Source organism: Streptomyces sp. NPDC003011 (assembly GCF_053591515.1).
The window spans coordinates 1-52,710 of sequence record NZ_JBSFTY010000064.1 but is presented as its reverse complement, the minus strand read 5'-3'; the positions used below and the strand labels follow the sequence as shown (position 1 = coordinate 52,710).

Genomic DNA, 52,710 nt, shown 5'->3' with positions numbered 1-52,710 from the left:
GTCACCCAGCCCGATGCAGCCGACCTTCACGGGGACTCCTTCACTGCTCGCCTGCGCGTACGTCCACGGCAGCATACGGCGGCCGGGGCGGCCGCATGCGCCCGCCCGCCGCCCCCGCGTCACCGCTGGGCCCGCAGCACCTCCCGGTACCAGTCGTACGACGCCTTCGGTGTCCGCTTCAGCGTCTCGTAGTCCACGTGGACCAGGCCGAAGCGGCGGGCGTAGCCCTCGGCCCACTCGAAGTTGTCGAGGAGGGACCACACGAAGTAGCCGCGGACGTCCACGCCGGCCTCCAGGGCCTCGTGGAGGGCGCGGAGGTGGCCGTCGAGGTAGGTGATCCGGAGCGGGTCGTCCACGCCCTCGTACGAGCAGCCGTTCTCGGTGATGACGACGGGCGGGAGGCGGTCGCCGTAGCGGTCGTGGAAGGCGGTGAGGAGTTCGGTCAGGCCCGCCGGGACCACCGGCCAGCCGAAGTCCGTCACCGGGACGCCCTCGATCTGCCGCACGGAGAAAGGGAGTTCGGCGGGGATGGTGAGACCGCCGAACTCGATGTCGGCGCCTTCGGGCGCGCCCACCCGGGTCGGCGCGTAGTAGTTGATCCCGTACCAGTCCAGCGGCTCCCCGATGACCTTGAGGTCCGCCGCCACGTCGCCCGGCATCAACTCGCCCAGGCCCTGCGGGTATGCGCCCAGCAGGACCGGGTCCGCGAACAGGCGGTTCAGCAGCAGGTCGTGGAAACCGGCCGCCTCCACGTCCGCCGGGTCCGCCGACGCCGGCCAGGTCGGCCCGTGCGAGTTGGCGATGCCGATGTCGCCGGCGCCGGCCGCGCGCAGGGCCCGTACCGCGAGGCCGTGGGCCAGGAGCTGGTGGTGGGCCGCCGGGAGCGCGTCGAACATGAGCCGCTTGCCCGGCGCGTGGGCGCCCAGCGCGTGCCCGAACAGGGTGTGTTCGGCCGGCTCGTTGATCGTGATCCACTTGTCCACGCGGTCCCCGAGGCGGCCGGCCACGACGGACACGTACTCGGCGAAGTGCGAGGCGGTGTCCCGTTCGAGCCAGTCGAAGGCCACCGGCAGGTCCCAGTGGAAGAGCGTCGGCACCGGCCGCACGCCCGCCGCGCACAGCTCGTCCACCAGGCGGTCGTAGAAGTCGAGACCGCCCTCGGCGCGGACCCGCGGCCAGGAGACGGAGAAGCGGTACGCGTCCACGCCGAGGCCGGCCAGGAGCGCCACGTCCTCGCGGTAGCGGTGGTAGTGGTCGCAGGCCACCGCCGCCGTCGAGCCGTCCTTGACCCGTCCCGGCTCGGCCGAGAAGGCGTCCCAGACGGACGGCTCGCGCGCGTCCGCCGCGCCCTCGATCTGATGGGCCGAGGTCGAGACGCCCCACAGGAAGCCGGCCGGGAACTGGGGAAGGGGGTTGGTCGCCATGCGCCGGATCATCCGTACCAGCGGGAACGGAAGTCAACGGGCGGGCGTGAACAACCGGTTAGGCGCCTTCCTTCAGCACCCGTGAGATCAGCGCGCGCTGCTCCTCCGTGAGCCGGGGGTCGGCCGCGTACACCGTCCTCGCGTCCACGGTGATCTGGTAGCCGAAGCCGTCCGGTACCCCGATGGGCGGTGTGCCCCGGCCGTCGGCGAGTGCCCTCTCGGCCAGGGCGTGCCACTCGTGGGCATCGGGCCGCCCCGAGGTGTCCACCTCGGCATGCCGCTCGATGCCCGCGAACCCGCCCGTGCGCCGCACCTGAATACGCATGGGTCCCTGTCTAGTACGGAGTCAGAGAATGCGCACCCCGACCTGCTCCCACGCCTTCTGCACGGCCTGGAGTTCCTCGCCGCCGTCGCCGAAGCGCTCCCGCGCGGCCTTGACGGTCAGGGTGGCGAAGTCGGTGAAGAGGGCCCGCTCCGACAGCTCGCCGCCGGTCAGGACGTCGTACCAGATCCGGCCCGCCTTCTCCCAGGCGTGGCCGCCGAGGGCGGTGGCGGCCAGGTAGAACGCGTGGTTGGGGATGCCGGAGTTGATGTGGACGCCGCCGTTGTCGCGGCCGGTGCGGACGAAGTCGTCCATCGTCGCGGGCTGCGGGTCCTTGCCGAGGACGTCGTCGTCGTACGCGCTGCCCGGCTCCTTCATGGAGCGCAGGGCCTTGCCGGTGACGCTCGGGGCGAGCAGGCCCGCGCCGATCAGCCAGTCGGCCTCGGCGGCGGTCTGGCCGAGCGTGTACTGCTTGATGAGCGAGCCGAAGACGTCGGACATCGACTCGTTCAGGGCGCCCGGCTGGCCGAAGTACGTGAGGTTCGCCGTGTACTGCGTGACGCCGTGGGCCAGTTCGTGGCCGATGACGTCGATCGGGATGGTGAAGTCGAGGAAGATCTCGCCGTCACCGTCGCCGAACACCATCTGCTCGCCGTTCCAGAAGGCGTTGCCGTAGTCCTCGTCGTAGTGGACGGTGGCGTCCAGCGGCAGGCCGTCGCCGTCGATCGAGTGGCGCCCGTAGATTTTGAGGAAGAGATCGAAGGTGGCGCCGAGGCCGGAGTAGGCGCGGTTGACCGTGGCGTCCCGGCCGGGTTCGGAGCCCTCGCCGCGGACCTTGGTGCCGGGCAGGACGGTCCCGCGCCCGGCGTCGTAGACGGTGCGCAGCGGCCGGTCCGACGGTGCCTTCGCCGTCGGCGCCGCCGCGAGGCGGAACTCGGTGGTCACGCGGCGCCGGCCGCGCAGCTCGCTGTCGCGCATCAGGGTGCGCCGGGCGGGACCGGAGAGTGCGGGGTCGTCGCTGCGGGCCAGCTCGTCGAGGACGTGTGGCGGTACGACGGTGCAGAAGACGGGCTCGAAGCCCCCGTGGGTCGTCATGCCGGGCACCCTTGCACTGAGTCATGTCGGTGTCACCACCCGCAACCATGATTGGTGAAATGTGCGGACACGGCCCTCACGGTCTGTAGCGAAGTGGTATGGCGCACTTTTTGTCCCCTTGCTCCCCGGGGTCCCGCATACTGATACAGGCCCGCGTATCCGGCGCGGCTCGGCTAGCATGCTGTGCATCATGCGTTTCGGGCTGCTTCTCCTTAGCTGCCGCGGCGAGGGCCTGTAACCGAGGCCGACCCCCTCCCCGCGGAGTTCTGGCGTTTGCGCCGTCGGCCGTCCTTCAGGACCCGCCTTCGAGGAGCCCCGCATCATGGCGAACCGCCAGCAGCCCACGTCCATGCCGATCCACAAGTACGGCCGGTACGACCAGGTCGACATCCCGGACCGCACCTGGCCGGACAACCGGATCACCGTCGCCCCCCGCTGGCTCTCCACGGACCTGCGTGACGGCAACCAGGCGCTGATCGACCCGATGTCGCCCGAGCGAAAGCGCCGGATGTTCGACCAGCTGGTCAAGATGGGCTACAAGGAGATCGAGGTCGGCTTCCCCGCGTCGGGGCAGACGGACTTCGACTTCGTCCGCTCCATCATCGAGGAGCCGGGGGCCATCCCCGACGACGTCACCGTCTCCGTACTGACCCAGGCCCGCGAGGACCTGATCGAGCGGACCGTGGAGTCCCTGAAGGGCGCCAAGCGCGCCACCGTGCACCTGTACAACGCCACCGCCCCCGTCTTCCGCCGGGTCGTCTTCCGCGGTTCCAAGGACGACATCAAGCAGATCGCCGTCGACGGCACCCGGCTGGTGATGGAGTACGCGGAGAAGCTGCTGGGCCCGGAGACGGAGTTCGGCTACCAGTACAGCCCCGAGATCTTCACCGACACCGAGCTGGACTTCGCGCTGGAGGTCTGCGAGGCGGTCATGGACGTCTGGCAGCCCGGCCCGGGCCGCGAGATCATCCTCAACCTGCCCGCCACCGTGGAGCGTTCGACGCCGTCCACGCACGCGGACCGCTTCGAGTGGATGAGCCGCAACCTCTCCCGCCGCGAGTTCGTCTGCGTCTCCGTCCACCCGCACAACGACCGCGGGACCGCCGTCGCCGCCGCCGAGCTGGCGCTGATGGCCGGCGCCGACCGCGTCGAGGGCTGCCTGTTCGGGCAGGGCGAGCGCACCGGCAACGTCGACCTGGTCACCCTGGGCATGAACCTGTTCTCCCAGGGCGTCGACCCGCAGATCGACTTCTCCGACATCGACGAGATCCGTCGTACGTGGGAGTACTGCAACCAGATGGAGGTCCACCCGCGCCACCCGTACGTGGGCGACCTGGTCTACACATCCTTCTCCGGCTCCCACCAGGACGCCATCAAGAAGGGCTTCGACGCGATGGAGGCCGACGCGGCCGCCAAGGGCGTCACCGTCGACGACATCGAGTGGGCGGTGCCGTACCTGCCGATCGACCCGAAGGACGTCGGCCGCTCCTACGAGGCGGTCATCCGGGTCAACTCGCAGTCCGGCAAGGGCGGGATCGCGTACGTCCTGAAGAACGACCACAAGCTGGACCTGCCGCGCCGGATGCAGATCGAGTTCTCGAAGATCATCCAGGCCAAGACGGACGCCGAGGGCGGCGAGGTCACCGGCGGTGCCATCTGGGCGACCTTCCAGGACGAGTACCTGCCCAACCCCCAGAACCCGTGGGGCCGCATCCAGGTCAGGAACGGCCAGTCGACCACGGACAAGGACGGCGTCGACACCCTCACCGTCGAGGCCGAGGTGGACGGCGTCGAGACCACCCTGGTGGGCACCGGCAACGGTCCGATCTCCGCGTTCTTCCACGCGCTGCAGGGCGTCGGCATCGACGCCCGCCTGCTGGACTACCAGGAGCACACGATGAGCGAGGGCGCCTCCGCGCAGGCCGCCTCGTACATCGAATGCGCGATCGACGGCAAGGTTCTGTGGGGAATCGGCATCGACGCGAACACGACACGTGCGTCGCTGAAGGCGGTCGTCTCCGCCGTCAACCGCGCTTCCCGCTGACCAGCCTGACCGGCGGTTTGTGACCCCGTTCGCCCTGGAAGGGGCGGGCGGGGTCCCGTCGTATACCGGCCATTCCCTGTGGAGGTCACGGAAAGGTCTCCTCCGGGGTACTGACTCCACCTCACGGATGTGGCTAACATCACGCAAGCGCGGCGATGTTGCCGCGTGGTTACGGAGGTGCGACGTGCTGCCAGGACGGGGACCAAACGGCCGTGCCGTCAGGCCTGTGCGCCTCCTGGGCACCCGTACCGCGTGGACGACCGTCGGGGACGGCGAGTTCTTCTGCCCGGGCTGCGGAGGAGACCGCAACTACCAGCGGCTCACCGGGCGCCGCCGCTTCACCTTCCTCGGCGTGCCCGTCGTCCCGCGCGGCGAGACCGGCCCGGTCGTCGAGTGCGCCGCCTGCCGCCGCCACTTCGGCACCGACGTCCTCGACCACCCGACCACCACCCGCTTCTCCGCGATGCTCCGCGACGCCGTGCACACCGTCGCCCTCGCGGTCCTCGCCGCGGGCGGCACCTGCTCCCGTACGGCCCTGGAGACCGCGGCCGCCGCGGTCCGCGCCGCCGGCTTCGACGACTGCACCGAGGAGCAGCTGAGCGCCCTCGTGGACGCGCTCGCCGCGGACACCGGCCGGGTCTACGACCGCCCCTGCGGAGCCGGCCTGGCCATAGAGCTGCACGAGGCCCTCGACCCGCTCGCCGCGCACCTCGCCCCCGCCGGCCGCGAGTCGATCCTCTTGCAGGGCGCCCGTATCGCCCTCGCCGACGGCCCCTACACCCCCGCCGAACGCGATGTCCTGACGACCGTGGGGTCCGCGCTGACGATCTGCGCGGACGACGTGACACGGCTGCTGGCGGCCGCGCGCACGCCCTCGTAGTCCGCCGCCGCCCCTACTCCCCGGGGAGCAGTGACGGCGGCCTGTCACCCTGCGCAGTACCCCCCGGCTCGCCCTCCCGCCCGACGACTGGCCCCCTCCCCGCCGGGAGTCTGGAAGCGACCCAGACACCCGGACCGGAGGGAGGCCCGCCACATGGGGGCCGTAAGGACACGTACATCGGGGCGGCGCGGAGCCGTGCCCTGGCTGGTGCTCGGGTTGTGGACCGGGCTGCTGGTGCTCGTGTCACCGTTCGCGGCGCAGCTGTCGGACGTGCAGCGGGACCGGGCCGTGGACTATCTGCCGGCGAGCGCCGACTCCACCCAGGTCGCGAAGATCCAGGAGCGGCTGCCCGGCGGGGAGGCCACCGCGATGGTGGTCGTCTACCACCGGGACGGCGGGCTGACCGGCGCCGACCGGGCGACCGCCGCCCGGCAGATCGAGCGGATCGCGGACGGGCACCGGCTCACCGGCGAGCCGCAGGGCGTCCCGTCCGAGGACGGCACCACCCTGATGTACCCGATCGCCAGCACCGAGCCCGGCACCGACGAGAAGGCCCGTGACGCGCTCGTCAACGGCGTACGGGAGGTCGCCCGGGGCGCGGACGGGCTGAGCGTCGACGTCGGGGGCGAGGGGGCGCTGGCCACCGACGCGAGCGAGGTCTACAACTCGCTCGACGGGCCGCTGCTCTACACCACCGCCGCGGTCGTCGCGCTGCTGCTGGTCATCATCTACCGCAGCCCGTTCCTGTGGCTCGTGCCGCTCGCCGTCGCGGGGCTCGCCGACTACCTGTCGATGGGCGTGGCGTACGGGCTCCACCAGGGGTTCGGGACGTCCGTGTCCGGCCAGAGCTCCGGCATCATGACCATCCTCGTGTTCGGCGCGGGCACCGACTACGCGCTGCTGCTCGTCGCCCGCTACCGCGAGGAACTGCGGCGTATCGAGCGACCGTACGACGCCATGGCCGCCGCCCTGCGCGGCTGCGGGCCGGCCGTGCTCGCCTCCTCCGGGACCGTCGCCGCCGGGCTGCTGTGCCTGCTCGCCGCCGACCTCAACTCCAGCCGGGGCATGGGGCCGCTGGGCACGGTGGGCGTGCTGTGCGCGCTCCTCGCGATGCTGACCCTGCTGCCCGCGGTCCTCGTCCTGCTGGGCCGCCGCGTCTTCTGGCCGCTGGTGCCGCGCTACGGCAGCACGCCCAAGGCGCGCCGGTCGCTGTTCACGGCGATGGGCGGCTCCGCCGGCCGCCGGCCGCTGACCGTGCTCGCCGGCGGAGCCGTCCTGCTCGGCGCGCTCGCGCTCGGCACGCTGAACCTGCCCGGCAGTCTCAAGCAGGAGGACTCCTTCACCAGCAAGCCCGACGCGGTCGCCGCCATGGAGACCCTCGCCGCCGCCTACCCCGGGCGCGGCACCCAGCCCCTCACCGTCATCGCGCCCACCGACCGGGCCGACGCGACCCTGGCCGAGGTCCGTGACACGCAGGGCGTCGACAGCGCCGAGCGGGGCCGCAGCGGCGACGGCTGGACGGAGATCTCGGTCGTCGCCGTCTCCGCGCCCCAGTCGGCGGGCGAGACCGCCACCATCGAGGCTCTGCGCGACCGGCTCGACGGCTCCTACGTCGGCGGGCCCAGCGCCGAACAGCTGGACCTGAAGGACACCAACGCCCGCGACCGGATGACCGTCGTCCCGCTGGTGCTCGTCTCGGTCCTGCTGATCCTGATCGCGCTGCTGCGGTCGCTGGTCGCGCCGCTGCTCCTGGTGGCCGCCGTGGTCGCGGTGTGGGGCGCCGCCCTCGGGATCGGCGGCCTCGTCTTCGGACCGGTCTTCGGCTTCGAGGGCACCGACCCGGGACTCGGCCTGCTGTCCTTCGTGTTCCTGGTGGCGCTGGGCGTCGACTACGGCATCTTCCTGATGCACCGGATGCGCGAGGAGTCCCTGAACGGCGCCGAACCGGTCGCCGCCGCGCTCACCGCGCTGCGTACGACGGGCGGGGTGATCGCCTCCGCCGGGCTGGTCCTCGCCGCGACCTTCGCGGTGCTCACCAGCATGCCGCTCGTCCCCCTCGTGGAACTGGGCTTCGTCATCGCGGTGGGCGTGCTGCTGGACACGTTCCTGGTCCGCACCTACCTGGTCACCAGCGCGAGCGTGGCGCTGCGGCGGGCGGTGTGGTGGCCGGGACGGCTGTCGCGGGCGCCGGAGCCGCCGGTACGGCAGGAGCGCCAGCCGGAGCCGGTGTGAGTGGCCGGGCGCCCTTCCCCTCCCGGAAGGGCGCCCTCCTCCCGGAGGATGGGCCCGTGCAGGCGACCAGAACGGCCCAGCGGCCCCGGCGGGGCGAGCGGATCATGGCGGCGATCAACCGTGATCCGCTGACCGCGCCCCACCGGACACGCAACGACGCGCTGCTCGCGGCGGGCCTCGCGGCGCTCGCCACGGCCGTCGCCCTCCTCGGCGACCCGGCGCGGACACCCGGCCCGCTCGGCTGGGCCCTGCTGCTCGCGGCCCATGCGGTGCTCGTCTGGCGGCGCAGCCGTCCGCTCCTGGTGCTGGCCGCCGGGGTGGTGTGCGTGGTGCCGTACCACGCGCTCGACCTCAACCACCTGGCGCCGACCCCGGCCTCCTACGTCGCCCTGTACACGGTCGCCGTCACCGGCCGCCCCCTGCGCACGGTCCTGACCGGCGTCACCGTGCTCGGGATCTCCCTGAGCGTGATGCTCACCGTCAACGCCCACCAGGCCGTCGAACTGCTCCGCATCTCCGGCTGGGTGATCGCCTGCCTCTTCTTCGGCGTCGACGTCCGCTTCTACCGCCAGTACGTCGCCTCCATCGTCGAGCGCGCCGAGCGCGCCGAACGCACCCGCGAGGAGGAGGCCCGCCGGCGGGTCGCCGAGGAGCGGCTGCGGATCGCCCGCGACCTGCACGACCTGCTGGCGCACACCATCACGCTGATCGGTGTGCAGACGAGTGTCGCCGCGCACGTCCTGTCCGCCGACCCCGCACGCCTGGACCGGGAGAGCGTCGCCAAGGCCCTCGACGACATCGCCGACACCTGCCGCACCGCGCGCGGTGAACTGCGCACGACCCTGGAGGTGCTGCGGGCCTCGGACCACGGCGAGACGCGCGGCCCGCTGCCCGGCCTCGGCGGACTGACCGACCTGGTGGAGGCCGCGCGGCTCGCGGGCGCCCGCGTCGAGCAGCGCGTACGGGTCCACCGGGCCCCGCCCGCCGTGGGCGCCGCCGCCTACCGCATCGTCCAGGAGGCGCTCACCAACGCGGTACGGCACGCGGGCCCCGAACCCGCCGTACGCGTCGAGCTGGACGAGGCGGAAGGGGCCCTGTGCCTCGCGGTCACCGACGACGGCACCGGGCCCGCCCCCGGCGGCACCCCCGGTTTCGGGCTCGTCGGCATGCGAGAGCGGGCCCGCAGCGTCGGTGGCACACTCGACGCCGGACCGCGGGCCGGGGGCGGCTTCGAGGTGAGGGCGGTCCTGCCGCTCGCGTCCGTCATGCCTGGAGGGGGAACCGGATGACCATCCGTGTACTGCTCGCCGACGACCAGACCCTTGTACGGGAGGCGTTCGCGATGCTCGTCGAGTCGGCGCGGGACATGGAGGTGGTCGGGCAGGCGGGCACCGGGCGGGAGGCCGTGCGGCTGGCCCGCAGCGAGCGCGCCGACCTCGTGGTGATGGACATCCGCATGCCCGACCTGGACGGCATCGAGGCGACCCGGCTGATCGCCGCCGAGGAGGACCTGGCCGGGGTGAAGGTGCTGGTCCTCACCACCTACGACACCGACGAGAACATCGTCGAGGCGCTGCGCGCCGGGGCCTCCGGGTTCCTGGTGAAGGACACCCGGCCGGCCGAACTCCTCGACGCGATCCGCACGGTGGCGGCCGGCGACGCCCTGCTGTCACCGGGCCCCACCGCCCGGCTGATCGCACGGTTCCTGCGCAGCCCGGCGGGGCCGGTGGCCGGCGGCGGGCCCGAGTGCCTGTCGGAACGGGAGCGGGAGGTGCTCGCGCTGGTGGGGCGCGGGCTCAACAACACGGAGATCGCGCAGACGCTGGGGCTCAGTCCGCTGACCGCGAAGACGCACGTCAGCCGGATCATGGGGAAGCTGGGGGCCCGGGACCGGGCACAACTGGTCGTGGTGGCCTACGAGTCGGGGGTGGTGACACCGGGGAACGGGTGACGAGCGAGGGCCCGCCGGCGTCACAACAGCCGTGTCGGCGTCACAACAGGCCCGTCGGCGTCACAGCAGGCCCGCCGCCGTGAGGAACCCGCCCACCCGCTCCACCTCCGCCTCGGACAGCGGAACCTGGGGCTCCGCGGTCACCGGGCAGTCGATGACTCCCCGCAGCCACAGTGCCGCCTTGAACGCGCCCAGGGCCGACGAACTGGCCCCCATCCGCCCCGCGTCCCCCACATCCACCATGCCGAACAGCGCACACAGCCGCTCCTGTTCGGCGCGCGCCCCCGCCCAGTCACCGTCCCGGCCCAGGCGGTGCAGGCGGACGTACCCGTGGGGATCCACGTTGGCCAGTCCGGGCACCGCCCCGTGCGCCCCCACCGCGAGGGCCGCGTCGGCGATGAGTTCGGAGCCGGTCAGCACGCTGAAGCCGGTGGTGCCGGGGTGGGCCCGGGCGCCGGAGACGACCGCGCGGAAGCCCGCCAGGTCGCCGCTGGAGTCCTTGAGGCCGGCGAGGACTCCCTCGGCGGCGAGTTCCAGGACCACCTCGCCGGGGAGCTTGGTGTGGACGGCCACCGGGAGGTCGTAGGCGAGGACGGGGACCGGACTGGCCGCCGCGACCAGGCGGTAGTGGCGGGCGATCTCGGCCGGGTGGGTGCGGGTGTAGAAGGGGGCGCACACGACCACCGCTTGCGCACCCGCCGCCGTCACCTCGCGTACGTGGTCCAGCACCCGGGGCGTCGTCATGTCGATCGCCCCGGCCAGCACCGGGAGTTCGCCGCCGACATGGCCGGCCACGGTCCGCACGACCAGCCCGCGCTGCCGGTCCGTCAGATACGCGGCCTCGGACGACGTGCCCAGCACGAACAGTCCGTGCACCCCGCCCGCCACCAGGTGGTCGACGAGCCGGAGCAGCGAGGGGACGTCCACCTCGCGCTCCGGAGTCAGGGGCGTGCAGACGGGCGGGATCACACCGGTCAGCGGGGCGGGCAAGGTCATGAAGGCTCCTCGGTGGCGGGGGCTCCTCGTCGACGATCCGGCCACCGTACAGGGCGACCGGACGCCCGCCCCGCACGAGCTGGGCGCCGACCAGTTCGGCCTGCATCAAGCACCCTCCCTCGCCCTCCAGACCACCGATGCGGCGGAATCGGTTGCCCGGGATCCGGCACTGGGTTCGAATGTTCCCGTGACGAGTGGACAGAGCGCGGACAGCGGCCGGAACGCGGTGGACGGGGAGCGGTGGGACGAGGGCGCCGCCGGGATCCTGCGGCTTCCGTCGGGACGGCTGGTGCGGGGGCGCGGCCTGCGTCGCCCCCTCGGACCGGGCGCGCAGGCCCCGTCGTACGGTGTCTATCTCCTCGGCGGGCGGCCTCCCGAGGTCTCCTGGGAGTCCCGCTGGCTCCGCTGGCCCGACTTCCGGCTGCCCGCGGACCGGACGGCCGCCCGCCTGATCCTGACCGAGGCCTGGGAGCGAGCCGCCTGCGAACGGGTGGAACTCGCCTGCGGCGGCGGCCGGGGGCGTACGGGGACGGCGCTGGCGTGTCTCGCGGTCCTGGACGGCGTACCGCCGAAGGAGGCCGTCGCCTACGTGCGCGAGCGGTACGACCGGCACGCGGTGGAGACGCCGTGGCAGGCGCGGTACGTGCGGCGATTCGGAGCCGCCTGACCGGTCTGCCCCGGTGACGTCTTCGACGATCGGCGGGAGCGGTCAAGTCCGGGCCGACCGCAGGCGTTGCCGTTGTCTGTGGGGGTTTACCCCCGACGGTCCCTGACGGTGCGGACGAACTCCGTCCAGGCGCCCGCGCCGATCACCAGCACCGGCCCACCGTCCACCTTGCTGTCCCGGACCGGAACGACACCGGGGACTCCGTCGGCGACCTCGACGCAGCTACCGCCTTCACCGTTGCTGTAGGTGCTCTTGCGCCAGCGGGCGGCGCCCGGGAAGTCGTACGCGATCTCGACGCAGTTGCCCCCATTGCCGTCGCTGAACGTGCTCTTGCGCCAGTGTGCTTGGGTCAGGTCATACTCGCGCATTGTCTGTGGTCCTCCGCCGCCGACTGGATCAGAGCCAGGGACGCCTTCGGTGACAACGCGGCGGCCCTGAGCTGATCGTATGCCGACTGCGCCGTCTTCACCACGGCCGGATCGTCAAGGAGGTTCCCCGAATACACGGCTTCTGTATAGGCCGTCGGCGGTGCGTCCTCGAACTCCATGAGCCGCAGGTCCCCGGTCATCACGGTGTACGCGCCAGCCGCGTAGGGCAGCACCTGCACGAGCACCCGCCGCTCACGCGCGAGCCCGGCGATACGTTCCAGCTGCTCGGCCATCACCGCCGCCCCGCCCACCGGGATCCGTACCACGTTCTCGTGCAGGATCACCCAATACACGGGGCGTGCAGCGTCGCTCAGGATCAGCGCCCGCTCCATGCGGCCGGACACCTTCTCCTCGATGTACTCGTCCGGTGCGAACGGGTTCATCGCGAGTGTGATCGCTCGTGCGTACTCCGCCGTCTGCAACAGGCCCGGCACCAGCGCCGGCGCGAACTCGCAGATCTCCGTGGCCAGCCGCTCCAGCTCCGCCACCTTCGCGAAGTAATCCGCATACCGGGGATCATCGATGAGCTTCCGGCACAGCCGCTCGAAAATACCGTCGGTTTGCAGCGCCTCGTCAATCCGTTGCGCGACATCCAATTGTGGTTTCCGAATAGCCTGTTCGAACTGCCCGATGTACCCGCCGGACACGAAAACCCGTAAGCCCAGCTCCACTTGAGTGATCCCCGCGTCCTCCCTTCTCCGCTTCAGCTCTGCCCCGAAGAACTCCCAGACCGCCTGCCGTGAACCATTGGCCACAGCCAACCACCCTCCGCTGACCCGCACTTGTAGTGCACAGACTCCTGCCGAGTGTAGGCGTAGAAGGGCATGGTGGAGCGGAGAAGAGTGAAACTCCAAAAGGAAGGGGAACACGGTGGAAGCACGGCACTCGGCGCTCTGCGTCGAAGAAGCGGAGGACACGGTGAAAGAATTGCGCGCGGCACTCCTTATCGCGGGAATTACACTTCCGTCACTCGGGCTCGACCCGGTGAGTCTTGCGCGGGAGGTGCCCTGTCCGCTCGTCGAATTGGGGCGGTGTTCCGTGGAGACCGTGCGGCGGCTCGCGGCGGCGCTGCGGTGAAGCCTCCGGTCGGGTCGTACGCCGTGGACACCCGGACGGGAAGGGTCGGGATCGTGATGGGGCACGAGGGGCCGTATGTGCAACTGAGACCGTACGGGGGCGGCCGGGAGTGGGACGCCGAGCCGGACGCCGTGCGCCGGGCCACCACGGCCGAGCGGCTGAGCGCGGCGACGGCGTACGCCAACGCACGCAGTCGCGGCGAGGTGCCTTGAAGCGGTGCCGGACGCGTCGAAGCGTCCCCGTGAAGCACGGAGCCCGCTCGCGGTAGGCGAGAATGGGTGCCATGAGTCTGTTCCGCGACGACGGCATCGTGCTGCGCACCCAGAAGCTGGGTGAGGCGGACCGGATCATCACGTTGCTCACGCGGGGTCACGGACGGGTACGGGCCGTGGCCCGCGGGGTACGCCGGACCAAGTCGAAGTTCGGGGCGCGGCTCGAACCCTTCTCCCACGTCGACGTGCAGTTCTTCGCGCGGGGCAGTGAGCTGATCGGCCGCGGGCTGCCGCTGTGTACGCAGAGCGAGACCATCGCGCCGTACGGGAGCGGGATCGCCGCGGACTACGCGCGCTACACCGCGGGCACCGCGATGCTGGAGACCGCCGAGCGGTTCACCGACCACGAGGGCGAGCCGGCGGTGCAGCAGTATCTGCTGCTCGTCGGGGCGCTGCGGACGCTCGCCCGCGGCGAGCACGCCCCGCACCTCGTCCTGGACGCCTTCCTGCTGCGCTCCCTCGCCGTCAACGGGTACGCGCCCAGCTTCGGCGACTGCGCGAAGTGCGGCATGCCCGGGCCGAACCGGTTCTTCTCGGTGGCGTCCGGGGGGACGGTCTGCGCGGACTGCCGGGTGGCGGGGAGTGTCGTACCGTCGCCGCAGACCCTGGAACTCCTCGGGGCGCTGCTTACGGGAGACTGGGACACCGCGGACGCGTGCGAGCCGCGGTACGTGCGGGAGGGGAGCGGGCTGGTGTCCGCCTATCTGCACTGGCATCTGGAGCGCGGGCTGCGCTCGCTTCGGTACGTCGAGAAGTAGGGCGCCGAGAAGCGGGGCGTCGAGTAGCAGGGCGCAGCGAAGCAGGGCGCCGAGAAGTGGTACGTCGGAAGTAAGAGGGAGACGAGAAGCACATGGCCGTACGCGGGATCCTGGGGCGCCAGCGCCGCGAGTACAGGACGCCGGAGCCGCACCCGTCGGGGGCCCGTCCGCCGAAGCTCCCGGGCGAGCTGGTCCCCCACCACGTGGCGATCGTCATGGACGGGAACGGACGCTGGGCCAAGGAGCGCGGACTGCCGCGTACGGAGGGGCACAAGGTCGGCGCCGAACGCGTGCTGGACGTGCTCCAGGGCGGCATCGAGATGGGCGTCGGGGCGATCTCGCTGTACGCCTTCTCCACCGAGAACTGGAAGCGCTCGCCGGACGAGGTGCGCTTCCTGATGAACTTCAACCGCGACTTCATCCGCAAGACCCGCGACCAGCTCGACGAGCTGGGGATCCGGGTGCGCTGGGTGGGGCGGATGCCCCGGCTGTGGAAGTCGGTGGCCAAGGAGCTCCAGATCGCGCAGGAGCAGACCAAGGACAACGACAGGCTGACGCTGTACTTCTGCATGAACTACGGCGGCCGGGCCGAGCTCGCGGATGCGATGCAGGCCATCGCGCAGGACGTGAAGGCGGGGCGGCTCGACCCGTCGAAGGTCAGCGAGAAGACCATCCAGAAGTACCTGTACTACCCGGACATGCCGGACGTGGACCTCTTCCTGAGGCCCAGCGGCGAGCAGCGCACGTCCAACTACCTGCTCTGGCAGAGCGCGTACGCCGAGCTGGTCTTCCAGAACGTCCTGTGGCCCGACTTCGACCGGCGTGACCTGTGGCGCGCGTGCGTGGAGTTCGCGTCCCGGGACCGGCGGTACGGCGGGGCGACCCCGAACGAGGAGCTGCTGGCCATGGAGGGCCGGACGGAGGGCTAGCCGGACAGCCGGACGGGGACGGCGGGACGGGCCCCAGGCGGGCGGGCAGGCGGGAACGGGCGTCACCCGTCCCCGCCTCACCCGGCGGGGACGGGGCTCAGCAGGGGACCAGGCCGAGGAATTCGTTGATGAAGAGACCGGACGGCTTGACCCACTGGTTGACTGCCTGACCCGGTTGCAGGACATGACACTGGGGCTGCGGTCCGGACGAGTAGACCACCGCGAAGGTCGCCTTCACCCGCTGCTCGTCCGCGCAGTTGTTGGTGATCGTGACGCCCATGAAGCCGAACACCTCGGGGATCACGTCGGTACCGACGCAACTGGGCACGGGATCCGCCGCTGCCGCCGGGGCCTGAGGCGCCGCCGCCAGCGCCAGGCCGCCCGCGAGGACGGCCATCGCCGTGGCCGCCTTCCGCTGCGTCCTCGTCTTCACTGATGTCATACCGTGACTCCTTTCGGGGAGCCACCAGTCAACAGACGCGGTGTCCCAGGGCCCAGCCCACGGAGAAAACCTCGATACGGCGCCCTCCGGCCCCCTGAACACGGCGGGAAAACGCCGGGAACACGGCGGGAAAACGGCGGACACGGCGGCTAGGAAGCCCGCGCGCAGTCCTCGCACGTGCCGAAGATCTCCACCGTGTGCGCCACGTTCACGAACCCGTGTTCCGCCGCGATGGCGTCCGCCCACGTCTCCACCGCCGGGCCCTCGACCTCGACGGCCTTGCCGCAGACGCGGCAGACCAGGTGGTGGTGGTGCTCGCCGGTGGAGCAGCGGCGGTAGACCGACTCGCCGTCGGAGGTGCGCAGAACGTCGACCTCGCCGGCGTCGGCGAGGGACTGGAGCGTGCGGTAGACCGTGGTCAGGCCGACGGAGTCGCCTTTGTGCTTGAGCATGTCGTGCAGTTCCTGCGCACTGCGGAACTCCTCGACCTCGTCGAGCGCCGCCGCCACAGCGGCACGCTGCCGGGTGGCGCGGCCCTTCACGGACGGTCCAGCGGTCGTCACCGGTTGCCTCCTCACGTCTGCACTTGCCGGGCCATTGTGCCAGTCCGGCCTGTCAGTGGTCAGACGCCGACCTTGCCGTCCGGTCCCCGGCTGGCCGGAATCGCACACTCCGCGGGATCCCCGTCGGGATCCCCGTCGGGATGCGCGGCGGCCAGCGCCCGCGCGCGGCGCCGGGCCAGCGGGGCCGCCAGCGCGGTCAGCGCGACGAACGCCCCGATGGTCAGCAGCACGATCGTCGCGCCGGGCGGGACGTCCTGGTAGTACGACGTGACGGTGCCGCCGATCGTCACCGAGACGCCGATGGCCACCGCGACCGCGAACGTCGCCGCGAAGCTGCGGGTCAGCTGCTGGGCCGCCGCGACCGGCACCACCATCAGCGCCGACACCAGCAGCAGGCCCACCACGCGCATGGCGACCGTCACCGTCACCGCCGCCGTGATCGCCGTGAGCAGGTTCAGCGCCCGCACCGGCAGGCCGGTGACGCGCGCGAACTCCTCGTCCTGGCTGACCGCGAACAGCTGGCGGCGCAGCCCGACGGTGACCAGGACCACGAAGGCGGCGAGCAGGCAGATCGCGGTGACGTCCGACTCGCTCACCGTCGACAGGGAACCGAACAGGTACGACGTCAGGTTGGCGTTGGAACCGGTCGGCGCGAGGTTGATGAACATCACACCGCCGGCCATGCCGCCGTAGAAGAGCATCGCGAGGGCGATGTCGCCGCGGGTCCGGCCGTACCAGCGGATCAGTTCCATCAGGATCGCGCCCAGCACCGACACGAGCGTGGCCATCCACACCGGCGACCAGGACAGCAGGAAGCCGAGGCCGACGCCGGTCATCGCGACGTGGCCGATGCCGTCGCCCATCAGGGCCTGGCGGCGCTGGACGAGGTAGATGCCGACGGCGGGGGCGGTGATGCCGACCAGGACGGCGGCGAGCAGGGCCCGCTGCATGAAGGCGTAGTCCAGGATCTCCATCAGCTCAGCAGTCCCGTCCGGATCGGTTCGGCGTCGTGAGCCGCGTGCGGGTGTACGTGGTCGTGGCCGGGCAGCGCGTGCTGGCCGAGCGCCCGCGGGGGCGGGCCGTCGTGCGTCACGCAGCCGTCGCGCAGGACGACCGCCCGGTCGATCAGGGGCTCGAGAGGGCCCAGTTCGTGCAGGACGAGCAGCACCGTCGTACCGGCCGCCACCTGGTCGCGGAGGGTGCGCGCCAGGACCTCCTGGCTGGCCAGGTCCACGCCCGCCATCGGCTCGTCCATGATCAGCAGATCGGGTTCGGCGGCGAGGGCGCGGGCGATCAGCACGCGCTGGTGCTGGCCGCCGGACAGGGCGTTGACGGAGTCCTTCGCGCGGTCGCTCATGCCGACCAGGTCCAGGGCACGGCGTACGGCCTCGTGGTCGGCCTTGCGCAGCATGCCGAAGCGGGCGCGGGACAGGCGGCCGGAGGAGACGATCTCGGTGACCGTCGCGGGCACGCCGCCGGCGGCCGTGGTGCGCTGCGGTACGTAGCCCACGCGCGCCCAGTCGCGGAAGCGGCGGCGCGGGGTGCCGAACAGCTCGACCTCGCCCGCGCTCACCGGCACCTGGCCGATGAGGGTGCGGACGGCGGTCGACTTGCCGGAGCCGTTGGCGCCGAGCAGCGCGACGACCTCGCCGCGGCCCACGGCGAGGTCGATACCGCGCAGGACGGGCCGCGAGCCCAGCTCGGCACGGACGCCGCGCAGGGAGATGACGGGCTCGCTCACGAGGTCCTCCGTAGGGGTCACTTGGCGCCGAGGGCGGACTTCAGCGCCGTGAGGTTGGACTCCATGACCTGGAAGTAGTCGTCGCCCTTGGACTTCTCGGTGATGCCTTCGAGCGGGTCGAGGACGTCCGTCTTCAGTCCCGCGTCCTGGGCGAGGGTCTTCGCGGTCTTGTCGGACACCAGTGTCTCGTAGAAGACGGTGGTGACGCCGTCGGCCTTGGCCTCCGTCTGGAGTTCCTTGATCCGGGCGGGGCTGGGCTCGCTCTCCGGGTCGAGACCGGAGATGGCCTCCTGGGTCAGGCCGTAGCGCTCGGCGAGGTAGCCGAAGGCGGCGTGGTTGGTGAAGAAGACCTTGCTGTCGGTGTTCTTCAGGCCGGTCGCGAACGCGGTGTTCAGGTCGCCGAGCTTCTTGGTCAGCGCGGCGGCGTTCTTCTTGTAGTCCGCGGCGTTGTCCGGGTCGGCCTTCTCGAAGGACGTGGCGACGCCCTCGGCGACCTCGGCGTACTTCACCGGGTCGAGCCAGATGTGCGGGTCGAGGGCGTGCTCCTCCTCCTCGGCGTGCTCCTCCGCGGCGGCCTCCTCGCCCTCGTGCTCGTGCTCGACGTCGCCGTGGTCCTCCAGCTTGGTCAGCGTGGCCGCGTCGATCTTTGTCTTGACGTCGGCCTGCGCGACCGCCTTGTCGACGGCGGGCTGGAGGTTCTTGAGGTAGAGCACCGCGTCCGACTCCTGGAGCCGCGCGGTCTGCTGGGCGCTGATCTCCAGGTCGTGCGGCTCCTGGCCGGGCTCGGTGAGACTGGTGACGTTCACGTGGTCCCCGCCGATCTGCTCGGCGAGGAAGGCCATCGGGTAGAACGAGGCGACGACGTCGAACTTGTCCGTGCCGCCCGCCGCCTCGCTGTCGCCGGCGCAGGCGGAGAGGGTGCCGAGGCCGAGGACGGTGGCTGCCGCGACCGCGATGCCGGATATGTGGTGTCGTCGTACGTTCATGACACTCATTTTCAACAAATATGGAAACGGTTGTCAACAAACCCTGCACAGGGCCCCTGCGCGGGGGCGTGGAAGGGCCGCCCTCCGGACCGATTTGATTGCAGGGGAGTCCCCGCCGGTAACCTGAGGCATTCGCTCTGAAGCAATGCTCTGAAGCATCTCGCTTCGTCGCCCGTCGTCGTAATGAAGAGAGCACCGTGGCCGCCGACAAGATCGACACCATCGTCAGCCTGAGCAAGCGCCGTGGCTTCGTATTCCCCTGCAGTGAGATCTACGGCGGACAGCGCGCCGCCTGGGACTACGGACCGCTGGGTGTCGAGCTCAAGGAGAACCTGAAGCGCCAGTGGTGGCGCTACATGGTGACCTCGCGCGAGGACGTCGTCGGTATCGACTCGTCCGTGATCCTGGCCCCCGAGGTCTGGGTCGCCTCCGGCCACGTCGCCACGTTCTCCGACCCGCTCACCGAGTGCACCTCCTGCCACAAGCGGTTCCGCGCGGACCACCTGGAGGAGGCCTACGAGGCCAAGCACAAGCGCCTCCCGGAGAACGGCCTCGCGGACCTGAACTGCCCCAACTGCGGCAACAAGGGCACCTTCACGGAGCCCAAGCAGTTCTCCGGCCTGCTCTCCACCCACCTCGGCCCGACCCAGGACAGCGGCTCCGTCGCCTACCTGCGCCCCGAGACCGCGCAGGGAATCTTCACCAACTTCGCCCAGGTGCAGACCACTTCGCGCCGCAAGCCGCCGTTCGGCATCGCGCAGATGGGCAAGTCCTTCCGCAACGAGATCACGCCCGGCAACTTCATCTTCCGCACCCGCGAGTTCGAGCAGATGGAGATGGAGTTCTTCGTCAAGCCGGGCGAGGACGAGCAGTGGCAGGAGTACTGGATGGAGCAGCGCTGGAACTGGTACACCGGTCTCGGCCTGCGCGAGGAGAACATGCGGTGGTTCGAGCACCCGAAGGAGAAGCTCTCCCACTACTCCAAGCGCACCGCTGACATCGAGTACCGCTTCCAGTTCGGCGGCAACGAGTGGGGCGAGCTGGAGGGCGTCGCCAACCGCACCGACTACGACCTCGGCGCGCACTCCAAGGCCTCCGGCCAGGACCTCTCCTACTACGACCAGGAGGCCCAGGAGCGCTGGACGCCGTACGTCATCGAGCCCGCGGCCGGTGTCGGCCGCGCGATGCTGGCGTTCCTGCTCGACGCCTACATCGAGGACGAGGCGCCCAACGCCAAGGGCAAGCTGGAGAAGCGCACGGTGCTGCGCCTGGACCACCGCCTGGCCCCGGTGAAGGTCGCCGTCCTGCCGCTGTCCCGCAACCCGGAGCTGTCGCCCAAGGCCAAGGGCCTCGCCCAGGCGCTGCGGCAGAACTGGAACATCGACTTCGACGACGCCGGCGCGATCGGCCGCCGTTACCGCCGCCAGGACGAGATCGGTACGCCGTACTGCGTGACGGTCGACTTCGACACGCTGGAGGACAACGCCGTCACCGTCCGCGAGCGGGACTCGATGAAGCAGGAGCGGGTGTCCCTGGACCAGATCGAGGGCTACCTGGCCGGGCGCCTCGTCGGCTGCTAGGACTCCGCGCCCGCCCCGGCGGGCCCCGCGCCCGCCCCGGCTCTTTGGCCCCCGATACGGACCCCGCAGTGGTCCTGTATCGGGGGCCGTCGCGCTACCAGGGTGGCCGTATGAGCATCGCGTTCCTCCTCACCACCCTCGTCGTCTGCGCCACCCCCGGCACCGGCGTCGTCTACACCCTCGCCACCGGGCTCTCCCGCGGCCGGCGGGCCGGCGTGATCGCGGCCGTCGGGTGCACGCTCGCGCTCGTGCCGCACGTGCTGGCGACCGTCACCGGAGTCGCCGCGCTCCTGCACGCGAACGCGACCGCGTTCCAGGTCCTCAAGTACGCCGGTGTCGTCTACCTCCTCTACATGGCGTGGGCCATGGTGCGGGACAAGGGGGCGATCGACGTCGGCCAGGACGCGGAGCCCGCCTCCGAGCGGCAGCTGATCGTCCGGGCCGTGCTGATCAACGTCCTCAATCCCAAGGTGACGATCTTCTTCCTGGCCTTCCTGCCGCAGTTCGTGGACCCGGACCGGCCGCACTCGGTCCTGTGGATGCTGACGCTCGGCGGTGTGTTCATGCTCGTCACCCTCGCCGTGTTCGTCGCGTACGGGGTACTCGCGGCCTCGGTGCGCCGGCACGTCACCTCACGGCCGCGGGTCATGGCGTGGCTGCGGCGGAGTTTCGCGGGGTCGTTCCTGGTGATGGGGGCGCAGCTGGCCTTCACCGCACGCTAGGTGTACTGCCCTGAGAGGGCGTGAGCGGTGACAGCTGACAGATATTGAAATCTGTCAGCTGTCATGCCAGAGTGGACGCCATGACGATGCAGACCCGCACCCTCGGAAGCACCGGCCCCCAGGTCTCCGCCCTCGGCCTCGGCTGCATGGGCATGTCCGCGCTGTACGGCGACGCGGACCGGGCCGAGTCGATCGCCACGGTCCACGCCGCCCTGGAAGCGGGCGTCACCCTGCTCGACACCGGCGACTTCTACGGCATGGGCCACAACGAGCTGCTGATCGGCGAGGCCCTGCGCACCGCGCCCGCCGCCCGGCGCGAACAGGCCCTGATCAGTGTGAAGTTCGGGGCGCTGCGCGACCCGGACGGCGGCTGGTCCGGATACGACGGCCGCCCGGCCGCGGTGAAGAACTTCGCCGCGTACTCGCTCCAGCGCCTCGGCGTCGACCACATCGACGTCTACCGGATCGCCCGCCTCGACCCGGACGTACCGATCGAGGAGACGGTCGGCGCGATCACGGAACTCATCGAGAAGGGGCACGTCCGCCATGTCGGCCTCAGCGAGGTCGGTGCCGAGACGATCCGCCGGGCCGCCGCCACCGCCCCGATCGCCGACCTCCAGATCGAGTACTCGCTGATCTCGCGCGGCATCGAGGCCGAGATCCTGCCGGCCACCCGCGAACTGGGCATCTCCGTCACGGCGTACGGCGTCCTGTCCCGGGGGCTGATCTCCGGGCACTTCACCCGGGACCGGCAGCTCGCCGCCCACGACTTCCGGGCGTACTCGCCGCGCTTCCAGGGCGAGAACCTCCAGCACAACCTGAACCTGGTCGAGGCGCTGCGCCGGATCGCCGAGCGCAAGGGGGTCTCGGTCGCGCAGATCGCCATCGCCTGGGTGCTGTCGCGGGGCGAGGACATCGTGCCGCTCGTCGGCGCCCGGACCCGGGAGCGGCTGGCGGAGTCTCTGGGCGCGCTGGACGTCACGCTGGACACGGCCGATCTCGCGGCGATCGAGGACGCCGTACCGGCCGGTGCCGCCGCCGGCGAGCGCTACCCGGCGGCGCAGATGGCGCACGTCGAGCGCTGACCCGGTGCCCGGTACGGTCTGTGCCATGGCACCGACCAGCGAGATCCTGACCGCCGAGCGCATCCTCGAAGCCACCGAGGAGGTGCTGCGCCGCCACGGCCCGGCCAAGGCGACCGTGGTGGACGTGGCCCGCGCGCTCGGCGTCAGCCACGGCACCGTCTACCGGCACTTCCGGACGAAGGCGGCGCTGCGGGAGGCGGTGACGAAGCGGTGGCTGGACCGTACCTCCGAGGCGCTGTCCGGGATCGCCGCCGACGAGACCCGCGACCCGGACACCCGCCTGCGCAACTGGCTCGCGGCCCTCTTCGAGGCCAAGCGGCGCAAGGCGGGCGACGACCCCGAGCTGTTCGCCACCTACATGGTGCTGACCGCCGAGACCGGCGCGGCGGTCGGCGACCACATCACCGACCTGACCGCTCAGCTGACCCGGATCGTCCAGGCGGGCGTCGACACCGGCGCCTTCACCGTCACCGACCCGGCGGCCACGGCCCGCGCGCTGTTCCAGGCGACCGGCCGCTTCCACGACCCCTGTCACGCCCGCGAGTGGGAACAGCCGGACGCGCAGGAGGAGTTCGCGGCGGTGGTGGAGCTGGTGGCGCGGGGACTGCGGGCGTAGGCGGACGGGAATCGCACGGTCGCGCACCTGGTTGACGCGTCCCGCCCGGAGCGCCCCGTACCCGCGACCTCCGAGGAGCCGACATGTCCGGCGAACCCGCCGCCCGCGAACCGCGCCCGGTCGGCTCGGCGGCCGGCCGGGCGAACCCGCTGTCCGCGAACCGCGCCCGGTCGGCTCGGCGGCCGGCCACGGCGCGGCGCCGCACTTCTACCGCGACGTCCTCGGTCTGCCCGAGCGGGGCGCGCGCGTTCAGCTCTGGCGACGGACGGGGCACCATCCTCGACGCGGGCCGGGCGGCGCGTGGCCGGGGTCATCCGGGTCGCCTTCCAGGTCGACGACTCCGCTGCCACGGCCGAGAAGCGGGCCGCCGCGGGGCCGAGGTGGTCGCCGAGCCGGCCCGCACCCCCTGGAGGACCGTAGGGCGGACCCTGGGACCCAGGGCCCCCGGGCCGGCGCCGCGCTCACGACTTCGCCGGGTCCACCGTCGCCTGATGGGCCTCGGCCAGGTGTTCCTCCGCCTTCAGCCACGGCAGGAACTGGGCGCCCTTGCGCCAGCCGCACGTGTCGCAGCTGATCGTGCGCTGCACTCCCGCCCGCTGGACCCGCACGACGTGTTCGCGTCCGTGCTGGTCCCAGCGGCTGACCTTGCTCGTGTTGATCTCCAGCATGCTGCCTCCAAGGGCCGCGTCCGGTGAATCCGCCGGCCAGCTAGGAGTGTGCAGCAAGACGACCGTCAACGGGGGCTCCTTCACCACGGGTTGGCCAAGCGGTGCGGTGTGGACCGGCCGGCCGTCCGCACGGCTCAGTCGACCGTCCGGGGCGACAGCGTGCCGAGCGTGGCCCCGCCGGGTGCCGGCGCGTGATGCCGCTCAGGCGGCTGCGCGCGGAGTCCCCGGAGTTCCGCGAGGCGCGGGAGCGGCACGAGGTGGGAGCGCACCCGGTCCAGCGTGAGGAGTCCGTCGACCGGTACGTCGGCCGGGTCGTCGTCGAGCACACCGACCTGTGGCCCGGGCCGGAGACCGGGCCGCGCAGGGTGAGGTACGGGCCGGCGGGCGAGCAGTCGCGGCAGCGGCCGGAGCGGCTGCACGCGATCGCGCTGCGGCGGGGGTGAATACTCCCCGCCGCTCGGGATGACTGTGCGAAGTGCGGGAACCCGGGTAAGCGGAAGGCGAACGTCCGGACCCGAGGGGAGCCGAGGAAGCCATGGCCGAGCAGAAGGCCGAGCGGAAGCCGGCCCACGACCTCCCGCAGCCGCTGCGGGCCGCCGCCTCGGTACTGAGCAGGGTGCCCGGTGCCGGAGTGGTGAGCAGGGCGGCCGAGGAGACCCTGGACAGGGTCGGAGCGGTGTCGCCGCGCGGGCGACGGATCGCCGTGTACACCGGCGCCGGCGTGCTGGGCGTCGCAGGTGTGGTGGAGTGGCCGATCGCCCTGACCGGAGCGGCGGTCGCGTGGCTGACCCAGCCGCGGCACGAGGAGCCGCAGACCCGGCCCGCCGAGGACCCGGGCTCCGGCGGCGCCGGGGAGTCCGCCGGCCCGACGCCCACCCCGAAGGTGCTGGCCCGGTCCGCGCCGGCGGCGGGTACGGAGACGCCCGCGGCGGGTACGGCGTCCCCCGCCACGCCCTCCGGCAAGCTGCCCGCGCATCCCACGGGCCCCGAGGAAGCGCCCGCCCCGCCCCCGGGCAGCGGCGCGCCCAGTGCCCCGACGGCACGGCACGACCGTACGAGCGACTGAGGGAACGTGATGAGCGCAGGACTTCTCACCCGCCCGTCGGCGGTCGCCGCCGGCCTCGTCCTCGCCGGTCCGCGGCTGCTCGCCCGGTCCGCGGCACCGGCGGTGGGCGTGGCCGCCGGAGCGGCGGCGGGGACGGCACGGGCCGGCGTACGCGGCGCCGACTTCGCGCTGCGGATGGCCCGGGCCGCCCGCGCGGCGGCCCCCGGCGGCAGCCAGGACTGGCGCGCCGGAAACCGCGCCCACCTGGCACTGCGCCCGCGCGGCGCGGACACCGACGCCGACCGGGAGCAGGACACGGAACCGGCCGGCGAGCCCGCCGGGCCCCCGGCGTCCCGGTCCGCCCGCACCGAGCGCCTCGCCCGCCGGGTCGCCGCAGCCCTCGTCGAGCATCCGGACGTGGCGTTCGCGTACTGGGACCGCGGGCTGGGCCGGCTGGTCGTGACGGCGGCCGAGGAGGCCGTCAGCGACCGGGTGATGGAGCGGGCCGCCGCACTCGCCGAGCGGCACGGGCTCGTCCCCGTGGGCGTCGACGACGTCGAGGAACTCACCCACCCCGGCGATCCGGCCTCCGTGCGGACCGCGGCCCTCGCGCTCGGCGCCGACGCGCTCGGGATCGCCGCCGCCGTCGCCGCATCCGCGCTGCGGCTGCCGCCCTCGCCCCGGCTGGTCACGGCCACGCTGACCCTGCTGCGGGAGAACCCCCGCTTCCGGTCCTGGCTGCGGAGCCGGCTCGGCGGACCCCGGATGGACGTGGCGCTGGCCGCCGCCAACGCGGTCGTGCACGGCGCCGGCCAGACCCCCACCTCGCTGCTGCTCGACGGCACCCTGCGCACCTGCCAGCTCGCGGAGGCGCTGGCCCGGACGGCCACCTTCGAGACCGTGCACGACCAGCTGTGCGCGCCGGACCGGGACAGCGTCCCGGCCGACCCCGCGCTGCGCCCTCCGCTGCGGACCTCACCCGCCCAGGAGTACGCCGCCCACGCCTCCACCGGCAGTGTCCTGGGCGCCGTCGCGGCCCTGCTCGTCAAGCACGACATCGCCGAGGCCGCCGAGGCGGTGCTCGCCGGCTCCCCCAAGGCCGCCCGGTACGGTCCCGCCGCCTTCCACGCCGTGCTGAGCGGCGCCCTGTCCGGGGCGGGCGTGCTGGTGCGCGACCCGGAGCGGCTGCGGCAGCTGGAGATGGCGGGAACCGTCGTCCTGCACCCGAGCGCCCTGCTCACCCCCGGCGCCGGAGCCGACCCCTGGACCGAGGCCGTGCTGGACGCGGCCCGGCGGGCCGGACTGCGGGTCGTGGTCGTGGACGACCCCGCGCTCGCCGACTTCACCGGCCTCGCCGACCAGGTCGTCGGCGCCGACCGGCCGCTCGCGCAGGTCGTCGACGAGCTGCGCGAGGAGGGCGGCGTGCTCACCGTCGCCCGTCCCCGCCCGCACGACGACACGGACGTCACCGCCGGGCTCCTGCGCGGTGACGTGGCCGTCGCCCTCACCGACGGGGACGGCCAGGTGGTGTGGGGCGCGGACGTCCTGGCCCCGCACGGCCTCGCCGACGTGTGGCGGCTGCTGGCCGCCGTGCCGGTGGCCCGCGCGGTCGGCAGCCGCTCGCAGACCCTCGCCCGGTCCGGCGCCGCCCTGTCCGGGCTGCTGGTGGCCGTCGGCGAGTCCCGCCGGGGCGGCCACAGCCTGCTGCCCGGCCTGCGGCACGCGCCCGTCGACCTGGGCGCGGCGGCGGCCCTGTTCACCGGGGTGCGCTCCGCCCTCGGCGTGGCGGCGGCCCGCGCCCCGCACCCCCGGCCCCGGGTGGCCTGGCACGCCCTGGACCCGGACGACGTCCGCGACCGGCTGGAGCGCGAGACGCCCGCCGAGCCGACGGCCGTCGAGCAGGTCACCGCCCGGGTCCGCACGGCCGCCGACTCCGTCGTACGGCTGCCCGTGCTGGCCCCGGCGCGCTGGTCGCTGCAACTGGCCCAGGCCGTACGGAACGAACTGGACGACCCGCTCACCCCGGTCCTGGCGGTCGGCTCGGCCGCGTCGGCGATCCTCGGGTCGGCCGTGGACGCGCTGCTGGTCGTCGGTGCCCTCGACCTGAACGCGCTGGTCGGAGGGGTCCAGCGGCTGCGGGCCGAGCGGGCGCTGTCCGGGCTGCTCGCCCAGCAGAAACAGAAGGCGCGGGTCGCGGACGACGGGGAGGCGGTCCACGTGGTGGACGCCGCCAAGCTCAGCCCCGGTGACGTGATCGACCTCAAGGCCGACGACGTGGTGCCCGCCGACGCCCGGCTGCTGTGGGAGGACGGCCTGGAGGTGGACGAGTCCGCGCTCACCGGCGAGTCCCTGCCGGTGAACAAGGCGATGGACCCCGCGCCGCGCGCCCCCGTCGCCGAACGGCACTGCATGGTCTTCGAGGGGACGACCGTGGTGGCCGGACGCGCCCAGGCGGTCGTCGTGGACACCGGCGACCGCACCGAGGCCGCCCGCGCCGTCGCCCTCGCCGCCCGGGTGCCGACGGCCGCCGGAGTACAGGCCCGGCTCCAGGAACTCACCCGCAAGGCCATGCCGTTGACGATGGCGGGCGGTGCCGTGGTGACCGGCCTGTCGCTGCTGCGGGGAACGCCGATCCGGCAGGCGGTGAGCGGCGGCGTGGCGGTCGCGGTGGCCGCGGTACCGGAAGGGCTGCCGCTGGTGGCCACGGTGGCGCAGCTGGCCGCCGCCCGCCGGCTCAGCAGCCGCGGTGTCCTGGTCCGCGCTCCGCGCACGCTGGAGGCGCTGGGCCGCATGGACACCGTCTGCTTCGACAAGACGGGCACCCTGACCGAGAACCGGCTGCGGCTGGTGCGGGTGGCCGACGCGGGCGGCACGGTCCACACCCTCGGCGAGTCCGGCGCGGCCGGCCCGCTGCGGGTCGCGGCCCGCGCCTGCCCCCAGCTGAACGGCGACTCCGTCCGCCCGGCCCACGCCACCGACGAGGCCGTCCTGGACGCCGCCGGGCCCGACCCCGAGTGGCAGCAGATCGAGGGCCTGCCCTTCGAGGCCGGCCGCGGTTACGCCGCCGCCGTGGGCCGGGCCGGGGACGGCTCACCGGTGCTGGTGGTCAAGGGCGCGCCCGAGACCGTCCTGCCCGCCTGCGCCGGTCTTGCGGACCACGTCTCCGACCGGTCCCATGCGCTGGCCGGCGACGGACTGCGGGTGCTCGCGGTGGCCAGGCGTCCCCTCGGCGAGGGCGAGCAGGCGTCGGACGTCCTCCAAGAGCCCTTGCGCAAGCTGGAGTTCACCGGACTGGTGGCCCTCGCCGACGTGGCGCGCGAGACGTCCCCGGCGCTGGTGCGGGGGCTGCGCGAGGCGGGCGTACGGCCGGTCGTGCTGACCGGCGACCACCCGCAGACCGCCCTGGCCATCGCCGTCGGCCTGGGCTGGCCGCAGGACGCGACCGTGGTCACCGGCGACGAACTGGCCGCCGCCGACCGCTCCGCCCGCTCCCGGATGCTGCGGGACGCCGACGTGGTGGCCCGGGTCGCGCCCGAGCAGAAGCTCCAGGTGATCGAGGCCCTGCGGGACGCCGGCCGGGTGGTCGGCATGGTCGGCGACGGCGCCAACGACGCCGCCGCGATCCGCGCCGCCGACATCGGCGTCGGCATCAACGCCCGCGGCTCGGCCGCCGCCCGCAACGCCGCCGATCTCGTCGTCACCGGCGACGACCTGTCGGTGCTCATCGAGGCGGTCCGCGAGGGCCGCGCCCTGTGGCACAGCGTCGCCGACGCCATCGCCATCCTGATCGGCGGCAACGCGGGCGAGGTCGGCTTCGGCATCGTCGGCACCCTCCTGTCGGGCTCCGCGCCCCTGTCCACCCGCCAGATGCTCCTGGTGAACCTGTTCACCGACCTGTTCCCGGCGATGGCGGTCGCGGTGACCCCGCACCAGCAGGCGGAGGAACCCGCCGACGCGGGACCCGGCGAGCCCCTGGCCACCTCGGTCCTGGGCGCCCCGCTCATCCGGCAGATCCGGCACCGTGCCCTCACCACCTGCCTGGGCGCGACCGCCGCCTGGCTGTTCGGCCGCTTCACCCCCGGCACGGCCCGCCGCTCCACGACGATGGCCCTGTGCGCGGTGGTGGGCACCCAGCTGGCCCAGACCCTGGCCGACCGCCGGGACAGCCCGCTGGTCCGGATCACGTCCCTGGGCTCGGCCGTCGCCCTGGTCGCCCTGGTCGAGACCCCGGGCATCAGCCAGCTCTTCGGCTGCACCCCGCTCGGCCCGCTGGCATGGGCGGGCGTGGCCCTGGCGATCACCCTGGCCCTGACCGGCCAACGAGCACTGCCGCACGTGGAGAGCGCCCTGCTCAAGCGCTGGCCGACCCTGTCCACAAAACTGACCTGAGCGCAGGCCCCCCCAGGGGCGCGGGGAACTGCGCGCCCGGCCACGGACGCCCTGCACCCGCGGTACCGGCCTCACGCACGCTGCACGGGCTGAGCGCAGGCCCCCTCAGGGGCGCGGGGAACTGCGCGCCCGGCCACGGACCACCTGCACCCGCCGTACGTGCCTGGTGCCCGCTGCCGCACGTCGACTATGTGACGGGGCTGAGCGCAGGCTCCCTCAGGGGCGCGGGGAACGGCGCGCCCGGCCACGGACGCCCTGCACCCGCGGTACCCGCCTCACGCACGCTGCACGGGCTGAGCGCAGGGCCCCTCAGGGGCGCGGGAACTGCGCGCCCAGCCGCACTCCACCCGCGCCCGTCCACCGGCGTCCGCAGCCCAGGCGCCATACGGCATCCCACGCGGCCGTGGCGCGGGAGGCCGTGTGGCGTGTGCGGGGTCGGTGGGGGCTGAGCGCGCAGCTCCCCGCGCCCTGGGGTGCGTGCGCTCAGGCGTGTCTCGGTCGCTCACGCGCCACACCGCACGGCGCCGACGTCAAGCGCCTGACCCCGCGCCGCGGCGCTGACGCGCCACTTCTCACGCGTCCACCGCCTGACGAACCTCCGCCGACGACAACCGCTCCGCCGTCCGCTCCGCGGTTCCCCGGGCCCACCGCCCGCTCGTCAGCGCCCCGAGCACGAGTACGGCGAACCCGCACCCGGCGAGAATCCACCACCCGGGCCGGGCGGCGGAGACGAACACCTCCCGGTACGGGGACGAACCGATGCCCGCCGCCAGCACCGCCCCGACCACCGCGACCCCCAGCGTCTGTCCCAGCTGCCGGCTCGTGGAGGCGACGGCCGCGGCCACCCCCGCCTGGCTGCGGGGCATGCCCGAGACCGCCGTGTTGGTGATCGGCGCGTTGACGAACCCGAACCCGATCCCGAACAGCACGTACCCGAGGAACAGGGTGACGTCGGACGTCTCCGCCTCGAACGCGGCGAACAGCACCCCGCTCGCCGTCATCGCGACCCCCGCGATCAGCAGCGGCACCCGCGGGCCGAAACTCCCCACCAGCCGCCCCGACAGCGGCGCGCACAGGAACGTCGGCACCGCCATCGGCAGCATCCACAGCCCCGCGTGCAGCGCGTCCAGCCCCCGCACGTTCTGCAGGTACAGCGTGGACAGGAACAGGAACCCGCCCAGCGCCGCGAACGCGCTCAGCGCGATCACCGTGGCTCCGCTGAACGGCGCCGACCGGAAGAACCGCAGGTCGATCAGAGGTTCGTCCCGCCGGGGCTCGTACCAGAGCAGCCCCCCGAGCGCGGCCAGCGCGACCACGGCGAACGGCGCCACCGTGGCGAGCCCCGCGGCCGGCGCCTCGATGATCGCGTACGTCAGCGCGCCGAACAGCACGATCACCAGGACCTGGCCGACCGGGTCGGGGCGGCGCGTCTTGGGCGCACGGGACTCGGGGACGTGGCGCAGGGTCAGCAGGAGCGCGGCCAGGCCCACCGGGAGGTTGACCCAGAAGATCGACCGCCAGCCGACCGACTCCACCAGCAGCCCGCCGATCAGCGGACCGGCGGCCATCGAGATACCGACCACCGCACCCCACGCGCCGATCGCCCGCGCCCGCTCGCGCGGGTCGGTGAAGGTGTTGGTGATGATCGACATGGCGACGGGGTTCAGCATCGAGCCGCCCACCGCCTGGACCATGCGGAAGGCGACCAGTGCCTCCAGGTCCGGCGCGAGCGAGCACAGCGCGGAGCCGAGGGTGAAGACGACCAGGCCGGCCAGGAAGACCCGCTTGCGGCCGAGCCGGTCGGCGGTGGAACCGGCGAGCATCAGCAGCGCGGCGAGGACCAGCGTGTACGCGTCGATCGCCCACTGGAGGCCGGACGTGCTCGCGTCCAGTTCCTTCTGCATGGACGGCAGGGCGACGTTCAGGGCGGTGTTGTCGAGGCTCACGATCAGCAGGCTCATGCAGCAGATCGCGAGCACCAGCATGCGTCGACGATGGCTGAGCTCGGGCATGCGCTCCAGGGTACGCCGACGTCGATAGTGCGTCTAACTAATGACCGTTACACGGTGATTGCCGGGAGGGACTGCGGGGAGCGACGGCCCGGGCCGGACGGAACCGTCCGGGCACAACCGTCCGGGCACCCGGCCGGGTGGGGGACAATGGGCCTTTGCCTCTGTCGTACGTCCGCCCCCGGAGCCCTCTGATGACCCACCCGCTCTCGATCGGTCCGCACGCCGTCGCGCCGCCCGTGGTACTGGCGCCGATGGCGGGGATCACCAACGCCCCGTTCCGCACCCTGTGCCGGGAGTTCAGCGGCGGCAAGGGCCTGTTCGTGAGCGAGATGATCACGACCCGGGCGCTGGTCGAGCGCAACGAGAAGACCATGCAGCTGATCCACTTCGACGCGACCGAGAAGCCGCGCTCGATCCAGCTGTACGGCGTCGACCCGGCGACCGTCGGCAAGGCCGTCCGCATGATCGCCGAGGAGGGTCTCGCCGACCACATCGACCTGAACTTCGGCTGCCCGGTCCCCAAGGTGACCCGGAAGGGCGGCGGCTCCGCGCTGCCCTACAAGCGGAACCTGCTGCGGGCGATCCTGCGGGAGGCGGTCAGCGGGGCGGGCGACCTGCCTGTCACGATGAAGATGCGCAAGGGCATCGACGACGACCACATCACCTACCTGGACGCCGGCCGGATCGCCGTCGAGGAGGGCGTGACGGCCATCGCGCTGCACGGCCGCACCGCCGCCCAGCACTACGGCGGCACCGCCGACTGGGAGGCCATCGCCCGCCTGAAGGAGCACGTGCCGGAGATCCCCGTGCTCGGCAACGGCGACATCTGGTCGGCCGCGGACGCGCTGCGGATGGTGCGGGAGACGGGCTGCGACGGAGTGGTCGTGGGGCGTGGCTGCCTCGGCCGGCCGTGGCTGTTCGCCGACCTGGTGGCGGCCTTCGAGGGCCGTACGCACGACATCGCGCGGCCCTCCCTGCGCGAGGTCGCCGACGTCATGGTCCGGCACGCCACCCTGCTCGGCGAGTGGATCGGCGACGAGGCGCGCGGAGTCATCGACTTCCGCAAGCACGTCGCCTGGTACCTGAAGGGCTTCGCGGTCGGCTCGGAGATGCGCAAGCGGCTCGCGATCACCTCGTCGCTGGCCGAACTCCGCTCCGGGCTGGACGAGCTGGACCTCGGCCAGCCCTGGCCCGCCGGCGCCGACGGGCCCCGCGGCCGCACGTCCGGCAACAACCGGGTGGTGCTGCCGGACGGCTGGCTGAAGGACCCGTACGACTGCGCGGGGATCGGCGAGGACGCGGAGCTGGACACCTCCGGAGGCTGATCAGTCCGTGGACGGACCAGGCGTCGATCCGTACGCCGTCAGGAAGCGGTCGCGGAACGCGCTCATCTTCCACACGGGGGCGTCCGGGGCGGGCTTCAGGCCCTGCGTCCAGTTCCAGGAGGCGATCCTGTCGAGGACCTCCGGGTCCCTGGCGACGATCGAGACGGGCACGTCACGGTTGGCGTGGCCGCCGCTGACCCGGGCGATCGGCTGGTGGTCGCCGAGGAAGACCAGGACGGTGTCGTCGGTGCCGTAGCGCTCCAGCCACTGGGTGAGGCTGGTGAGGGAGTACCGCACCGACTTGCCGTACTCCTCCTTCGAGCGGGTGGAGTCGGTCAGCACGTCCGACGGGTCGACGCCCGCCCGCTGGATCGGGCCGAAGACCGACCCGTCGCCGAGCCGGTCCCAGTCGACCAGTTCCGGGATGGGGGCCCAGGGCTGGTGGCTGGAGGTCAGGATGATCTCCGACATCAGCGGCCTGTCCCGCTTCTTTCCGTGCACCAGCCGCTGGAAGGCCTCCAGCGCGTACTGGTCCGGCATGGTCGACCAGCTGAACTTCGGCCCCCGGTAGCCCAGCTGGAAGGCGTTGTAGACCTTGTCGAGGCCGTAGAAGCTCTGCTCCGGCCAGCCCTTCTGCACGCCGGGCATCACGCCGACCGTGTCCCAGGCGCCCGTCTTCTGGAACGCCTTGGTGAGGCTGAGGTGGTCGCCGGCCATGACCGTGCGGTAGCGCTGCTGGTTGTCGATCCACAGGCCGGACATGGTGGTGGAGTGGCCGAGCCAACTGCTCCCGCCGTACGTCGACGAGGTCAGCCAGCCGCTCCTGGAGTGGAAACCGGCCTTCTCCAGCGCCTCGGTGCCGGTGGCGAGGGTCCGGTCCACGCCGGGGGCGATGACCGGGTCCTCCAGCGCGCTGCGGCCGTAGCTCTCGATGAAGGTGAAGATCACGTCCTTGCCGCGCAGGTCCGGCAGCAGCCGGCCGGCGGGGGTGTCGCCGAACCGGTCGGCCTTGGCCTCCTTCGCGAACGCGGCCTCGTCCCGCAGGGTGTCCTTGACCCGCCGGGCCTGGATCTCCAGGGCACCGGCGACCCGGTGGGAGGCGATCGGCCCGCCGTTGACCTGGAGACCGAGGGTGGAGCAGGTGATCCAGACGATGCCGGCGATCAGGGTGGCCCGGGTGGCGGCCTGGGTGTCGCGCACCAGCAGGTCGCTCAGCCGGACCGTCGCCAGGGCCGTCACGACCAGCACCAGCACGACCAGGACGACGGCGCCGACGGAGGCGCCCACGGCGGTCGCCCGGCCCATCGAGTCCCCGACGTAGGCCTGCGCGTCGTCCAGCAGGCCCCAGTCCAGGACGAGGTTGAAGCCCCGGCCGAGGTACTCGGTGAACCCCATGTCGAGGATGTTCAGGACGGTCAGCGCCCCGAGGACCGTCCCGGAGAACGCCGCCAGGACCACCCGCGGCCGGCGCGGCAGCGCGAGCAGCACGGCCGCCCCGATGATCGCCTCCGCCGGCAGCCGGGTGAACCGGTCGGGCCGGAGCGCGGCGAGCGTGTTCGGCAGCAGCAGGGCGCCGAGGACGAGGACGGCGGCGAGAGCGGTGGTCGTCCAGGAGAGGGCGCGGGCTGCGGCGGGGCGGCGGGTGCGCCAGGAACGCCCGTGGGCGAGACGGGCTCGCAGGCGGGTGCCGAGGCGGGTGCCGTGAGGTGCGCCGCCGGTGGCGGGAGTGCCGTCGTCGCCGGATGCCGCCCCGGCGGGCGCCGCCGCACTCACCGGTGGGACGGAGGCAGGGTCGTCGACCGGGTCCGGCGGCCGGCGAAAGCGCGTGAAGACAGGCACCCGAAGGTCCTTCCGTACGAAGCCCGGTGAAGCGGCGGATCCGGTTCCCCGGGGGATCGGATCCACCGCAATCCCGTACGGTCCGCCTCCGGCCGGTGTTCAGCGCTTTCGCCGAGCGCTCGGCAAACACCGGGCAAACACTCCCCGCCCCGTGCGTCAGGCGCCCCCGACCGCCGTGAGCAGCGCCAGCGGTGCCGCCGCCGAGCGGGACTCCCGTACGCACGCGTGCGGGTAGGGGACCGGCTCCGCGTGGGTGTCGCGGCCGTAGCCCGCGAGGACCTCCGGGAGCCGGTGACCGGTCGCCGTCGCCGCGTCGACCAGGGCGTGGGCGACCGTGCGGGCCTCGTCGTGCAGGCCGTAGCGGGCGAGCCCGAGGGTGATCAGCGCGTTGTCGTGCGGCCAGACCGAACCGCGGTGGTACGAGAGCGGGTGGTACGCCGACTGGCCCGCGGCCAGCGTGCGCACGCCCCAGCCGGAGAAGAAGTCCGCATCCAGCAGCCGCCGGCCCACCTCCTCGCCGTACTCCTTGTCCAGCAGCCCCGACCACAGCAGGTGCCCGGCGTCCGAGGCGAGCGCGTCCACCTGGCGGCCCTCCCCGTCGAGCGCGAGCGCGGGGAAGGAACGGGCCTCCATCCAGAAGTCCCGCTGGAAGCGGTCCCGCAGGTCACCGGCCGTCTGTTCCAGCAGCGCCGCGTACGTCTGGTCTCCCCACACCGTGCGCGCCACCCACGCCGTACGGCGCAGCGCGTCGTACGCGTACCCCTGGGCGCCCGCCGCCATCACCGGGCCGCTCGGGCGGGTGCCGTCGGCCGAGCAGATGGCGCCGGGGGAGTCCTTCCAGTTCTGGTTGGCCAGGCCGCCCTGGTCGGCGCGGTAGACCAGATAGCCGCGGGAGGTGAGGCCGCCGTGGTCCAGCATCCAGCCGATCGCCGCGCGGGCGTGCGGCTCCAGACGGCGGGCGAGCGCCGCGTCACCGGTCTGTTCGACGTAGGAGCCGAGCAGGACGAGGAACAGCGGGGTCGCGTCCACCGAGCCGTAGTAGCGGCCGTACGGCACCTGCCCGAAGTGCGCCAGCTCCCCGTGCCGCACCTCGTGCACGATCTTGCCGGGCTGGGCGACCGACTCCGGGCCGGTCTCCGTGGCCTGCGTGGCGGCGAGCGCGGGCAGGGTCGCGGCGGCGAGCTGCGGGCGGTAGGGCAGCGCGAACAGGGACGTCAACAGGGCGTCCCGGCCCAGCAGGGCCAGGAACCACGGGGCCCCCGCCGCCGGTACGCGCAGCTCCTCGCCGTCCGGGCCGGTCGCCGGGACCTGGAGGGAGGCGAGGTCCGCGAGACCGCGGGCACAGGCCGCCGCCAGCTCCGGCCAGCCCGTCGGGAAGGCCACGCCCTCCACGAACTCGCCCTCCAGGGCGAGGAGCCGGTCGTTCAGTGCCGCCGGGGAACGCGGTACCCGCAGGGTCCGCCGGTCGCCGTGCGGGCGGGCCATCACCCGCAGCGTCAGCTCCGCCGAAGCGTGCGGCTCCAGGTCCAGCGTCCACACCAGGCGCCGGGCGCCGGTGCCGGTCTCCTCGACGCCGTCCGGAGCCGGCTCAGCCGTCACCGTCGTACAGGAACGCCATTCACCGCGCTGGTAGGCGAACTCCACGCCGTCGTCGAGGATCTGGCGGGAGCGGGTGGCGCCGGTCTTGGCGTAGGTGCGGTGGTCGGCGCGCAGTTCGAACTGGTCGGTGAAGTCGGCGTCGGCGGTGACCGCGAGCCGGACCGTGGTCGGCACCGGCCGGTTGCTGGTCACCCGCAGGGACTCGACGAACGCGCCGTCCGCGACGGCCTGTTCACGGAAGAGCGTGTACGCGGGCGGCTCCTGGCGGCCGCCGCGCGGCACCAGCACACAGCGCGCGGTGTCCCCGTCGGCGACCGGCGACAGCGCCTCGGGCACCGCGCCGTCGACGGTGAGCTGCCAGCGGCTCAGATGCCGGGCGTCCCGCACGAACAAGCCGTCCGGGGAACTGCCGCCCCGGACGCCGCTGATGTCGCCGCCGTCGCCGACGGCGGCGAACGTCCCGCCGTGCACGAGCAGATGATGCCGGTCCGTCATCCCCGGTCCCCTCCCTTGGCTCCCATGACTCCCATGACTCCCATGGCTGCCGTGGCTGTGGTGGCTGCCGTGGCCGTGGTGTCGCTGTGCAGCAGGTCGAGCGTGAGCGCGGCGGTCCAGCTGAAGCCGGCCGCCCCGCAGCCCTCGCCGGTGTACGGATCGACGTACTCCGCGAAGTCGGTCGCGTCGGCCAGGTCCAGGGCCGCCGTCCGCAGCGCGTCGGCCCGGCCGGTCTCGCCGTGCGTGCGCAGCCCGCGCTCCACCAGCCAGCTCGTGTTGAACCAGGCCGGACCGCGCCAGTACCGGTGCGGATCGAAGGCCTCGCCCAGCAGGTCGTAGCTGGGGACGAGGCGGGTGGTGTCACCGAGCCCGAAGTGCCGCGAGCCCGCCGTCCGCACCAGAGCGGTGGAGATCTCCCGGGGCAGGGTGGGCAGCAGCAGCGGAACGAGACCGGAGACACCGCGCTCGGGGATCAGCTCCCCGCCCCGCACGTCCCGGCAGAAGAACATGCCCTGCGCCGGATCCCACAGCCGGTCGATCAGGGCAGCCGTCAGGCGTTCCGCGCGCGCGTGGCGGGCCGTACCGGTCGCGCCCAGCTCCCGGGCGATCCGGGCCAGGGCGTGCTCGGAGGCGATGAGCAGGGCGTTGAACGCGGGGTCCTCCACCGCGAAGGCGCTCTCGCCGTCCGCGTACCCGCCGTCCCGGTAGTCCGTCGCCAGCCGCACGTACCGCCCGTAGTCCAGATCCGTCGGCCGGTCCTCCGCCGCCCCGTGATCGAGGTCGGCGCGGCGGAAGGAGCGGGCCGGGGCGGGCGTGACGCGGGAGAGCGGGGCGTCCCAGCAGGGGCTGTTGTCCATACCCTGTTCCCAGGGGTGCACGACGGACGCGAGGGAGCCCCCGCCCAGGTCCCGCCGGTGCAGCAGATACCGGTGCCAGGCCGCGAGCCTCGGATAGACCCGGGCGAGGAAGCCGCGCGACCGGGACAGCCCCGGGTCGGCGCGGTGCACCAGCCAGGCCGCCAGCGCGTGCACCGGTGGCTGCACGATGCCGGAGGTCTGTACGGTGCGCGGGGCGCCCGCAGCGCGCCCCGCGGTCGAGGAGCGCCAGAAGTCGGGGCTCGGGAAGTACGCGTCGAGCGGTACGGAGGGGTTGAAGACGATGTGCGGGACCCGGCCGTCGCCCCACTGGGCGCCGAGCAGCGTCTCCAGCTCCGTCTGCGCCCGCAGCGGCGACAGGTGGCGCAGGCCGATCGCGATGAACGCGGAGTCCCAGGACCACTGGTGCGGGTACAGCCCGTGCGAGGGCACCGTGGAGGTGCCGGTCCAGTTGCTCTCCAGCACCCGGGCGGCCCTGACGTGCAGGGAGGGCGGGGAGGGCGGGGTGGACGCCGCGTGTTTCGCGGCCGCTGGATCGTATGCAACGCCCCCCGGCCCCCGCACCTCACCAGGCCCGGTGAACGGAGGTGAGGAAAAGGTGCGTACGGGATCGAAGTGACCCGCGTTACGGGCGGTGAGCTGGGTTGTGCGGTCCACGCAGGGCTCCCCGAAGACGTACGGCCGGCCAGTTCGACGATGGCTACCGTAGGGTTACGTCTATTTAACACGCAAAACTCAATATGTAATGCAAACTTGAGAATCACAAGGGGGTGTGCATGACCGGACGGTCCGGCAGGACGACCCGAGCGAGCGGCCAGGCGAGCGCCGGAGACCTGCTCGAACTGGTGCGCAGCGGCCGCGCCACCACCCGCGGCGCGCTCCAGCAGGCCACCGGCCTCTCCCGCGCCACCGTGGGCCAGCGCCTCGACCGGCTCTTTCGCGCGGGCTGGCTGCGCGAGGGCGCCGGCGGCCCGGTCGACTCCCCTCTCGGCGGGCGTCCCTCCATCACCCTGGAGTTCGACGACGCCCACGCCGTCGTCCTCGCCGCCGACCTCGACACCCGGCACGCGCGCGCGGCGCTCCTCTCCTTGACCGGCGAGATCCTCGCCGAGCAGGCGGGCACGCCGGCCATCGCGGACGGCCCGGACGCCGTGCTCGGCGAACTCGGCCACTGGTTCGCCGAACTCCTGGCGAAGGCGGGCCACCGCGCGGACGAGGTCTGCGGCATCGGCCTCGCGGTACCGGGCCCCGTCGACACCGCCACCGGCCGGGTCGTGCAGCCGCCGATCATGCCCGGCTGGGACGGCTACGACATCCGGGGCCGCCTGGCCCGGTCGTTCAGCGAGCACACGGGGGCCGCGACGGTCCCGGTGCTGGTCGACAACGACGCGAACCTGATGGCGTACGGCGAACAGCGCACCGCCCACCCCGACTGCTCGGCGTTCGTCCTGGTCAAGGTCTCGACGGGGATCGGCGCCGGGGTCGTCGTCGACGGTTCGATCTACCGGGGCGTCGACGGGGGAGCGGGCGACCTCGGCCACATCCGGGTCCCGGCGGGCGCCCAGGCGCTGTGCCGGTGCGGTTCCTACGGCTGCCTGGCCGCCGTCGCGAGCGGCGGCGCGGTGGCCCGGCGGCTGGCGGAGACCGGGGTGCCGGCGGCGTCCGGCTCGGACGTACGGGACCTGCTGGCGGCCGGGCATCCGGAGGCGGCGGCGTTCGCCAGGGAGGCGGGGCGCCAGGTCGGGGACGTCCTGGCGACCGTGGTGACCCTGCTGAACCCCGGCGTCCTGATGATCGCCGGGGACCTGGCCGGGACCCCCTTCCTCACCGGCGTGCGGGAACTGCTGTACCAGCGGGCCCTGCCGCGCTCCACGGCCCGGCTGGAGGTCGTCACCTCACGGCTCGGGGACCGGGCCGGGCTGGTCGGGGGCGGGGCGCTGGTCGTGGAGCACCTGTACGCGCCGGAGCGGGTGGAGGAACGGCTGGCCGCGCTGGGAATGTGACGGCCGGGCCGGCGGTGTGCGGTCGCGCTGGGGTGTGCGGTCGGGCCGGCGGGGTGCGGTCGCGCTGGGGGTGTGACGGGAGTGTTTCCGTCCGGGGACGCGTCCGCATGGTGAAATCCGCGGGCCTGTGGCAGCGTGATTATCGCCACCCCTGATATGGGTTGCGCTCACATGAGCGGATCGTGACCGACTGCACTTCATCAAGGGGTGGCACTCAGTGCCACCCCTTGATCGTTCATCGACCGAAAACAGAGGGGCTCGCGAGCGCTCGTCTGAGCGCAAATTCCGCAGTATGAGCGCCGATGCGTTCAAGAAGTGAAAATACGGGCCTGCGCCGCTTGCCGTGCGGTGACTTTCGATCCGCTGGCGGACGAGTGGTTACAGGCACATGACGCGCAAGTGGACGTACCCAGGGGCCTTTGATCTGGGTATGTTCCTCGCCGTCAGGGCAGCCACCGCGGCCTCAAGGAGTCGAGACCCGTGTCGGAAAACAAAGATCCTCACGTAGCTGAGCACGGCGAGAGCGTTGAGGGCGTGAAGTTCGTTTACGACTTCACCGAGGGCAACAAGGACCTCAAGGACCTTCTCGGCGGCAAGGGTGCCAACCTCGCCGAGATGACCAACCTGGGCCTTCCCGTGCCGCCGGGCTTCACCATCACCACCGAGGCCTGCAAGGTCTACCTGGACAGCGGCGAGGAGCCGGCGGCACTGCGTGACGAGGTGAGTGCGCACCTCGACGCGCTGGAGCGGCGCATGGGCAAGAAGCTGGGCCAGGCCGACGACCCGCTGCTGGTGTCCGTCCGCTCCGGCGCGAAGTTCTCCATGCCCGGGATGATGGACACGGTCCTCAACATCGGCCTCTCGGACACGTCGGTCCAGGGCCTGGCCCGGCAGTCCGGCGACGAGCGCTTCGCGTGGGACTCCTACCGCCGCCTCATCCAGATGTTCGGCAAGACGGTCCTCGGCGTCGACGGCGACCTCTTCGAGGACGCGCTGGAGGCGGCGAAGGCGGCGAAGAAGGTCACGGTCGACACGGAGCTGGAGGCCGCCGATCTGAAGAAGCTGGTCACCCGCTTCAAGAAGATCGTCAAGACCGAGGCCAGCCGGGACTTCCCGCAGGACCCGCGCGAGCAGATGGACCTCGCCATCCACGCGGTCTTCGACTCCTGGAACACCGACCGCGCCAAGCTGTACCGCCGCCAGGAGCGGATCCCGCACGACCTGGGCACCGCCGTGAACGTCTGCTCGATGGTCTTCGGCAACCTGGGCCCGGACTCGGGCACCGGCGTGGCGTTCACCCGCGACCCGGCCTCCGGCCACCAGGGCGTCTACGGCGACTACCTGCAGAACGCGCAGGGCGAGGACGTGGTCGCGGGCATCCGCAACACCGTCCCCCTCGCCGAGCTGGAGACGATCGACAAGAAGTCGTACGACCAGCTGATGCAGATCATGGCGACCCTGGAGAACCACTACCGGGACCTGTGCGACATCGAGTTCACCATCGAGCGCGGTCAGCTGTGGATGCTCCAGACGCGCGTCGGCAAGCGCACGGCGGGCGCGGCCTTCCGCATCGCCACCCAGCTCGTCGACCAGGGCCTGATCGACGAGGCCGAGGCCCTCCAGCGGGTGACGGGCGCCCAGCTGGCGCAGCTGATGTTCCCCCGCTTCGACGAGAACACCAAGGTCGCGCAGGTCGGCCGGGGCATCGCGGCCTCGCCGGGTGCGGCGGTCGGCAAGGCGGTCTTCGACTCGTACACGGCCGTGAAGTGGTCGCGTTCGGGCGAGAAGGTGATCCTGGTCCGCCGCGAGACCAACCCCGACGACCTCGACGGCATGATCGCGGCGGAGGGCATCCTGACCTCGCGCGGCGGCAAGACCTCCCACGCGGCCGTGGTGGCGCGCGGCATGGGCAAGACCTGCGTGTGCGGCGCGGAGGAGCTGGAGGTCGACACCAAGCGCCGGCGGATGACGGTGCCGGGCGGGCACGTGGTGGAGGAGGGCGACCTCATCTCCATCGACGGGTCGAGCGGCAAGGTGTACCTCGGCGAGGTGCCGGTCGTCCCGTCGCCGGTCGTGGAGTACTTCGAGGGCCGGATGCACGCGGGCGCCAACGACGCCGACGAACTGGTCGAGGCCGTGCACCGGATCATGGCGTTCGCCGACCGCAAGCGCCGGCTGCGGGTACGCGCCAACGCCGACAACGCCGAGGACGCGCTGCGGGCGCGGCGCTTCGGCGCGCAGGGCATCGGCCTGTGCCGTACGGAGCACATGTTCCTGGGCGACCGCCGGGAACTGGTCGAGCGCCTGATCCTGGCGGACACCGAGACCGAGCGCGAGGAGTCGCTGAAGGCGCTGCTCCCGCTGCAGAAGCAGGACTTCGTGGAGCTGTTCTCGGCGATGGACGGGCTCCCGGTGACGGTCCGGCTGCTGGACCCGCCGCTGCACGAGTTCCTCCCGGACATCACGGAGCTGTCGGTGCGCGTGGCGCTGGCGGAGTCCCGCCAGGAGCCGCACGAGAACGAACTGCGCCTGCTCCAGGCCGTGCACCGCCTGCACGAGCAGAACCCGATGCTGGGTCTGCGGGGCGTGCGGCTGGGCCTGGTGATCCCCGGCCTGTTCACCATGCAGGTACGGGCCATCGCGGAGGCGGCGGCCGAGCGCAAGGCGGCGAAGGGCGACCCGCGCGCGGAGATCATGATCCCGCTGGTGGGCACGGTCCAGGAGCTGGAGATCGTCCGCGAGGAGGCCGACCAGGTCGTCGCGGAGGTCGAGGCGGCGACCGGGACGGAGCTGAGGCTGGCGATCGGCACGATGATCGAGCTGCCGCGCGCCGCTCTGACCGCGGGCCAGATCGCGGAGGCGGCGGAGTTCTTCTCCTTCGGCACGAACGACCTCACCCAGACGGTCTGGGGCTTCAGCCGCGACGACGTGGAGGCGAGCTTCTTCACGGCGTACCTGGAGAAGGGCATCTTCGGCGTCAGTCCCTTCGAGACGATCGACAAGGACGGCGTGGGGTCCCTGGTGAAGCTGGCGGTCGAGGCGGGCCGCGCGACCCGCCCCGACCTGAAGCTCGGTGTCTGCGGCGAACACGGCGGCGACCCGGAGTCGGTCCACTTCTTCCACGAGGTGGGACTCGACTACGTCTCCTGCTCGCCGTTCCGAATCCCGGTCGCGCGCCTGGAGGCGGGGCGGGCGGCCTCGCAGTCGGCGGGCAGCGACCACCGATAGACCGTCCGGCGCCCGGCCGCCGGACCCCGCTGAACGCCGGACCCGCCGCCCCCGTCCCCGACCCTCACCGACCGGGACGGCGCTTCCGGAGCACGAAGAGAGGGCGGCACCCTTGTGCGGGGGTGCCGCCCTCTTGGCTGCGCCGGCCGGTCAGGTGTCGCAGGCCACCCCGTCGTTGTCGCGGTCGAGATGGGAGGCGTAGCCGGGTTCGCCGCGGTGGATGGGGGCCGCGCCGGCGGCTCGGACCGCGGTGCAGTTGGCGTAATAGACACTGCCGCTGCCGTCGGAGCCGGTGCCGGTGCCGGTGCCGGAACCGGAGTCGGAGGTGTCGTCCGCGGCGGCTTCGGCGGTGACCGTTCGCGTGACCTTCACCGTCTTCGTGGCGGTCACCGTGCCCGCCGGCTCCGGCTGAGCCGTCTGCGTGGCGGTGGCGGTGGCGGTCGCTGTCACGGTGACCGTCGGCCGCGGCGCGGCGGCGGCCGGCTTCGCCTCCGTCGTCGTGGTGTCGTCGCCGGCGCCTATGCCGGCGCCGATGAGGAGGGCCAGCGCCAGCGCGGGCAGGACGTACCGCTTCCGGGCCCACCTGGGGGCGGGGCCGGAGGCGGACGGCGGCACGGGCTGCGGGGCCTGGACGTACGGGTCGGTCATGTCGTCCCCCTGAGGTGTTACGTGAGGGGGTGACCGTAATGCCCGGCCCGTCGTCGTGGAGGAGAAGTGTTCATTCTGTGACCAGTGCGTGATGCTGGGTGCGGAAGGGGCCCTTCACCTCGTACGTGATCCCGCCCGAGGAACTGCCGCTGGTTCCCCGCTGGCTGGAGAAGTACAGCCGGGTGCCGTCCGGGGAGAACGCCGGGCCCGTGATCTCCGACGCCGACTGGCCGTCGAGGCGGAGGAACGGGGCGATCACGTCGTCCGGGGTGATCACGCAGATCTCCATGGTGCCGCCGTCCTCGGCGACGAACAGGTCGCCGGAGGAGGCGCTGGTGATGTTGTCGACGCCGGTGAGCGGGGCGCTGCCGGAGGTGACGAGGGAGTCGTCGTAGGCCAGCTCGTACGTGTTCGACGTCAGGTCGAGCTGCCAGACGCGGTTGTCGCCCTTCGTGGTGAACCAGACCCGGTCGTCCGCGTAGCAGCAGCCCTCGCCGCCGTTGAAGGACTTCGCACCGGAGACCTGGGCACGGGTGGCGGTGGGGGAGCCGTCCGGGTCGGGGACGTCGGCCCAGGTGAAGGAGCCCGCCGTGGCGGTGCCCGCGACCATGACCTGGAGGGTGCCGGAGGAAAGGTCGCCCCACGTCGCCGGCACGAAGCGGTAGAAGCGGCCGTTCGTCTCGTCCTCGGTCAGGTAGATCACCTCGCGTACCGGGTCGGCGGCCGCCGCCTCGTGCTTGAAGCGGCCCATCGCGTCGCGGCGGACCGCCGCCTTCGCGCCCCACGGGTCCGTCTCGTACACGTACCCGAGGGACACCTCCTCGCAGGAGAGCCAGGTGTTCCACGGCGTCGTGCCGCCCGCGCAGTTCTGGCGGGTACCGGACAGGATCCGGTACGCCGACGTGATGGTGCCCGCCGACGAGAAACGCACCGCGCTCGCTCCGCCCGACGGGTTGGTCTCCGAGTTGGACACGTAGATCCAGCCGGTGCCGTCGGCGTAACAGGCGCCGCCGTCGGGGGCGTTGTGCCAGGTGTACGACGTTCCCGTGACCGTCTGGCCGGAACGGGCGACGACCCGGCTGGTGAACCCGCCCGGCAGGCGGACGCCGTTCGCGTCCGGTGCGCCGAGCGGACCGTAGGGACCCGTGCCGGGCTGGGCGGGGGCCGCGTACGCGGCGCCGCGCCACAGGGTTCCGCCGAGGGCGGCGGAGGAGCCGCCGATCGCGGCCGCACGCAGGAAGGTACGACGTTCCACGCTCGCTCCAGGGTGTGTCGTGACCGGCCCGCCACCGGTCGGCGGCGGGGTCGCGCGGTGACGGACCCTAGGGGAGCGGGATGGATGTGTCATGTACGCGGCCTGAAGCGGACGTACGCTCCGCATGACCGGCGGTGACCGATGCCTCCCGGGGGAGACGCGCGGGCGTCTCAGGGCGGCGCGGAACCGCTCGGCCCGTGTCCACCGCTCGTAGGCTGAGCCTCCCCCGTCATCCAAGGGAGGTCGGCCATGCCCGGCTGGAGCGAGAAGGACATCCCGGACCAGAGCGGCCGGACCGCCGTGGTCACCGGGGCCAACAGCGGCATCGGGTACGCCACCGCGCGGGCGCTGGCCCGGCGGGGTGCCCGGGTGGTGCTCGCGTGCCGGAGCGAGGCGCGGGGCACCGAGGCGGGGGACCGGCTGTCCGCCGAGGTCCCGGGCGCGGAACTGGAGTTCCTGCGCGTGGACCTCGGTGACCTGGCCTCCGTCCGGGAGTTCGCGGACGCCTTCCCGTACGACCGGCTCGATCTGCTCGTCAACAACGCGGGCGTGATGGCGCTGCCGTACGGGACGACGGCCGACGGGTTCGAGACGCAGTTCGGCGTCAACCACCTCGGGCACTTCGCGCTCACCGGGCTGCTGCTGCCCGCGCTGCTCGCCACGCCCGGCGCGCGGATCGTGACCGTCTCCAGCCCGGTCCACCTGCTGTCCGCCATCGACATCACCGACCTCAACAGCGAGCGCCGCTACCGGCGGTGGACCGCCTACGCCCGCTCCAAGACCGCCAACCTGCTGTTCACGCACGAACTGGCGCGCAGGCTGGCGGCGCACGGCTCGGACGTGGTCGCGGCGGCGGCCCACCCCGGGTACGCCGACACGAACCTCCAGACCACCGGGCCGCGGATGGCGGGACGCAGGGCCGCCGAGCGGCTCATGGAGTTCGGCAACCGGTACCTCGCCCAGTCCGCCGCGGCGGGCGCCCTGCCCACCCTCTACGCCGCGACCGCCCCCGGCGTACGCCCCGACTCCCTCACCGGGCCGTCGTTCGCCATGTGGCGCGGGGCGCCCGGCGTGTCCTGGCGGGCTCCGTGGACGCGCGACGACACGGCGGGGGAACGGCTGTGGGCCGCTTCCGAGCAGCTCACGGGCGTGCGATACGAGCAGCTGAAGGTGTGAGACCGCCTACGAGCTGCGCACCTCGTACGTCGCGACCCGGACCTCCTCGTCGTCGAGGCACTGCCCCGACTCCAGGTCGAACCGCTGCTTGAGCAGGGGGGAGGCGACGAACGGCCGGCCCTTCTGGCTGCCGGTGAGGCCGCGGGAGAGGACCGCCGCGCCGCTGAACGGATCGCGGTTGTCGATCGCGTACAGCCTGCCGCCGCGGTCGCGGAAGAGGGCGGCCTGCCGGCCGTCGGGCAGCAGGGCCGCCACCCCGCGGCCCGGCAGCAGCGCGCTCAGGTCGCAGACGGTGAGCCACTCCTCGTCGAGCCGGAGCTGGATCTTCAGGTCGGTCGTCTCGGGTGCCAGGGTCATCGCTGGGCACTTCCTTCCAGGACGTCTGCCGGGGTACCGCCGGGTCGCATGCCGATGGACAGCAGCGGCAGGTCGGGCTTGATCTGGTCGCGCTCCGGGACGAAGCCGACGACCGGGTCGGGGGTGTCGGGCGCGTTCACGAAGGACACGAACCGGGAGAGCTTCTCGGGGTCGTTGATGGTCTCGGCCCACTCGTCGCGGTAGCCCGCCACGTGCGCCGCCATCAGGGACTCCAGCTCCTCGCAGATGCCGAGGGAGTCCTCGACCACCACGTCCCGGACGTGATCCAGGCCGCCGGGGATCCGCTCCAGCCAGGTGGAGGTGCGCTCCAGCCGGTCGGCCGTACGGATGTAGAACATCAGGAACCGGTCGATCAGCCGGATCAGCTCCGCGTCGGACAGGTCCTGGGCCAGCAGGTCCGCGTGGCGCGGGGTGGCGCCGCCGTTGCCGCCGACGTACAGGTTCCAGCCGTTGGCGGTGGCGATGATGCCGAAGTCCTTCGACTGGGCCTCCGCGCACTCGCGCTGGCAGCCGGAGACCGCCGACTTGAGCTTGTGCGGGGAGCGCAGGCCCCGGTAGCGCAGCTCCAGGTCGATCGCCATGCGGACCGAGTCCTGGACGCCGTAGCGGCACCAGGTCTGGCCCACGCAGGACTTCACCGTGCGCAGGGACTTGCCGTAGGCGTGGCCGGACTCGAAGCCGGCGTCCACCAGACGGGCCCAGATCAGGGGGAGCTGTTCGACGCGGGCGCCGAACATGTCGATCCGCTGACCGCCGGTGATCTTCGTGTAGAGGCCGAAGTCGCGGGCGACCTCGCCGATCACGATGAGCTTCTCCGGGGTGATCTCACCGCCGGGGATGCGCGGCACGATCGAGTACGAGCCGTTCTTCTGCAGGTTGGCCAGGAAGTGGTCGTTGCTGTCCTGGAGCGCGGCCTGCTCGCCGTCCAGGACGTAGCCGCTGGCGCCGATCGTCGGGGCGAGGGAGGCGATGATCGAGCCGACGGTGGGCTTGCAGATCTCGCAGCCGTCGCCGCCCCGGGCGTCCTCGCGGCCGTAGCGGTCCAGGAGGTCCTGGTAGGTGTTGATGCGCAGGGCGAGGACGATCTCGTACAGCTCCTCGCGGGTCTGCGAGAAGCAGCCGCACAGGCCCTTGTCGACCACGACACCGCCGGCCTCCAGCTCCGCGGTGACCAGCTGGCCGAGGACCTTGACGCAGCTCCCGCAGCCGGTACCGGCCTTGGTGCACTTCTTCACCTCGGGCACGGTCGTGCACTGGTGGTCGGTGACCGCGCCGCGGATCGTGCCCTTGGAGACGTTGTGGCAGGAGCAGATGATCGCCTCGTCCGGCAGCGCGGACGGGCCGAGCTGGGCCGACGCCCCGGCTCCGGCGGGCAGCACCAGCGACTCGGGGGAGACCGGCGGGACCGACCCGGTGAACGCGCGCAGCGTGCCGTACGCCTCCGCGTCGCCGACCAGGATGCCGCCGAGCAGCGTGCCGTCGCGGCCGATGACCAGCTTCTTGTACAGGCCCGAACGGGAGTCGGAGTAGACGACGTCCAGGCAGTCCTCGGAGGTGCCGTGCGCGTCACCGAAGGAGGCCACGTCCACGCCGAGCAGCTTCAGCTTGGTGGAGAGGTCGGCGCCGGTGAACTCCGCCTCGTCCTCGGCGATCGTCGCGGCCACCGTCTCGGCCTGCTCGTAGCCGGGGGCGACCAGGCCGTACACGCGGCCGTCGGCGGCCAGCGCGCACTCGCCGATCGCGAAGACGTGCGGGTCACCGACCGTGCGGCACTGCGCGTCGACCGCGATGCCGCCGCGCTCGCCGACCGTGAGGCCGCTCTCCCGGGCCAGCTGGTCGCGGGGGCGGACACCGGCGGAGAACACCACCAGGTCGGTGGCCAGTTCGGAGCCGTCGGACAGCTTCATGCCGGTGACCGCGCCGGACTCGTCGACCACGATCTCCTGTGTGCCCACGCCCGTGTGGACGGACAGGCCCATGTCCTCGATGGTGCGCAGCAGCGCGGCGCCGCCGCCCTCGTCGACCTGGACCGGCATCAGGCGGGGGGCGAACTCCACGATGTGGGAGGTGAGTCCGAGGCCCTTGAGTGCGCCCGCGGCCTCCAGGCCGAGCAGACCGCCGCCGACCACCGCACCCGTCGTGCGGGTCTTCGCGTACTCCTCGATCGCGAGGAGGTCCTCGATGGTGCGGTAGACGAAGCAGCCCTCGGCGTCCTTGTTCGGGACGGGCGGGACGAAGGGGTACGAGCCGGTGGCGAGGACCAGGACGTCGTAGCCGACGGTCAGTCCGGAGCGGGCGGTGACCTTGCGGGCCTCCCGGTCGACGGTCTCCGCCGGGTCACCGACGTGCAGCTCGATGCCGTGGTCGGCGATGAACCGCATGTCCGTCAGGGACAGGTCCTCGGGTGTCCTGCCCGAGAAGTACGAGGTGAGCTGCACACGGTCGTACGCGGGACGCGGCTCCTCGCACAGCACGACCACACGGTGCGTGGCGGTCAGGCCGCGCTCGGCGAGTGCTTCGAGGAAGCGCTGGCCGACCATGCCGTGGCCGACGAGCACGATCGTGGGGCGGGGGCGGTCCCCAACAATTGCGGTCGCGGACATCAGGAGCCTCCATCGTTGGTAAGCAGGTGGAGCAGTGGAGCACCGTCCGTGGGGAGCGGCTCTGCTCCCTCCCAGGCGCGCGCGAGCGCGCCGACGGTGCCGAGTTCGCCGACGAGGACCCCGCCGACCAGGCGGTCGTCGCGGACGACGACCTTGCGGTAGGTGCCTCGGGTGGCGTCAGCGAGCTGGACCACGTCGTCACCGGGGCGGGCCTCCGTCTCGCCGAACGCGGCGAGGTCGAAGGCGGTCTGCCCGGCGAGGGTGAGCCGGGTCAGGGAACGGGTGCCGGTGTAGCGGGCACCGGGGTCGCCGGCGAGCAACTCGGCCAGCGTGTCGGCCTGTTCCAGGGCCGGGGCGGCCAGCCCGTACACCGTGCCGTCGTGCTGCGCGCAGTCGCCGACGGCCCGGATGTGCGGGTCGGACGTACGGAGCTCGTCGTCGACGACGATCCCCTTGCGCACGTCCAGACCGGCGACCTGGGCCAGGCCCACGCGCGGGGAGACCCCGCAGGCCAGGACCACCAGGTCGGCGTCGAGGGCGTATCCGTCGGCCATCTCGACCGAGCGGACCGCGCCGCCGACGCAGCGCACGTCGCGCACCCGGCACTCGGTGTGGATCTCCACGCCGAGGTCCTTCAGGTGCCGGCGGACCAGCTTGGAGGCCGACGGGTCGAGCTGACGCTCCATCAGCCGCTCGGACTGCTGGGCCAGCATGACCTGGGCGCCGCGCAGGGCGAGCGCCCGGGCCGCCGAGACCCCGAGGAGGCCGCCGCCGATGACGACCGCCTTCGCACCCGGCCGGACCGCCTTGGACAGGCCCAGGCAGTCGTCCATGGTGCGGAAGGCGTGGACGCCGTCGGGGAGTTCGTGGCCGGGGGTGAACAGGCCGCGCAGCGGCGGCAGTACGGGGTTGGATCCGGTGGCCAGGACCAGGGTGCCGTACGCGATCGTCGAACCGTCCGCGCACTCCACGGTCCGCCCGGCCCGGTCGATGCCGGTGACCCGGGCGCGCGTCAGCCCGGCGGGCGCCGGGAGGGCGATCACCTCGGGGCTGTAGCGTCCGGCCAGCACCTCGGCGAGGAGCACCCTGTTGTACGGGCGGTGCTCCTCCTCGCCGATGAGCGTCACGGGCGTGCCGAGCTCACCGAGCCGCCGGGCGAGACGGACGCCCGCGAGGCCGGCTCCGATCACCACCACACGCGTATTCGAGGTCATGCCTAGGAGCGTGCGGTGCCGGTGTTACCCGGTCGCATCACGACTGTTTCCCGCGGGGAACGCTGCCCTCAGCGGGGGCGGGGGACGGGTGTGAGGGTTCGGAGGGGGTGCGGGGGAGCGCTGTGAGACGGGCCCGGCGGGGCCGGTCCCGGACCCGCCGGAGCCCCGGTGTCCGTGCAGCGGACATCGTCTACGACCGACGGCGGCGGGGGCCTGGCGAGGCGGGATCCCACCAGCTCACGGGGGCGGGACGGGCGGGGGACGCCGTCCGGAACACCCCGGTTCCGCCCCTCGGGCGCCGGTCCGCTGCCCTGGCCGGGCGGCCCGGTGACCGCGGCGGCCACCGAGGGCGGGCTCCGGCTGACGCGCCCGGAGCGCGAGCTTCGCCGGCGAATGTGGCGTGCGTCCCACCGACAGCTGCCCGGCCCGGTCCGGCCCTGCCCTGCCCGACCTCAGAACTCCCTCAGGTCCGTGGACGGTGCACACATCCCGTCCCTAGGGTGGTGATCATGCCTGACATACCGCTGACCATGGTCGTCGTCCTGTGCCTCGCCGCCCTCGCGGCCGGCTGGATCGACGCCGTGGTCGGCGGCGGCGGGCTTCTGCTGCTGCCGGTGCTCCTGCTCGGCCTGCCGGCCGGCACCCCGGCCGCGTACGCGCTCGGCACCAACAAGGCGGTCGCCATCGTCGGCACCTCGGGCGCCGCGGTGACCTACGCCCGCAAGGCCCCCGTGGACGTGCGGACCGCCGTCCGCATCGGCCTCGCGGCCCTCGCGGGCTCGTCGGGCGGCGCCTTCTTCGCGGCCGGGATGAGCACGGAGGTGCTCAAGCCGGTCATCATGGTGGTGCTGCTCGCCGTCGCCGCCTTCGTGATCCTGCGGCCCGCCTTCGGCACCGCCCCCGCCGCCGGCCCGGCCTCCCGCCGCCGGATCCTGGCGGCCATCGGCCTCGCGGGACTGGGCATCGGCTTCTACGACGGTCTCATCGGTCCCGGCACCGGGACGTTCCTGGTGCTGGCCCTCACCGCCGTCCTCCACCTCGACCTGGTGACCGCCTCCGCCACCGCCAAGATCGTCAACTGCTGTACCAACGCGGGCGCGCTCGCCACCTTCGCCTGGCAGGGCACGGTCCTGTGGCAACTGGCCGCCCTGATGGCGGTCTTCAACCTCGCGGGCGGCACCCTGGGCGCGCGCACGGCCCTGAAGCAGGGCAGCGGCTTCGTCCGGATCGTGCTGCTGACCGTGGTGTTCGCGCTGGTGGCGAACCTGGCCTACGAGCAGTGGTTCGCCTAGGACGCCGGGTGGGCCCGCCGCAGGTCGAGCAGCTCGATCACCCCCGTGCTGTCCTCGTCGCCGTGCCCGTCGGCGAGACGGCGGGCCATCAGATCCATGTACGGCGTCAGCAGCTCCGCGCTCACGCCCTGCTCCTCGGCGGTGCGCAGCAGCGTGGCATCCCCCGCGACCTGCATGGCGAGGTTGGAGACGACGCCCTTGCGGTAGTCGCCGCTCTCCAGCTGATCGGCGGCCTGGTGCGCGGCGGGCGCCATCGCGGTGAGCCACGACACCAGCAGCGGCGCGAAGTCCGTGGGCGCGATGTCCTCCCGGCGGATCAGCGCGAAGGCGTGCGCGACACCCGCGAACATCCCGCTCATCGCGCTCAGCAGCGCCACGTCGTGCAGCGCGGCGAAGCCGGGATCCTCGCCGACGTACCGGGTGCCGGCCGGGACGGCGAGGGTGTCCCGGTGCTCCTCGAAGAGCGCCGCGGAGCCGCTGTAGAGGACGTACGCCCCGGAGGCCGCGACCCCGATCATCGGCGGTACGGCCATGATCCCGCCGTCCAGGAAACGGGCCCCGCGCGCGGTCGCCCACGCGGCACGCTCCCGTCCCTGCGCGGGCGTCCCGGTGGTCAGGTTCACCAGGTCCCGGCCGGTCAGGCCGGCGCCGTCGAGGGCCTCGCCGACCGAGGCGTCGTCGAGCAGGCAGGCGATCACGAGGCGGCTCGCGGCCACCGCGTCGGCGGCGCTCGCGGCCACGGTCGCGCCCTCGGCGGCCAGGGCCTCGGCGCGGGCGGGGGTGCGGTTCCAGACGGTCACCGGATGTCCGGCGGCGAGCCAGGCACGGGCGAGGGCGGTGCCCATGGCACCGGTGCCGAGGAGGGAGACGGGCGGACGAGAGACGGGTGCGTTGTCGGTCATGGCGATTAGGCTCGTCGCAGGGGAGCGGCCCGCTCAAGTACGCACTTCCAAGTGGGTGGTTACCACGGGGAAAGAGTCCAGGCAGGGGAGGACGGCATGACGACCGTACGGCGGCCGGGGGCGTACGTCTGCGGGATCGACGCGGCGATGGACGTGATCGGCGGCAAGTGGAAGGTGCTGATCCTGTGGGCGTTGCACGTGCGGCCGTGCCGCTTCGGCGAACTACGCAGAGAACTGCCCGGCGTGACGGAGAAGGTGCTCGCCGCGCACCTGCGGGAACTGGAGGCGGACGGCATCGTGCACCGGGAGGCGTACGAGGAGGTGCCGCCGAGGGTGGAGTACTCGCTGACGCCCCGGGGCGTGTCACTGAACGAGGCGCTGGGACCGCTGGGGGCCTGGGGGCGGACGAACATCCTGGAACGCTTAGCGGCTGTCCGTCAGGTGCGCGAAGACGACGACGTTGCCCTGGTAGCCGGTGCTCCGTGAGTAGCCGCCGCCGCAGGTGATCACCCGCAGCTCGGGCCGCGCGGACGCTCCGTAGACCTTCTCGTCGGGGAAGCGCGTCGCCTCGTAGACCTCGACCGCGTGCACGGTGAAGACGGCGACCGTGCCGTCACGCCGGTCCACCTCGATGGCGGCGCCCTTCTTCAGCGCGCCGAGGCCGTAGAAGACGGCGGGACCGTCGGCGTTGTCGACGTGCCCGGCGACGATCGCGGTGCCGGTCTCCCCGGGCGTGGTGCCGGCCTCGTACCAGCCGGCGAGGTTTTCGCGCGCGGCGGGCGGGGCGTCGAGGCTGCCGGCCGGGGTGAGCCCGAGGCCCGTCAGCGGGGCGTCCACCCGGATCGCGGGGATGCGGATCCGGTCGGGCGGGCCGCGCCTGGGCGAAGGAGAACGGCTACGAGGTCAATGACCGCGGCCGTGTTCCGGCGTCCATTCGCGAGGCTTACGAGAAGG

Annotated in this window: 44 protein-coding genes and 3 pseudogenes; 24 read left to right on the top strand and 23 right to left on the bottom strand. The window is 72.7% G+C overall.

Annotated features, from left to right (window positions below):
• Positions 1-119: 119 nt before the first annotated feature.
• The 3 genes from ACWD0J_RS29050 to ACWD0J_RS29040 are packed head-to-tail and all read right to left on the bottom strand — an operon-like array spanning position 120 to position 2,841.
• Positions 120-1,436 carry a GH1 family beta-glucosidase gene (locus tag ACWD0J_RS29050; RefSeq protein WP_451498807.1) on the bottom strand — a complete coding sequence of 439 codons (1,317 nt, stop codon included), beginning with the start codon at positions 1,434-1,436 and terminating at the stop codon, positions 120-122.
• 46 nt (positions 1,437-1,482) lie between these two features.
• Positions 1,483-1,749 (bottom strand): protealysin inhibitor emfourin, encoded by a 267-nt coding sequence (locus ACWD0J_RS29045; protein WP_451498806.1) that lies wholly within the window; start codon positions 1,747-1,749, stop codon positions 1,483-1,485.
• A 21-nt stretch (positions 1,750-1,770) separates the two neighbouring features.
• The gene (locus tag ACWD0J_RS29040) at positions 1,771-2,841 is read right to left on the bottom strand and encodes a M4 family metallopeptidase (RefSeq protein WP_451498805.1); all 1,071 of its coding nucleotides are present in this window, start codon (positions 2,839-2,841) and stop codon (positions 1,771-1,773) included.
• A gap of 322 nt (positions 2,842-3,163) precedes the next feature.
• Here ACWD0J_RS29040 and leuA point away from each other — a divergent pair, with 322 nt between their 5' ends.
• The 5 genes from leuA to ACWD0J_RS29015 all read left to right on the top strand — a co-directional run bounded on the left by leuA (position 3,164) and on the right by ACWD0J_RS29015 (position 9,948).
• Positions 3,164-4,885 (top strand): 2-isopropylmalate synthase, encoded by a 1,722-nt coding sequence (gene leuA, locus ACWD0J_RS29035; RefSeq protein WP_451498804.1) that lies wholly within the window; start codon positions 3,164-3,166, stop codon positions 4,883-4,885.
• Positions 4,886-5,069: 184 nt separating this feature from the next.
• The gene (locus ACWD0J_RS29030; RefSeq protein ID WP_451498803.1) at positions 5,070-5,765 is read left to right on the top strand and encodes a TerB family tellurite resistance protein; all 696 of its coding nucleotides are present in this window, start codon (positions 5,070-5,072) and stop codon (positions 5,763-5,765) included.
• A 153-nt stretch (positions 5,766-5,918) separates the two neighbouring features.
• Positions 5,919-7,997, top strand: a complete 2,079-nt coding sequence (locus ACWD0J_RS29025; protein WP_451498802.1) for an MMPL family transporter — start codon at positions 5,919-5,921, stop codon at positions 7,995-7,997.
• Between the two features lie 56 nt (positions 7,998-8,053).
• Positions 8,054-9,286: a sensor histidine kinase gene (locus tag ACWD0J_RS29020; protein ID WP_451498801.1), complete on the top strand. Its 1,233-nt coding sequence runs from the start codon at positions 8,054-8,056 to the stop codon at positions 9,284-9,286.
• Entirely contained in the window at positions 9,283-9,948 is a 666-nt protein-coding gene (locus ACWD0J_RS29015) for a response regulator transcription factor (protein ID WP_451498800.1), read from the top strand. The genes ACWD0J_RS29020 and ACWD0J_RS29015 overlap by 4 nt, the downstream gene beginning before the upstream one ends.
• Before the next feature lie 60 nt (positions 9,949-10,008).
• Here ACWD0J_RS29015 and ACWD0J_RS29010 read toward each other — a convergent pair whose 3' ends face one another.
• The gene (locus ACWD0J_RS29010) at positions 10,009-10,944 is read right to left on the bottom strand and encodes a dihydrodipicolinate synthase family protein (RefSeq protein ID WP_451498799.1); all 936 of its coding nucleotides are present in this window, start codon (positions 10,942-10,944) and stop codon (positions 10,009-10,011) included.
• A 226-nt stretch (positions 10,945-11,170) separates the two neighbouring features.
• Here ACWD0J_RS29010 and ACWD0J_RS29005 point away from each other — a divergent pair, with 226 nt between their 5' ends.
• A complete protein-coding gene (locus tag ACWD0J_RS29005) occupies positions 11,171-11,611 on the top strand; it encodes a protein-tyrosine phosphatase family protein (protein ID WP_451498811.1) in 441 nt (146 codons plus the stop codon).
• Positions 11,612-11,697: 86 nt separating this feature from the next.
• Here the strand turns inward: ACWD0J_RS29005 and ACWD0J_RS29000 are convergent, their stop codons facing one another.
• Together ACWD0J_RS29000 and ACWD0J_RS28995 are read right to left on the bottom strand one after the other, a co-directional pair.
• Positions 11,698-11,979 (bottom strand): DUF397 domain-containing protein, encoded by a 282-nt coding sequence (locus ACWD0J_RS29000; RefSeq protein WP_451498798.1) that lies wholly within the window; start codon positions 11,977-11,979, stop codon positions 11,698-11,700.
• Positions 11,961-12,794: a helix-turn-helix domain-containing protein gene (locus ACWD0J_RS28995; RefSeq protein WP_451498810.1), complete on the bottom strand. Its 834-nt coding sequence runs from the start codon at positions 12,792-12,794 to the stop codon at positions 11,961-11,963. The genes ACWD0J_RS29000 and ACWD0J_RS28995 overlap by 19 nt, the downstream gene beginning before the upstream one ends.
• 115 nt (positions 12,795-12,909) lie before the next feature.
• Between ACWD0J_RS28995 and ACWD0J_RS28990 the strand changes: the two genes are divergently transcribed.
• The 4 genes from ACWD0J_RS28990 to ACWD0J_RS28975 all read left to right on the top strand — a co-directional run bounded on the left by ACWD0J_RS28990 (position 12,910) and on the right by ACWD0J_RS28975 (position 15,075).
• Positions 12,910-13,116 carry a hypothetical protein gene (locus tag ACWD0J_RS28990; protein WP_451498797.1) on the top strand — a complete coding sequence of 69 codons (207 nt, stop codon included), beginning with the start codon at positions 12,910-12,912 and terminating at the stop codon, positions 13,114-13,116.
• The gene (locus ACWD0J_RS28985; protein ID WP_451498796.1) at positions 13,113-13,328 is read left to right on the top strand and encodes a hypothetical protein; all 216 of its coding nucleotides are present in this window, start codon (positions 13,113-13,115) and stop codon (positions 13,326-13,328) included. The genes ACWD0J_RS28990 and ACWD0J_RS28985 overlap by 4 nt, the downstream gene beginning before the upstream one ends.
• Before the next feature lie 71 nt (positions 13,329-13,399).
• Entirely contained in the window at positions 13,400-14,146 is a 747-nt protein-coding gene (gene recO / locus ACWD0J_RS28980) for a DNA repair protein RecO (protein ID WP_451498795.1), read from the top strand.
• A gap of 92 nt (positions 14,147-14,238) precedes the next feature.
• Positions 14,239-15,075 carry an isoprenyl transferase gene (locus tag ACWD0J_RS28975; protein WP_451498794.1) on the top strand — a complete coding sequence of 279 codons (837 nt, stop codon included), beginning with the start codon at positions 14,239-14,241 and terminating at the stop codon, positions 15,073-15,075.
• 97 nt (positions 15,076-15,172) lie between these two features.
• On the opposite strand, the gene ACWD0J_RS28970 is transcribed toward ACWD0J_RS28975, so the two are convergent.
• From ACWD0J_RS28970 to ACWD0J_RS28950, 5 genes are all read right to left on the bottom strand, one after another.
• A complete protein-coding gene (locus ACWD0J_RS28970) occupies positions 15,173-15,517 on the bottom strand; it encodes a hypothetical protein (RefSeq protein WP_451498793.1) in 345 nt (114 codons plus the stop codon).
• A gap of 149 nt (positions 15,518-15,666) precedes the next feature.
• Positions 15,667-16,080 carry a Fur family transcriptional regulator gene (locus ACWD0J_RS28965; protein ID WP_451498792.1) on the bottom strand — a complete coding sequence of 138 codons (414 nt, stop codon included), beginning with the start codon at positions 16,078-16,080 and terminating at the stop codon, positions 15,667-15,669.
• A 59-nt stretch (positions 16,081-16,139) separates the two neighbouring features.
• Positions 16,140-17,054, bottom strand: a complete 915-nt coding sequence (locus tag ACWD0J_RS28960) for a metal ABC transporter permease (RefSeq protein ID WP_451498791.1) — start codon at positions 17,052-17,054, stop codon at positions 16,140-16,142.
• Positions 17,054-17,821 (bottom strand): metal ABC transporter ATP-binding protein, encoded by a 768-nt coding sequence (locus ACWD0J_RS28955; RefSeq protein WP_451498790.1) that lies wholly within the window; start codon positions 17,819-17,821, stop codon positions 17,054-17,056. The genes ACWD0J_RS28960 and ACWD0J_RS28955 overlap by 1 nt, the downstream gene beginning before the upstream one ends.
• 17 nt (positions 17,822-17,838) lie before the next feature.
• Positions 17,839-18,807 (bottom strand): zinc ABC transporter substrate-binding protein, encoded by a 969-nt coding sequence (locus ACWD0J_RS28950; RefSeq protein ID WP_451498789.1) that lies wholly within the window; start codon positions 18,805-18,807, stop codon positions 17,839-17,841.
• Positions 18,808-19,004: 197 nt separating this feature from the next.
• Here ACWD0J_RS28950 and ACWD0J_RS28945 point away from each other — a divergent pair, with 197 nt between their 5' ends.
• The 4 genes from ACWD0J_RS28945 to ACWD0J_RS28930 all read left to right on the top strand — a co-directional run bounded on the left by ACWD0J_RS28945 (position 19,005) and on the right by ACWD0J_RS28930 (position 22,810).
• The gene (locus ACWD0J_RS28945; protein ID WP_286062258.1) at positions 19,005-20,387 is read left to right on the top strand and encodes a glycine--tRNA ligase; all 1,383 of its coding nucleotides are present in this window, start codon (positions 19,005-19,007) and stop codon (positions 20,385-20,387) included.
• 110 nt (positions 20,388-20,497) lie between these two features.
• Positions 20,498-21,109 (top strand): LysE family translocator, encoded by a 612-nt coding sequence (locus ACWD0J_RS28940; RefSeq protein WP_451498788.1) that lies wholly within the window; start codon positions 20,498-20,500, stop codon positions 21,107-21,109.
• Positions 21,110-21,195: 86 nt separating this feature from the next.
• Complete coding sequence (locus ACWD0J_RS28935; RefSeq protein WP_451498809.1) at positions 21,196-22,194, top strand: aldo/keto reductase; 999 nt, start codon at positions 21,196-21,198, stop codon at positions 22,192-22,194.
• Between the two features lie 25 nt (positions 22,195-22,219).
• Positions 22,220-22,810, top strand: coding sequence for a TetR family transcriptional regulator (locus tag ACWD0J_RS28930; protein WP_451498787.1), 591 nt, complete (start codon positions 22,220-22,222; stop codon positions 22,808-22,810).
• Positions 22,811-23,271: 461 nt separating this feature from the next.
• Here ACWD0J_RS28930 and ACWD0J_RS28925 read toward each other — a convergent pair whose 3' ends face one another.
• On the bottom strand, positions 23,272-23,478 hold the full coding sequence (locus ACWD0J_RS28925) for a hypothetical protein (RefSeq protein WP_451498808.1): 207 nt from the start codon (positions 23,476-23,478) through the stop codon (positions 23,272-23,274).
• Between the two features lie 191 nt (positions 23,479-23,669).
• On the opposite strand from ACWD0J_RS28925, the gene ACWD0J_RS28920 reads away from it, so the two are divergent.
• The 3 genes from ACWD0J_RS28920 to ACWD0J_RS28910 all read left to right on the top strand — a co-directional run bounded on the left by ACWD0J_RS28920 (position 23,670) and on the right by ACWD0J_RS28910 (position 28,912).
• Complete coding sequence (locus ACWD0J_RS28920; protein WP_451498786.1) at positions 23,670-23,921, top strand: hypothetical protein; 252 nt, start codon at positions 23,670-23,672, stop codon at positions 23,919-23,921.
• A gap of 92 nt (positions 23,922-24,013) precedes the next feature.
• Positions 24,014-24,544 (top strand): hypothetical protein, encoded by a 531-nt coding sequence (locus ACWD0J_RS28915; RefSeq protein ID WP_451498785.1) that lies wholly within the window; start codon positions 24,014-24,016, stop codon positions 24,542-24,544.
• A 9-nt stretch (positions 24,545-24,553) separates the two neighbouring features.
• Positions 24,554-28,912 (top strand): HAD-IC family P-type ATPase, encoded by a 4,359-nt coding sequence (locus ACWD0J_RS28910; protein ID WP_451498784.1) that lies wholly within the window; start codon positions 24,554-24,556, stop codon positions 28,910-28,912.
• A gap of 572 nt (positions 28,913-29,484) precedes the next feature.
• On the opposite strand, the gene ACWD0J_RS28905 is transcribed toward ACWD0J_RS28910, so the two are convergent.
• Positions 29,485-30,924: an MFS transporter gene (locus ACWD0J_RS28905; RefSeq protein ID WP_451498783.1), complete on the bottom strand. Its 1,440-nt coding sequence runs from the start codon at positions 30,922-30,924 to the stop codon at positions 29,485-29,487.
• A 191-nt stretch (positions 30,925-31,115) separates the two neighbouring features.
• Here ACWD0J_RS28905 and dusB point away from each other — a divergent pair, with 191 nt between their 5' ends.
• Complete coding sequence (dusB, locus tag ACWD0J_RS28900; protein WP_451498782.1) at positions 31,116-32,249, top strand: tRNA dihydrouridine synthase DusB; 1,134 nt, start codon at positions 31,116-31,118, stop codon at positions 32,247-32,249.
• Here dusB and ACWD0J_RS28895 read toward each other — a convergent pair whose 3' ends face one another.
• From ACWD0J_RS28895 to ACWD0J_RS28885, 3 genes and pseudogenes are all read right to left on the bottom strand, one after another.
• Entirely contained in the window at positions 32,250-34,088 is a 1,839-nt protein-coding gene (locus ACWD0J_RS28895) for a CDP-alcohol phosphatidyltransferase (protein WP_451498781.1), read from the bottom strand.
• 156 nt (positions 34,089-34,244) lie between these two features.
• Positions 34,245-36,182, bottom strand: a pseudogene (locus ACWD0J_RS28890) (amylo-alpha-1,6-glucosidase); the annotation flags it as partial.
• Positions 36,179-37,714, bottom strand: a complete 1,536-nt coding sequence (locus tag ACWD0J_RS28885) for an MGH1-like glycoside hydrolase domain-containing protein (RefSeq protein ID WP_451498780.1) — start codon at positions 37,712-37,714, stop codon at positions 36,179-36,181. The pseudogene ACWD0J_RS28890 and the gene ACWD0J_RS28885, both read right to left, overlap by 4 nt.
• 119 nt (positions 37,715-37,833) lie before the next feature.
• Between ACWD0J_RS28885 and ACWD0J_RS28880 the strand changes: the two genes are divergently transcribed.
• Both ACWD0J_RS28880 and ppdK read left to right on the top strand, forming a co-directional pair.
• On the top strand, positions 37,834-39,060 hold the full coding sequence (locus ACWD0J_RS28880) for an ROK family protein (RefSeq protein WP_451498779.1): 1,227 nt from the start codon (positions 37,834-37,836) through the stop codon (positions 39,058-39,060).
• A 480-nt stretch (positions 39,061-39,540) separates the two neighbouring features.
• Positions 39,541-42,288: a pyruvate, phosphate dikinase gene (ppdK, locus tag ACWD0J_RS28875; protein ID WP_451498778.1), complete on the top strand. Its 2,748-nt coding sequence runs from the start codon at positions 39,541-39,543 to the stop codon at positions 42,286-42,288.
• A 150-nt stretch (positions 42,289-42,438) separates the two neighbouring features.
• On the opposite strand, the gene ACWD0J_RS28870 is transcribed toward ppdK, so the two are convergent.
• Together ACWD0J_RS28870 and ACWD0J_RS28865 are read right to left on the bottom strand one after the other, a co-directional pair.
• Complete coding sequence (locus ACWD0J_RS28870) at positions 42,439-42,936, bottom strand: excalibur calcium-binding domain-containing protein (protein WP_451498777.1); 498 nt, start codon at positions 42,934-42,936, stop codon at positions 42,439-42,441.
• Between the two features lie 70 nt (positions 42,937-43,006).
• On the bottom strand, positions 43,007-44,191 hold the full coding sequence (locus tag ACWD0J_RS28865) for an alkaline phosphatase PhoX (RefSeq protein ID WP_451498776.1): 1,185 nt from the start codon (positions 44,189-44,191) through the stop codon (positions 43,007-43,009).
• A gap of 249 nt (positions 44,192-44,440) precedes the next feature.
• Between ACWD0J_RS28865 and ACWD0J_RS28860 the strand changes: the two genes are divergently transcribed.
• Positions 44,441-45,367 carry an oxidoreductase gene (locus ACWD0J_RS28860; protein WP_451498775.1) on the top strand — a complete coding sequence of 309 codons (927 nt, stop codon included), beginning with the start codon at positions 44,441-44,443 and terminating at the stop codon, positions 45,365-45,367.
• Positions 45,368-45,373: 6 nt separating this feature from the next.
• Here ACWD0J_RS28860 and nirD read toward each other — a convergent pair whose 3' ends face one another.
• The 3 genes from nirD to ACWD0J_RS28845 are packed head-to-tail and all read right to left on the bottom strand — an operon-like array spanning position 45,374 to position 49,562.
• Positions 45,374-45,724, bottom strand: coding sequence for a nitrite reductase small subunit NirD (nirD, locus tag ACWD0J_RS28855; RefSeq protein WP_451498774.1), 351 nt, complete (start codon positions 45,722-45,724; stop codon positions 45,374-45,376).
• Positions 45,721-48,348 (bottom strand): nitrite reductase large subunit NirB, encoded by a 2,628-nt coding sequence (nirB, locus tag ACWD0J_RS28850; RefSeq protein ID WP_451498773.1) that lies wholly within the window; start codon positions 48,346-48,348, stop codon positions 45,721-45,723. Before nirB ends, nirD begins: the two co-directional genes overlap by 4 nt.
• On the bottom strand, positions 48,348-49,562 hold the full coding sequence (locus tag ACWD0J_RS28845) for an NAD(P)/FAD-dependent oxidoreductase (protein ID WP_451498772.1): 1,215 nt from the start codon (positions 49,560-49,562) through the stop codon (positions 48,348-48,350). Before ACWD0J_RS28845 ends, nirB begins: the two co-directional genes overlap by 1 nt.
• Positions 49,563-50,071: 509 nt before the next feature.
• Here ACWD0J_RS28845 and ACWD0J_RS28840 point away from each other — a divergent pair.
• Positions 50,072-50,854 (top strand): sulfite exporter TauE/SafE family protein, encoded by a 783-nt coding sequence (locus tag ACWD0J_RS28840; protein WP_451498771.1) that lies wholly within the window; start codon positions 50,072-50,074, stop codon positions 50,852-50,854.
• On the opposite strand, the gene ACWD0J_RS28835 is transcribed toward ACWD0J_RS28840, so the two are convergent.
• A complete protein-coding gene (locus ACWD0J_RS28835) occupies positions 50,851-51,756 on the bottom strand; it encodes an NAD(P)-dependent oxidoreductase (RefSeq protein ID WP_451498770.1) in 906 nt (301 codons plus the stop codon). The genes ACWD0J_RS28840 and ACWD0J_RS28835 overlap by 4 nt on opposite strands.
• A gap of 96 nt (positions 51,757-51,852) precedes the next feature.
• On the opposite strand from ACWD0J_RS28835, the gene ACWD0J_RS28830 reads away from it, so the two are divergent.
• Positions 51,853-52,242, top strand: coding sequence for a winged helix-turn-helix transcriptional regulator (locus ACWD0J_RS28830; RefSeq protein ID WP_451498769.1), 390 nt, complete (start codon positions 51,853-51,855; stop codon positions 52,240-52,242).
• On the opposite strand, the pseudogene ACWD0J_RS28825 reads toward ACWD0J_RS28830, so the two are convergent.
• Positions 52,180-52,629, bottom strand: a pseudogene (locus tag ACWD0J_RS28825) (class F sortase); the annotation flags it as partial. The gene ACWD0J_RS28830 and the pseudogene ACWD0J_RS28825 overlap by 63 nt on opposite strands.
• Here ACWD0J_RS28825 and ACWD0J_RS28820 point away from each other — a divergent pair.
• A pseudogene (locus ACWD0J_RS28820) lies at positions 52,578-52,710 on the top strand (Lsr2 family DNA-binding protein); the annotation flags it as partial. The pseudogenes ACWD0J_RS28825 and ACWD0J_RS28820 sit on opposite strands and share 52 nt — an antisense overlap.

Excerpts from the sequence above, each read along its gene's own strand:
- ACWD0J_RS28975 (WP_451498794.1), top strand. The coding sequence starts at position 14,239 with ATGGCCGTACGCGGGATCCTGGGGCGCCAGCGCCGCGAGTACAGGACG.
- ACWD0J_RS29000 (WP_451498798.1), bottom strand. The coding sequence starts at position 11,979 with ATGCGCGAGTATGACCTGACCCAAGCACACTGGCGCAAGAGCACGTTC.
- ACWD0J_RS29050 (WP_451498807.1), bottom strand. The coding sequence starts at position 1,436 with ATGATCCGGCGCATGGCGACCAACCCCCTTCCCCAGTTCCCGGCCGGC.
- ACWD0J_RS28910 (WP_451498784.1), top strand. The coding sequence starts at position 24,554 with ATGAGCGCAGGACTTCTCACCCGCCCGTCGGCGGTCGCCGCCGGCCTC.
- ACWD0J_RS28930 (WP_451498787.1), top strand. The coding sequence starts at position 22,220 with ATGGCACCGACCAGCGAGATCCTGACCGCCGAGCGCATCCTCGAAGCC.
- ACWD0J_RS28925 (WP_451498808.1), bottom strand. The coding sequence starts at position 23,478 with ATGCTGGAGATCAACACGAGCAAGGTCAGCCGCTGGGACCAGCACGGA.
- ACWD0J_RS28880 (WP_451498779.1), top strand. The coding sequence starts at position 37,834 with ATGACCGGACGGTCCGGCAGGACGACCCGAGCGAGCGGCCAGGCGAGC.
- ACWD0J_RS28940 (WP_451498788.1), top strand. The coding sequence starts at position 20,498 with ATGAGCATCGCGTTCCTCCTCACCACCCTCGTCGTCTGCGCCACCCCC.
- ACWD0J_RS28830 (WP_451498769.1), top strand. The coding sequence starts at position 51,853 with ATGACGACCGTACGGCGGCCGGGGGCGTACGTCTGCGGGATCGACGCG.
- nirB (WP_451498773.1), bottom strand. The coding sequence starts at position 48,348 with ATGTCCGCGACCGCAATTGTTGGGGACCGCCCCCGCCCCACGATCGTG.
- ACWD0J_RS28915 (WP_451498785.1), top strand. The coding sequence starts at position 24,014 with ATGGCCGAGCAGAAGGCCGAGCGGAAGCCGGCCCACGACCTCCCGCAG.
- ACWD0J_RS29045 (WP_451498806.1), bottom strand. The coding sequence starts at position 1,749 with ATGCGTATTCAGGTGCGGCGCACGGGCGGGTTCGCGGGCATCGAGCGG.
- ACWD0J_RS29015 (WP_451498800.1), top strand. The coding sequence starts at position 9,283 with ATGACCATCCGTGTACTGCTCGCCGACGACCAGACCCTTGTACGGGAG.
- ACWD0J_RS28835 (WP_451498770.1), bottom strand. The coding sequence starts at position 51,756 with ATGACCGACAACGCACCCGTCTCTCGTCCGCCCGTCTCCCTCCTCGGC.
- nirD (WP_451498774.1), bottom strand. The coding sequence starts at position 45,724 with ATGACCCTGGCACCCGAGACGACCGACCTGAAGATCCAGCTCCGGCTC.
- ACWD0J_RS28845 (WP_451498772.1), bottom strand. The coding sequence starts at position 49,562 with ATGACCTCGAATACGCGTGTGGTGGTGATCGGAGCCGGCCTCGCGGGC.
- ACWD0J_RS28970 (WP_451498793.1), bottom strand. The coding sequence starts at position 15,517 with ATGACATCAGTGAAGACGAGGACGCAGCGGAAGGCGGCCACGGCGATG.
- ACWD0J_RS28870 (WP_451498777.1), bottom strand. The coding sequence starts at position 42,936 with ATGACCGACCCGTACGTCCAGGCCCCGCAGCCCGTGCCGCCGTCCGCC.
- recO (WP_451498795.1), top strand. The coding sequence starts at position 13,400 with ATGAGTCTGTTCCGCGACGACGGCATCGTGCTGCGCACCCAGAAGCTG.
- ACWD0J_RS29025 (WP_451498802.1), top strand. The coding sequence starts at position 5,919 with ATGGGGGCCGTAAGGACACGTACATCGGGGCGGCGCGGAGCCGTGCCC.
- ACWD0J_RS28840 (WP_451498771.1), top strand. The coding sequence starts at position 50,072 with ATGCCTGACATACCGCTGACCATGGTCGTCGTCCTGTGCCTCGCCGCC.
- ACWD0J_RS29040 (WP_451498805.1), bottom strand. The coding sequence starts at position 2,841 with ATGACGACCCACGGGGGCTTCGAGCCCGTCTTCTGCACCGTCGTACCG.
- dusB (WP_451498782.1), top strand. The coding sequence starts at position 31,116 with ATGACCCACCCGCTCTCGATCGGTCCGCACGCCGTCGCGCCGCCCGTG.
- ACWD0J_RS28960 (WP_451498791.1), bottom strand. The coding sequence starts at position 17,054 with ATGGAGATCCTGGACTACGCCTTCATGCAGCGGGCCCTGCTCGCCGCC.
- leuA (WP_451498804.1), top strand. The coding sequence starts at position 3,164 with ATGGCGAACCGCCAGCAGCCCACGTCCATGCCGATCCACAAGTACGGC.
- ACWD0J_RS29010 (WP_451498799.1), bottom strand. The coding sequence starts at position 10,944 with ATGACCTTGCCCGCCCCGCTGACCGGTGTGATCCCGCCCGTCTGCACG.
- ACWD0J_RS28905 (WP_451498783.1), bottom strand. The coding sequence starts at position 30,924 with ATGCCCGAGCTCAGCCATCGTCGACGCATGCTGGTGCTCGCGATCTGC.
- ACWD0J_RS28860 (WP_451498775.1), top strand. The coding sequence starts at position 44,441 with ATGCCCGGCTGGAGCGAGAAGGACATCCCGGACCAGAGCGGCCGGACC.
- ACWD0J_RS28950 (WP_451498789.1), bottom strand. The coding sequence starts at position 18,807 with ATGAACGTACGACGACACCACATATCCGGCATCGCGGTCGCGGCAGCC.
- ACWD0J_RS28935 (WP_451498809.1), top strand. The coding sequence starts at position 21,196 with ATGCAGACCCGCACCCTCGGAAGCACCGGCCCCCAGGTCTCCGCCCTC.